This is a genomic window from Candidatus Poriferisodalis sp. (assembly GCF_965208555.1).
Taxonomy (GTDB): Bacteria; Actinomycetota; Acidimicrobiia; order Acidimicrobiales; family Poriferisodalaceae; genus Poriferisodalis.
The window spans coordinates 3,202,542-3,259,676 of record NZ_OZ242342.1 but is presented as its reverse complement, the minus strand read 5'-3'; the positions used below and the strand labels follow the sequence as shown (position 1 = coordinate 3,259,676).

Sequence of the window (57,135 nt, the reverse complement as noted above, 5' to 3'; positions counted from 1 at the left end):
CCGGCGTCGACCTGGTCGACCGGGAGCGGCGCTGGCGGGTGCCCGTCCTGGCCTCCGGCTCGGGAACGGTTGTGGCGACCGGGGACTTCGCGGCATACGGACGCACGGTCGTCATCGACCATGGCGCAAGGGTGGCGACGGTGTACACGCACCTGAGCAGCGTCAGCGTGCGCGCAGGGCACGATGTGGACGCAGGCCAGCGCATCGGCCGGCTCGGCGCCACGGGCGCAGTCACCGGGCCCCACCTGCAGTTCGAACTGCGGCTCGGAGGCGCCGCCGTCGATCCGCTCGACTACATCGCACCGTGGTCTCAGCCCCCCAGCGGCCATTGGTGACCGGCACCGGAAAGGTGAATGCACCTCAACCCGCCGGCGGCGTGTCGGATTCAGGCTTCGCGCCGGCGTCGAGAGTTTGAGCACCAGAGGAGTCACCAGGCGCGGGCTCATCGGCAGCGTCGGGCTCGGCCGCCTCGTCCGGATCTGTTTCGTGCGACTCGAAGAGGTCGGATTCGATGAGCTCGTGCCGCTTGATGTAGGTCGAGACGAACGCTTGAATCGTGGCCGCTGCCGGCACAGCCAGCAGCGCACCGGCTGATCCCAGCAACGCGGCGCCCACGAGAACCGAGCCGAATGCCACGGCGGGATGGATGTTCATCGTGTGAGCGGTCACGCGTGGCGCGAGCAGGTAGTTCTCGACTTGCTGGTACGCGAGCACCACAATCGCCACCCAGAGTGCGGTGATCGGCTCGTCCAGCAGGGCGATCAGCAGCGGCAGCAAGCCCGCCAGGTAAGTGCCGACTACCGGCACGAACTGCGAGAGCACGCCCACCCACATCGCCAGCGGGACGGGGAACGGCACGCCGATGATGGCAAAGGCCGCCCAGTGGACCAGGAAGGCAGCCAGTGCAAGCAGCGTGCGCGAGTAGATGTAGCCGCCGGTCTTGTCGATGGCCAATTCCCAGCCCCGCAGCACTGCAGCCTGTCGGCGCGGGTTCAGCACGGAGCACAGCAGGCGACGCAGGCGGGGTCCGTCGGCCACCAGGTAGAAGGTGAACAGCACCACGGTCAGCATCTGCACTGCCACATTCACCGCAGTCGAGCCGACCGAAACCAGGTTGCCCGCCACATCGCCGAGCAGCGATGCTGCGCTGCCGCCCGCGGTGAACTGTGCTCTCAGGTCGTCGGTGTTGATCTGGATGCCGAACTGCTCGTCAACCCAGCGTTCGATGTCGACCAGATAACCGGGAGCTGCGTCGATGAGCTTGAGGATCTGATCGGCCAGCACTGACGCCATGGCCGCCGCAAACCCGGCGGCGAGCAGGGCAAACAACCCGAAGACGGCTGCAGTACCGAGCCCGCGCTTCCAGCCCTTGCCGGCCAGCCAGTTGACCGCCGGCTCCATGGCAAACGACAGGAACAGCGACACCAGCAGCACCACCAAGAGGCTGCGGAGCTTGTCGAGCAGCCACGCCGCAGTCGCGAGGCCGACCACTGCTGCCATGAGCAGGCCGATGGCGCGCGGCACCCAGCGCGGCATCCTGTCGCGTTCGGGCAACCGGAGTTCCGCCCTGCGCCGGGCCTCACTCGCCATGATCACCCCCCTGCCGGGCAGCCATTGCGTCCAGAACTGCGGTGTGCAGCAGCCCATTGGTGGCGACCCCGTTGCGGTTGCGATACTCGGGCCGACCCGCGACATCGGTGAAGCGCCCGCCGGATTCCGCCATGATCACGGGCATCGGCGCCAGATCCCAGGTCTCGCACACCGGGTCGATCATGGCCTCAGCCTGCCCGGTCGCCACCAGGAAGTAGCCATAGGCATCGCCCCATGTGCGCATCATCGCGCCGCCCGAGCGCAGTGCCTCGAACTGGGACTGCTCGAACGTGTTGTAATCCGAGGTGTTGACGAGCGCTCCGCTGAGGTCGGGGTGATCGCTCACCGAGCAGCGGTGGTCGCCGAGCCAGCAGCCGGTGCCCCTCCCGGCGGCGAGCGTGTGCCCGAGCACCGGCAGGTCGATGACACCCACTAGGGGACCGTAGGGATCCACCAGCGCCACGAGGGTCGCATACAGGGGGACGCCCCGCACGAAGCCTCGGGTGCCATCGATGGGATCGACGATCCACGTCCGGCCGTCGGGCCGGATCGAACCGCCTTCTTCCTCACCGAAGATCGCATCGTCGGGAAACTGCCGGCCGATCCGGTCTCGGACCAGGCGTTCTGCTGCGCGGTCGGCTTCCGTGACCTCGGTGCCGTCGCGCTTCCAGGTGACACCGAGGTCTCGCCGGCCGAACCACCGCAGCGTGAGCGACCCAGCGGCAGCGGCGATGTCGCGGGCGGCAGCGATGAGGTCCTCGCCAGCTCCCGGCGAATCGTCCCGCGGCGAGTGCCCAGACCCTTCGCTCACTCGCTGCGTCCAGGGTTCTGCCACGGCAGGCGGCGGGGCCGTGGCACGCGCCCGGATCCAGGATCAGCAGATTCGGACTCGGCATCAGACTGGTTCAGCGGGAAGGTCAGCACCGGCACCGGCAGTTGACGCGCAATCCGCTCGGCCGGCAACAGCACGAGGCGCGATGCGCCCGCCGGCGGTCGCGGCGCAAACAGCACAACCAGGTCTGCCTGGTGCTGGCTGCGCGAACGCACCACTGCTCCCGTGAAGCTCTCGCTGCGCAGCGAGCGAAACTCGAAGTCGACATCACGGCTCCCGCATCGCTCGCCGATTTTGGCGGTATGGGGATCATCACGCTCTCCCGGCATCAGCACGACCAGCGACGAGCGCCAGCGTGCGGCCTGGTCGATCAGCCATTCGGGCAGGTCCACCGGAACCGGGGCGGCGACCAGCACCCGAGCCGGAAGCTCGAACTCTTCCGGCACCGCACCGTTGGGGTCCTCTTCCGACGACCAGCCGCGCAGGTCACGGGCGACCAGCAGCGGACCGATGAGCTCGAACAGCACCACGGCGCCCAGTACCACGGTGGCCGCCTCGACACCTGCGTCCGAGCCCACGTCGCTGAGGCTCTCTGACGCGATGACGGCGAGGCCGACGGCCACGCCGGCCTGCGGCGTCAGGTTGACTCCCAGCCCGAACGATCGCCGCCAGCCGAGGCCTCCGGTGAGGCCGCCGACGAGGCCGCCGACGATCTTGGCTGCCACCCGCACCACGATGTAGGCAACGCCGACCAACCCGACCTTGGGGACATCGGAGAGGTGGATTGAGGCTCCGGCCAACGCGAAGAACATCAGGTAGAGCGGCTGTTCGATCGTCTTGATGGTCCGGAACAGACTCACCGAGAACGCCTGCGGCGAAACGGTCGCTGCCGTGGCACCGGCGACGAGAGCCGCCAGCGGCAACGAGATCTCGACAAATCCGGCAATGGTCCAAGCGATGACGATGTGCACGAGCACGAAGAGCAGCAGCTCGCCGGACGTCTCGATCTGGAAGCCGAGCCGCGAGATGAACCAGCCGAGAATCAGCCCCAGCACCGCGCCGCCGATGCCGAGCTGGACAAAGTTCAAGATCGCGCCGCCGACATCGGCTGCTTCGTCAGAGAGCAACAGCGCAATCGGCAGCACTGCCGCGAAGGTGGTAGTCGCGAGCGCGTCTGACACTGCGTGGGTGCCGACGATTCCCGTGGGATAGCTGCCGCGGGCACGTACCGACGAGACGATGTGCGCGATGGTCATCGGGGCTCCCGCACCTGCGAGCGCTCCGAGGATCAGCGCCACCGGGCGGTCCGCTCCGAGCCGGCTGGTGACCCAGAACACCGCGATCGCACTCAGCGCGAACTGGATGACGCCGGTCGTCAGCGTCCAACGGGCGGCACGCAGCGCCCGTACTGAGACGCGCTCGCCGATGACGAACATGAGCACCGCCAGCGCCACCTCGGTAACGGGTCGCAGCGCGTTGAGCGACGGCTCGTCGATCAGCTGTATGAACGGTACGGGCCCGGACGGACCGAGCAGAGCACCGACGATGAGGAAGGCGACCAGCTCTGGCAGGTGGTGGCGTGCCAGCAGGCGGCTGGCGAGGTACGCCAGCCAAGCCAGGACGGCGAACGCGACGAGCGTGTCGTTCATCGCCGGCCCTGGCCGGGCGATCGATCAGGAGTCGGCGACGACTGGCTCGAAGTTCGGATCGCGCTGTTCGACGAAGCTCTGCACGCCTTCCTTGAAGTCGGGTCGCTGCAGCGATTCGCGCATGATCGCGTTCGACTCCTCGAGCGCATCGCTGCGTGCCTCGTCGAGCTGGCCCCACACCTGCCGCTTGATCTGCGCCATCGACCACGGCGCGCTGTAGCGGCCGAGATCGCGTGCGTAGCTGACCGCTTCGGACACCAAGTCCTCACGCGGGAAGACCCTGCTGACGACGCCCATGTCCTTGGCCTCCTCCGCCAGGAAGACGCGGCCGGACATGAGGATGTCCAATGCATGCGAGGGTCCGACGACCCGGGGCAGCATCCACGACACACCGTGCTCGGCAATGAGGCCTCGGCGAGCGAATGCACTGGTGAACTTGGCTCCCTCAGCGGCGAAGCGGACATCGCACATCATGGCGTGGACGAAGCCCAGTCCAGCGCATGCTCCGTTGATCGCCGCTACGACCGGCTTGGGAATGGTCAATGCGTAGTCGTGCCGCTCGGCACGCAGTCGCGGGGCATCCTCGTCGGTGCCCTCGCCCTGGCCGCTGGAGATCCCCTGCAGGTTGTCCATGTCGGCGCCGGCACAGAATCCCCGGCCTGCCCCCGTCACCACGATGGCCCGAACATCCGGGTCGGCCGCCGCACGGTCGAGAGCGTCGAAGTAGCCAGTGCCCAGTTCGCCAGTCCACGCGTTCAGGCGCTCAGGACGGTTCAGCGTGACGACCGCCACGCCGTCGTCAACCTCGTACAGAACCGTGTCATTGGTCTGGCCGCTCATCCGGGTCCTCCTCGCTCGTGCCGATGCGTCCAGTGGCATCGGCGCAGACACCGCCGCGGCCACGCTACTCGCGCTAGTTGCGAGGCATCTCTTCCACGGTGACGGTGTCCATGGTGTCGCCGACCGCAATCGCGAGCGCCACGTCCATTCCCTCGGTGACGTAGCCGAAAAGGTTGTAAGCAGGCTGCAGCTTGGCGCGGCAGTCATCGATGCAGATGAAGAACTGGCTGCCGTTGGTGTCCGGCCCCGCATTCGCCATGGCCACTGCTCCCAGCGTGTACTCGCCCTTCACAGGCTCGTCGGCGAATCGGTACCCCGGGCCGCCACGGCCTGAGCCCTCCGGACAGCCGCCCTGGATGACGAACTCGGGCACAACCCGGTGGAAGGTGAGCCCTGTGTAGTAGCCGTCCTGGGCCAGATTGACGAAGTTGTTCACCGTCCCTGGGGCGAGCTGAGGGTCCAGGTCCATGACGATGCGGCCCTTCGACGTGTCGAGCGTGACACGCCAGATCGCATCGGTGTTGATGTTCATTGCAGGTGCAGCAGCCATAAGGCGCCGACCCTACTGACTATTGCGACCGTCTTATCGGGTGAGCGCCAGCGAAGCCTTGGCGCTCGCAAAGAACAGCGCTCGCACTAGTCAGTGGAGCGCAGGGTGCGGCCGGCGAGCGCGCCGGTGTGCTCGCCGTCGCGCATGAACACCTGCCCGTTCACCAGCGTGGCGTCGTAGCCGGCCCCTCGCTGGATGTAGCGGCCCGCGCCGCCGGGGAAGTCGTACACGTACTCAGGGCCCGACAGCGACAGGCGGTCGACGTCGATGATGTTGATGTCGGCGAATCGGCCGGCCTCAAGGCGCCCCCGGTCGACCAGCCCGAACAGATCCGCTGTGTCTGAAGTGATCCGGCGGACGCCTTCGGGCAGCGAGAAGAACCCGTTGTCCCGCACCCAGTGGCTCAGGAAGAACGTGGGCTGGCTGGAGTCCATGATCTGCCCGACGTGGGCCCCCGCGTCAGCGAGTCCCATCACGATGGCGTCGTGGCTCAGCATCCGCTCGATCGCATCGAAGTCCTGGTTCAGCACTGGCAGGCTCAGCATCACCGTTCCGTCGGAGCGATCGGTCGCATCCAGGAACAGCTCCACCGGGGACACGCCCGCAGCCGCAGCCTGTGCCTCCAGCGTGCCGTCGGGCCCGATCCGGTAATTCGGGTTGACGGCGTCGAGCAGGTACAGCCTGCTGAGGTCGACGAGCGAGTTCGCCATGCCCGTGGAGTTGGCGTCGGACGAGTTGGCCTCAGCCACGAGGGCTGCACGGGTGGCAGGGTCTCGGATGGCCTCGAGGCGTCCGGCGACGTCGAGGTTGCGAAGCGACCGCCACGTCTCGCCCGCGCGGTCCCACGGCGTGCGGTGCTGGATTCCGAGCACGACACCGATGGCGCGGCAGGTGGTCTGCGGGCGCAGCTTGGCGCCGGCGGCATTCTGCTCGCTGACATAGCCGAGCACCAGATCGCTCATCTCCGGTTTGCGAGCGGAGTACACGAGGCCGAAGGTGCTGGGCTGTCCGCTGCGCCGCGTGATCTCGCCGAGCACCTCGATCTCGTGGCGGCCTCCGGCAAAGTCGGGCCCGGCGGCCTCGAAGCGCGGCGCGGACTCGAACACGCCCCGGCCGTGGCGGCCCAGCACGTCGCCGAAGGCGTACAACTCGTTGTCGTCTGCGAACGTGCCCGGGATGGGGCGCCCGTCGGGGGTGCGGTGCAGCAGCGTGCGCGAGGTCGAGAAACCCAACGCGCCCGACCCCATCGCCTCGTCCACCAACTCGCACATGGCCGCGACCTGCGATTCCGACGCAGGGCGCTCATCGAGGCTGTCGGGTCCCATCGTGTGCCAGCGGACTGCGACATGCCCGACCATGCCGCCGACGTTGAGTCCCTTGGGCATGCGGTCCAGAAACGCCAGGTACTCGCCGTAGGACCGCCAGTCCCACGGCAGGCCCTGCATCATCGACTGCTTCGGGATGTCCTCCACGGACTCCATGACTTCGGCGATGTACTCGATGTCATCGGTCTTCACCGGAGCGAACGTGACCCCGCAGTTGCCCATCACGACCGAAGTGACACCGTGCCAGCACGAACTCGAGCCGATGGGGTCCCAGGCGAGCTGCGCATCGAGGTGGGTGTGGATGTCGACGAAGCCAGGCGTCACGACCTTGCCGGCAGCGTCGATCTCCGAGCGTCCCGGCGCCTCCACCGTGCCGATTGCGGTGATCCTCTCGCCGTCGATGGCCACGTCAGCGACCGTGGCATCGCTGCCGGTCCCGTCGACCACCAAACCGCCTCGAATGACTGTGTCGTGGGACATCAGGCGCTCCCCTCCGTCTGCGAGTCTCCGACGTCGAGCCTAGGCCAGCAGCACTGCCGACCGCCGTTGTCTCCGCGCTGCGGTGCTGGCTTCGGTACTCTCGAATGGATGCCGACTCCCCAGAGGGCTGTGACTGGAAGGGCGACTGCCGTGCACCAACTCGACTCCCGCCAAGAGGCTGCGCCGCAGGGCAACGCCAAACGCTGGCGTGCGCTTGCGGCAGCGCTGGCCGCTGCGACGCTGATCAGCGCGTGCGGTCTGCTGAGCGACGACGAAACGGATGCGACCACTACGACGGCCGCTGACGAGGCCATGATGTCGGACACGGGTTCCGACAGCGGCACGGTCGTGACGGCCGCGCCGACAACGACAGCCGCCGGCGACGACATGTCCGAAGATGAGCCAGCGGGTCCCGACGTGACGGTGGAATCCAAGCTGTCGACGGCGGGTTTGGGCCCGGTGCAGATCGGTCACACGCTCGAAGATGCCCGGACGGCCGCTGGCGCATTGCTGATCGCCGTGCCGGGCGGCTCTGACGCATGCCGCTACTACACGGTCCAGAACGGTCCCGAGGGCGTCCGGTTCCTGGCCGTCAACGCTGAGATCGTCCGTGTCGACATCGAATCCGGGCCGATCACGACGATCTCGGGTTACGGCATCGGCTCAACCCGGAGCGAGATCATCGAAGCCTTCGGCGACAGGATCGAAGACGGGCCCGGACTCTCAGCGATCCAGTACGTGCCGGTCGACGCGCCCGACATCGACAAGCGGGTGGTGTGGGAAGTGGACGAAGCCGGTGCGGTGATCTCGCTGCGGGCCGGGCGTCTCCCGCACATCGAGCCACGGGTGGCCTGCACGGGCTAGGCGCAACGCCGGAAGGTGCACCCGCTGCGGAGGCGGCAGAGAATTCTGCGACCAGCGATCCAGCAGGTCGCAACGTCGCAGAATTCTCCGCCGCCTCCGCAGCTATGACATCAGCGACTAGCGGTTTGCCGCGTCGCCGAGATTCTGGATTACGTCGATCCATAGCTGGGTGCTGAGCGCCAGCGAATCGACATCGACGCGCTCGTCGTTGCCGTGGAAGCGCAGCATGAAGTCGTTGGAGTTGACGCGGTTGCTGAACAGGCCCGCCCCGTAGGCCACGGCGCCCTTCAGGCGGAAGAAACGGGCATCGGTCGCGCCCACGATCAGTTGCGGGATCACGGGAGCGCCCGGGTGCGCCTTGGCCACGAGCTCGCTCAGCAGCTGCCACATCGGCGTGTTGGTCGGCGAGGAGCTGGCCGGATCGTCGTGGAGATGCTCAATCTCGACCTCGTCGAACAGCTCCCCGAGTGCCGCCCGCAGATGCTCGTTCACCTCGACGGGATCGCCGGGTGCGGTGCGGATGTCGACCTCGATCTCCACCTTGTCCGGGATGATGTTGGTCTTGTTGCCGCCGCCCACGACATTCGGGCTGAAGGTGGTGTGGCTGCATGCGTGCAGATGGCGAGCGAGGCCCGGCGAGTCGATGCCGGCCACGGCGTCGTAGACGCGGGCCGGGTCGAGCAACGCTTCGCGGGTCTCGTCGTCGACCCTCAATGTCGAGACATGGTGCTGCCACATCTCGGTGAGCTGGGGCGCTGGGCGGTACTCAGCGATGCGACGCACGATCTCGGCCGCCTTGATCAGCGCATTGTCGGTGCCGAAGGGCATCGAACCGTGACCGGGCGTGCCGCGCACGGTGAGGCGCCGCCAGCCGATGCCCTTCTCGCCCGCCGCGAGGGTGATCTTGGTGCCCTGTGGCGTGTGGTTCGGCATGCCGCCGAACTCGGTGAGCACGTAGTCGCATTCGATGGCGTCCCAGTGGTGCTCCGCCATCCACTTGGCGCCGTAGGTGCCGCCCGCCTCCTCGTCGGCAACGCCGAAGTAGATGACGTCGCCCTTGGGGCGGTAGCCGCTGCGGACGATGTGACGGAATGCCACTGCCATCGACGACGTGAGGTTGAGCATGTCGACGGCGCCGCGTCCCCACACCTCGCCGTCCACCAGCTCGCCGCCGAACGGATCCCGGCTCCAGCCCTCTGGATTGACCGGCACGACGTCGGTGTGGCCCATCAGGCACAACTTCGGCGCGGCAGGATCGGTGCCCGAGATGCGCGCCACGAGCGACCGGCGCCCTGGCTCGGACTCGAAGCTCTCGACATCGACGCCAGCTCCTTCCAGGAAGGTCTCCAACAGGTCGCTGTTGCGAACCTCCTCGCCTGACTCGACGGTCCCGTCATTGACGCAGGCGTTGCGGATCAGCTGCTGCAACAACTCGATGGTCTCGTTGGTCAGCGCTGGATCGGTGTGGTCGAGTTCGCCCATGGCAGCGATGTTACGACTGCGGCCGCGCCCGGCATGGCGAGCGGCGGCCTTCGGCCGCGCGTGCGCGGTCACGGCTACGGTGAGCGCCATGAGCGCCGCTGCCACCTCTGCAGGCACGCCGGCCCCCGAGAGTCTCGAGACGTTCAGAGATTCGACGGCGGCGTTCCTGCAGGATGCTGTCGCGGCCGGCGAGGCTTGCCCTGCGTACGGCGCGATCTTGGTGCCCGCACTGCACGATCATGCGCGCCGATGGCAGGCATTCTGCTTCGACCACGGCTGGGCCGGGCTGCATTGGCCGACGGAATACGGCGGCCGCGGGTTGAGCAGGGCGCACACCGGGGTATGGATGGAGGAGTGCGAGCGGGCCGGCGTTGCTCCCTACCTGAACCTGCAGGGGATCGTGCTGGCCGGTGAGGCAATCATGCGCACGGGCACTGATGCCCAGCGCGAGCGGTTCCTGCGGCCGACCCTGACGGGCGAGATGCTGTGGTGCCAACTGTTCAGCGAGCCCGGGAACGGCTCGGACTTGGGTGGACTCACCACTGCAGCAGTGCCCGATGGCAGCCGTTTCGTGCTGAACGGCCAGAAGGTGTGGTCCTCGAACGCACAGTTCGCCGAGTACGGCATCTTGATGGCCCGCACCGAGCCGGAGGCTCCCAAGCACCGCGGCATCAGCTTCTTCCTCTTGGACATGACCCTGCCCGGTATCGAGGTGCGACCTATCCGCCAGATGACCGGCGACAGCGAGTTCTGCGAGGTCTTCTTCGATGAGGTAGCGATGCCCGCAGACGCACTGCTGGGCGAGCGCGGCGGTGGCTGGGGCGTAGCCATGGCGGTGCTGGAGGACGAGCGCGGGGGTGCCGGCTCCTCTGGCGTCATCAGCCTCCGCAAACGCCTCGCCAAGATGATCGATGCGGCAGGCGATGCCGGACCGCTGGGTCGGCAATCGCTCGCCGATCTGCTCGCTCGGGGCGGCGCGCTGGCGGCGCTCATGGAACTGCACGGTGCCGATCCGCGCATGGCGCCTGTCTCCAAACTGGCAAACAGCGAACTCGGGTACGACGAGGTCGCCGCAGGAGCGGGACTCCGCGGTGCCGACGCGATGCTGGCGTCGGACGAGACTGAGGCATTCCTGTATGCGCCGGGAATGCGCATCGCGGGCGGCACCAGCGAGATCCAGCGCAACATCATCGGCGAGCGAGTGCTCGGGCTGCCCCGCGAGCCGTCCCCCTAAAGTTGACGGACCGGTCGTCGATGCCTCCGGGTTCGACGCGGCTGAATCCTCATGCGGGGGTGAACGACATGGCAACGGCAACAGAGGCAGAGCGGGAGGCATGGCGGGCCGGCGGCGCGGTGAATCCCGATCGGGAACAGGCGCAGTTCGGTGCGGGTGTCCCGCCTGCAGCCGAGCTCGGCATCGATGAGATCAACCCGCTGAATCCTCACCTGTTCCGCGAGGATCGCTGGCACGATCACTTCGCACGGCTGCGAGCGGAAGATCCCGTCCACTTCAACGAGCTGGGATCGGCGGGACGCTACTGGTCGGTCACGAGGTGGGCCGACGTCCGCGAGGTGGAGAGCGACGACGAGACGTTCTGCTCGGCCCACGGCATCACCGTCGGACCGCCCGCAGACACTGACTTGCCTCCGACGACGCCCCTGAACTCGTTCATCACCATGGACGCGCCCGAGCACCGGCGCCAGCGCCGCACCGTCCAGCCGATGATGGCCCCCACCAACCTGCGGAACCTCGAGGGGCTCATCCGGGAACGCGCGACGAAGGTGCTCGACTCCCTGCCTGAGGGCGAGACGTTCGACTGGGTCGACACGGTGTCGGTCGAGCTGACCACGCTGATGCTGGCGACCCTGTTCGACTTCCCGCTGGAGGACCGGCGAAAGCTCACCCGTTGGTCCGACTTGGTGACCACCATCCCCGGTCCGGAGGGCATCGTCGAGACCAGCGCCCAGCGGCGCGAGGAGTTCTCCGATTGCCTGCCGTACTTCGAGCGGCTCTGGGAGGAGCGGCGGACGAACCCCGGCAACGACATGATCTCGATGCTGGTGCACGGCGAAGCCACGAGTCACCTGCCCGCCGCGGCCCACCTCGGCAATCTGATCCTGCTGATCGTCGGCGGCAACGACACGACGCGCAACACCATGTCAGGCAGCGTGTACGCCCTCAACAAGTACCCCGATCAGTACGACAAGCTCAACGCGAACCCCGATCTCATCGCCGGCTTCGTGCCGGAGATCATCCGCTGGCAGACGCCGCTGGCCTACATGCGGCGCACCGCCACCGCCGACTGCGTGATCGGCGGCAAGCAGATCCGCAAGGACGATCAGGTCCTGATGTGGTACGTCTCGGCCAATCGAGACGAGGAGGTCTTCGGCGACAACGCCGACGACCTCGACATCGAGCGTCACAATGCCGCCAGTCACCTCTCGTTCGGCTACGGCTTTCACTACTGCCTCGGCAGTCGGCTGGCCGAGCTGCAGTTGAGGGTTTTGTGGGAGGAGATCCTGCCGCGCTTCGAGCGAATCGAAGTCCAGGCTGAGCCCCAGCGCTCGCTCTCCTCGTTCATCCACGGCTACACCTACCTGCCGGTCCGCGTCACGCGCCGATAGCCCAGACTGTTGGCTCGCCTGCAACCCTTTCGTCTGAGACTGTCTCGTCCGAACTCGATCCTCGAAGGAGCCCCTGCATGACCGTCAAGTTCTGCTGGTTCAACCTCATGCCATGGCCCGACCTGCCCGACGACTTCAAGACCGAGCACCGGTCTGTATGGGTCGATATCGACGGCTCACTGTTCGACCCCGAGCGCGCCAACGGCGTTTACCACGAGTACATGGACCAGCTCGAATTCGCCGACGAGCTGGGCTTCGACGGCATAGGTGTCAACGAGCATCACCAGAACGGCTACGGCATCATGCCGAGCCCCAACATCATCGCTGCCGGCCTGGCCCGGCGGACCTCGCAGGCCGCCATCTGCGTCATCGGCAACTCGATCGCCCTGTACAACCCACCGCACCGGGTAGCCGAGGAGTTCGCCATGCTCGACTGCCTCAGCGGCGGGCGGCTGGTGGCCGGGTTCCCGGTGGGCACACCGATGGACACCAACTTCACCTACGGGCAGATCCCGGCGCTGACCCGCGAGAAGTACTACGAGGCCCATGACCTGATCATGGAGGCGTGGACCAATCCAGACGTGTTCGCCTTCGACGGCAAGTACACCCAGCTGCGCTACGTGAACTGCTGGCCAAAGCCGATCCAGCAGCCCCACCCGCCGATCTACATCCCCGGCGGCGGTTCCATCGAGACGTGGGACTTCTGCCTCGAGAACGACTACAACTACTCGTACCTGAGCTTCAACGGCTACCTGGCCGGCCAGACGCTGATGGACGGGTACTGGAACCGTGTCGAGGAGACGAACAAATCCATGTCGCCGGGCCGTGCCGGGTTCGCGCAGATCATCTGCACGGCAGCCACCGACGCCGAGGCGGAGGAGCTCTACAGCGAGCACATGCTGTATTTCTTCAACCGCTGCCTGCACGTGTTCCCGGGCTTCGCCGACCCGCCCGGCTACCGGACGGTCAAGACCATCCAGGCCGGCAAGCTGGACCAGTTCCGCAAGGAGAACCAAGAGCTGTTCAAGCGGCTGACCTGGAAGGACCTGGTTGAGGGCGGCTACGTCATCGCCGGTTCACCCGACACCGTGCGCGAACGCATGGAGGACATGATCAAGCGGCTGCGCGTCGGCACGGTGTTCTGCCTGCTGCACATGGGCAACATGCCCGACTGGAAGACCCGCTACTCCAGCCAGCTGTTCGCCGAGAAAGTGATGCCGGGCCTGCGCGGCATCTGGGGCGACGAGTTCGCCGACGCCCCCGACTGGTGGTGCAAGCCGATGGACGACCGGGTGCGTCCCGAGGACACGATGGCTGACGCTCGCCGCTATCCCGAGGCGCCCAAGGGCCCGGTGGCATGAGCGCCACCGACACTGCACCCGCGCCGACCTTTGAAGAGGTTCTCATCACGACCCGGCGATCAGTGACTGCGCCGGTGCGCGTTTACGAGCCCGCAGGCGGAGCGTCTGCTGGCACGGCGACCGTGCTGGCGCTGCACGGCGCCGGCGGATGGCTGCCCGGCGAGCCCGTGCTCGACAGCCTGGCCGCGGCCGGCCTGCGCGTGGTGGCACCGGTGTGGCCCGCATGGAGCGAGCACGGCGACGAGGACCGCCTGTCCGACATGCAGGACTTCGCACTGCACGGCTGGGACGTAGCCACCGAGATGGGCCTGCTCCCACATTCGGGCGCAGGCTCGGGGATCGGCGAGCTGCACCTGATGGGCCACTCGATGGGCGGCATGATCGCCGCCGAGATGGCGGCCCTGGCACCCCAGTCAGTAGGCCGGATGGCCCTGCTGTGCCCCGCGGGGATGTGGCTGGGTGATCACCCGATTCCCGACATCTTTGCGATGCTCCCCTACCAGCTCGCCGAGGTGCTCTTCGCAGATCCGAATGTGGGTGAGGAAGTGCTGACCGGCGGCGCCGATTTCTCCGACAACGCCACGCTGACGCGCTTCATGGTGGCCCGGGCCCGCCAGCAGGGCATGGCCGGCAAGATCCTGTTCCCGATCCCCAACCGGCGATTCTCGGAACGGGCATACCGAGTGACGGTGCCCACGTTGCTGGTGTGGGGCCGACAGGACCGGCTGATCCCGCCTGCTTACGCCGACGCATGGCAGGCGGCGCTGCCCGACGCCACCGTCGAACTCGTCGACGGTGCCGGACACATGCTCCCCTACGAGCAACCCGCGGCCGTAGTGGCGGCGGTCACGGCCCACTTGGCTGGCTGAGGAGTGCTGCCAGGAAGGCAGCCGCCTCGATGAGGGCCTGGTCGGCCTCTGGCAGGTGGTGGTAGTGCCATGTGTGCCACAGGTGCTCCCACAATTCGAGCGTGATGTTGGTGCCCACGGCGACCGCGCGAGCCTGCAACTCGACGGCCTGAGACGCGAGGGGCTCATCGGCCCCTGCTTGCACGAGCACCCCAGGCAACTCGCTGAGATCGGCGCGTAGCGGCGACAGGCGAGGGTCAGCTGGATCGGCACCGCCGACGTAATGATCGATGAGGCGTCGTCCCTCGCCGTCGACGAGCGGGCTGCCGGGTACGGCAGCGTGGTCGAGCAAGGGACTGAACAGCGCGACCGCTGCCGGCCGAGCGCCTCGAGCTGTGGCCATCACCGCAGCGCTGAGCGCGAGCGCTCCCCCGGACGAGTCGCCTGCGAGCGCTACGGGAGTGTCGCCCGCGGCGAGCGCTAGGTACACGGCCAAGACATCGTCGAGGGCTGCCGGGAACGGGTGCTCCGGCGGTTGGCGGTAGTCCACTGAGACCACCCGCAGGGTCCGGCCCAGACGAGCGGTGATCGGGATCGCGACAGCGGCGCTGCCCAGCACGTAGCCGCCGCCGTGCGCATAGAGTACGACCGGGGCGCCGGAACCTGGCGGTGGGCCAGCGACGAGGCACGGCACACCTCCGATTTCCTGCCGTCGGTGCGGAACCTGCGGATCGTCAGCTTCGCCCCAGAGCGCGTTGGTTTCGGCCCGCCAGCGCGCCACCGCCGCATGATCGGAGAGGTCGGGCATCTTGATCGGTACCGACGGCTTGCGCTGCGTCCGGTAGGCGGCCGCTTGTGGCGAAAGATGGTGCCGGCGAAGGAAAGATGCTTGATCAGATCTCGTGCTCATGGATGGTGACGGAGGTCACTGCCTCGGAGCTGTAGGCCATCGGGATCAGCTCGCAGGCCAGCCAAGCCTGCCGCTGGTCGAGGTCGTGGCCGCCGCCGCGTACGCCCGACACACCATGGGGGACCACCCAACCGGAGCTGTCCCAGTCGCCGAGATCGAATGCGTACCGGGCAACGGAGCCGTGAATGGCTCGCTCGCCAGTCTCGGGCGCGGTGCCGCCTTGGCGAACGGTGTCACCGTCGCCGGCGCAGCCGTCGATCGGCGGATGCAAGTCCCGTGCCGCGGCGAGTGCCGAGGCAAGCGGGTGCGGCGATGCCATCCGATGCACCCGGCCCCACGTCCATTCGCTGGGGTCGTCGCCAAGGCGCTGCGACAGCTCGGCTGCGGTCTCGTCCACGCACGCGCTGACCGCCATGCGACGCCCGATGGGATTGTCCAGCCCCGGCACGACGTCGAGATTCCGCTCGCAGAGCATCCGTGTGGCTGCGCCCGCCGCCATGCGGCTGGCCTCGCCGGCAGGGGGCCATCCGGCAGCGCCGAGCTCGGCACCGGCGATGCCGAGCCGCTCGACGATCGACTCGATGAGCCGACGCTTGACGACCGCGTAGACGGTTGCCGCTGCCGAGTCGGCGGTCATGCGCTGATCCCAGTCGGCCAGCATGTCCAGCAATCCATGGGATAGCTCGTGACCGCACTCCACGGCGTACTCGGCGATCAGGCCGAGCACCTGCGGGGCCACTAGCGAGGTGACGTCACCGTGGACTGCGCTCATGTCGGCGACGGCGGCACCCGTCATCGGCGTCAGCAGCTCGCAGATGCGGTCGTGACGGCTCGGGCCTGCAAAGTCCAGCGAGATGTAGGGGCCGCCGTCGGCGGTTCGATTGTTGGCCGTCACCAGGAAGCCACGCTCGGGATCGGCCCACTGCGGCAGGTCTTCGAACGGCACGGGATGCAATCCATCCCAGGCGAATTCGTCGGTTCCGGGCACCGGTGTCCAGCGGCTGGCCGGAGAGCGCTCGATGACGCGCCCGCGGATCTTGAAGGCAATCGAACCGGCCCGGTCAGCGGCCAGCAGGTTGTTCACCGGCAGCACCCACGGTCGGACTGCTTCGATCAGCTCAGCCGTCGAGCCCGCGACCAGCATCGGCCATTGGGCATCCAGCGTTGTGTCGGCGCCGAACATACCGGTCCACTGCATCGAGAGTGCAACGCCATCGGCCGGGTCGCCGAGCACTACTGGTCCCCTAGGCGTGGCGCCGCAGAGCACCTCGACCGTGCCCTCGCCACGGATCTCCAGCGGCTCGTGGCGCCAGTCAACGGTCGTGCCGTCCGCCAGCCGCCACGAGCCAGCGTCCGCTGCGAAGCGCTCGACGAACACATCGGTGTCGTCACACATGCCATGGGTGATGCCCCAGGCCACTTCGGCGTTGTGGCCGAAGTGCGGGAAACCCGGCACGCCGGGGAAGCCCATCCCGATCGCATCGAACTCGTCGCAGCGGAGGTGGCACTGGTGGTACACGTTCGGGAACTCGATGCCGCGGTGCGGGTCGCCCGCCAGCAGGGGCTTGCCGCTGGCGGTGCGCTCGCCGCTGAGCGCCCACGAGTTTGATGCGCCGTCGGAGTCCATGGCTGCCGCCAGCGCTGCCATGTCGGATGCGCTGGCATCGAGCACGCGAACCGCATCGGCAAGCAGATCGGGACGGGGCAAATCGCCGGGCGCCATTGCAGCGTCGGCCTCGATGTCCCCGACCGTGGCCATGACGGCCTCCGGGCCGGCTTGAGCCAAGATGCGCCCGCGCCACAGCTTGCGGGTGAGCGTGCCCATGAAGATGTGCCGCAGCTTGTAGACGGCGACGCAGTGCCATGGCTCCCACGGCTCGGGCGGAGCCGGGTGATGCTCAAATTCCGCCGGCAGTGCGTCTTGATGGGTCAGGAGCCAGCGGTTCACACCCTGCGTGTAGGCCTCACACATCGCCTGGGTATGCCCGTTGAGCGCTGCGTAGTCGGCTCGGGAGATTGCGGCGAGCCCCAACCGGCGGAAGAAAGCGTCCTCACGGGCGCCAGCCATGCCGACGACTTCGGCCCAACGTCCGAGAGCCCGGCGACGATCCCACTCCATCTGCCAGATCCGGTCGTCGGCCGCCACCCAGCCCTGAGCCGCGAACACCGCCTCTGCCGAGAGCGCCTCGACATGGGCGATGCCCCACCTGTCACGCCGGACCGTCGCACCGAGTTCGCTCGTTGCAACACTGCCGCTCGATCCGCTGCTCGGGGTCATGGCGGCCACGCTAGGACGCCAGCGTTCGTTCGACAGCGTGTTTATCGCTGCTAGAGCGCTTCGGCGAGCGCGCCGTCCAGCTGAGGGTGAATGAACTCGAAGCCGTCCTCTGCGAGGGCATCGGGAAGCACACGGGTCGAATCGAGCAGCAGTGATTGGCCCACCTCACCCAGGGCGGCGCGGATCGCGAATTGCGGCGCCGGCATGAACGACGGACGTCGCAACGCAGCGCTCAACGCACGCTGGAAGTCGCGTTGGCGGACGGGGTTGGGTGCCGTCAGGTTGAACGCCCCGCTCGCGTCGCTGTCGATGAGATGGCGTATGGCCCGCACTTCGTCGTCGAGGCTGATCCAGCTCCACCACTGACGGCCACCTCCCAGCGGACCGCCGGCGCCGAGCCGCGTGATCGTCGCCATCCGATCAATGGCCTCGGCTCCGGAACCCACCACGAGACCGGTGCGTATGCGCACAAGCCGCACTCCGGAATCTGGGATCGGCACCGCTGCGCGCTCCCAGCGCATGCACACGTCTGCCAGGAAGCCGTCGCCCGGCAGCGACCGCTCGGTCAGCTCCTCGTCGCCCCGGTCGCCGTAGAAGCCGATAGCCGAGCCGCACACGAACACTGACGGCTTGGCGTCGAGCTCGCGAACAACTCCCGCGAGCAGCCTGGTGGACTCGACGCGGCTGGACATGATCGCCGCCTTGCGCCTGTCGGTCCACCGCCCTCCGATGCTCTCGCCCGCCAGATGCACGATGGCGTCGAGCCCCTCGAGCGCAGATGCATCGATGGTCCCAGCTGCCACATCCCATGCCACTGTCCGCTCGGCCGTCTCATCGGCGGCTGCCGACGCACCGACCGGATCGGTCCGCCGCGAGACGCCGACGATCTCGTGGCCGTCGGCACGCAAGCTCGCGGCCAGCGCTCCTCCGATCAGTCCCCGAATGCCCGTGATAGCGACTCGCATTGGGTTCATCACGTCCATCATGTCGCGCCAGCCCGCCCCCGCAGCGACGCGCAGAGCTGCCGCTCGGAGTAGCGGCCGACGAGTCTGATGCTCGGGCTAACGCCCGACGAAGTTCCCCGGGCGGCGTTCCGATACCGCCTTCATGCCCTCGCGGGCGTCCTCGGTGCCCGACAGGCGCAGCTGCTCTGCTGCCTCGCGCTGGGTGATCTCGCGCACCTTGTCGCCGAGGCCCAGCCGCAGCGTGGCCTTGATGGCCCGCACGGCCAGCGGCGCATTGGCTGCGATCTCACTTGCCACCTCGATGGCACGGTCACGCACCTGATCGGCCGGCACGCATTCGTCTGCCAGACCCAGCTCGACAGCCTCGTCGCCCTTGTAGCGCTTGGCGCCCAGCAGCACCTTTGCGGCGCGCTCGGGCCCCAGCAGCAGCGGCATCGTGGCGCTCATGCCGAAACCCTGATGGATGCCCAGGGAAGCGAAGTTGGCACAGAACCGGGCTTCGGGGCAGGTAATGCGGATGTCCGGCACCATGGCGAGCCCCAGACCTCCACCGATGGCCGGGCCGTGAATCGCCCCGACGATCGGCAGGGTCACATCGAACAGCCGACCCGAGCCCTGGTAGAGCTGCAGCGTGGCACTGCCGCCGACCTTCTCCTCGGCGCCGCCGCCGACGCCCTCGCCGCCCAAGTCGGCCCCGGCGCAAAACGAGCGTCCCTCGGCCGCCAGCACGGCGCAGCCGATGCTCATGTCCTGTTCCAGCTCCACCATTGCGTCGGCGATGTCGTGCACTTGGCGGTAGCTCAGGAAGTTGTGGGGCGGCCGATCCATGATCACCAGCCCGACCCGCCCGTCTCGCTCGACCCTCAGTCCGTCTGCCATCGACCCGTCTCCTGTCGCCTTGTCTTCGGTGGCTCAGCCTGCGCTTGCTCGGCGGCTCACGCTAGTGGTCGCCGAACTAGCGTGACCGTTCGAAGACGCCCGCTGCCCGTTCGGCAGCAACGAGGCCATATTGGCGGCCGACGAGGGGACAGCCGTGACGCAGACCGAGACAGCCGAGGCAACCACCGAGACTGCAGCGCACGTGCGCACAGCGTCCATCGACTGGGACGAACTGCTGGCGCGCCTGAACGCGGTGCTGCGGATCCGCACCACCCCGATCGGGATGAAGCTCTTCGAATCCGAAGCGGCAATGAACGAGGTGCCCCGGGTCCGCCGCCCGAGAGACATTCACACCACCGATCAGCTCGTGGGCATGGCATGCCGGCTGAACTGGACGGTGGGCTTCACCATGGACGACCTCGTGGGAGCGCAGTGCGGCGCTGTCATCGGCCTGCATCCCCAGGACGACGAGTGGCTCTCCGGCGACCGGATGGCAGGTGTGTGGTACGAGACGCTCGAGGATGCCTCGGCGCACCAGCACGCCATGGACTTCGTGCCGTATGGGTCCTATGAGGCCATGGTGGTGTCGCCGCTGTCGGCCAAGCGCCTGAACCCGCCCGATGTGTGCCTGATCTACGCCACCCCGGCACAGATGATCATCCTGATCAACGGCCTGCAGTGGCGCGGCTACGAGAAGATGGAGTGGGGCTGCGTGGGCGAGTCGGCATGCGCTGACTCCTGGGGCCGGGCGCTGCGCACCGGCGAGCCGAGCGTGTCCATCCCGTGCTTTGCCGAACGGCGCTACGGCGGCGTGATGGAAGACGAGCTGCTGATCGCGCTGACACCCGATGATCTTGTCGTCGCAGTCGAGGGCATGGAGGCGCTGGCCCGCAACGGCCTGCGCTACCCGATCCCGCCGTACGGCATCCAGACCGATGCGCGGGCCGGCTTGGGCGTCAGCTACGACTGATCGCGCCCTGCCAAACACGGCAAGCTTCAACCCGAACTCACCGACCGAGACAAGGAAAGAGATCAACGTGGCACTGCAACCCACCAAGGAAGGCTTCGACCTGGGCATCGTCACCGACAACGGCGACGAGATGCTGGCGTTCTACCGGGACGTGCTCGGGCTGGAGTTCGAAGCGACGCTGAACATGGAGCAGGTCGGCATCGCCCAGATGCACCGGCTGTGGGCGAACAAGAGCCTGCTCAAGCTGGTGGTGCCCGTCGCCGACGTGCCCGCCGGAGCCACGGGCGGCATCACCGGTGCCACCGGGCTGCGCTACTTCACGTTCAACGTCGGCAACTTCGAAGAGGTCATGACCGCGTGCGAGGACGCTGGGGCCAACATCATCTGGCGACGGTTGGAAGCCCGACCTGGCGTGGTGGTCGGCATGGTCGAAGACCCCGACGGCAACTGGGTGGAGTTCATCGACAATCCCGCCTGATCGCCAGAGTGTCGGCTGCAACTGCGGACCGGCGTGCCGCGGGTGCAACAGAGCCTGCGAAGATCTCCTGCAGCGCAGCAATGGGAGGCCCGCGCAATGCCTGAACCTCGGCGCACGACAGTCCACCAACTGCTGGCGCAGGCGCGCTCGGGCCTGGAGCGGGTCGGCCCTGCCGAGCTCGCAGAACTGATGGCGGTCGCTGGTTCCGCCGAGGGCGGGCGACTGCGCGTCATCGACATCCGGCCGCGAGACGACCGGGAGCGAACCGGCGTCATCGAGGGCTCTGAGCACATCGGGCAGCTGGTGCTGGAATGGCGTCTCGACCCCGACTCGGGCGCCTCGGAGGGAACCGCTGCAGACTTGGATGACCACCTCGTCATCCTCTGCAACCAGGGCTACAGCTCCAGTCTCGCCGCGGCTCAATTGCAGCGGTTGGGCTTCGCACGGGCCACTGACCTAGACGGCGGCATCGAGGGCTGGATCGAGCACGGTTTGCCCGTGGTGCCGCCGCATGACAACAGCGGCGGATCGAACGGCTAGTCGATCAGAGCCTCGCCGGGCGCCGAGAGCCGTGAGGCATCCCTAGCCCGCCGGCGGTGCCGGTCGCTCGCGCAGTCTCGTGATGACGTCGGCCATGAAGTCGTCGTCCTGCGCGCCCGGGATCACGAGTCGCCCGTCGAACAGCCAGCTCGGCGTGGCGCTGATCCCCCACTCGTTCGCCCGGGCCATCGACGCCCGCAGTGCAGGCAGCAGCTCGTCGTCGGCCACCACCCGGCGCAGCACGTCTGGGTCGATGGCCACGTCGGACGCCAGGCTGACGAGCACCTCAGGGTCAGCGACGTCGAGCTCTTCTTCCCAGTAGGCGGCGTACAGCCGGTCGTGGTAGCGCTCGCCGGCGTCGGGGTCGGCGTGCTCGACGGCCAGCGCGGCCTGGTGCGCCTTGGCGCTGTTGCGGAGGCGTTTCGGCACCACGAACGTGATGCCTTCGGCTTCGGCCATCGCAGCGATTCGCTCGAAGCTCATGCGCACCTCGACGCCCTCGGGCGGCACTTCGGGGTGGATCTCGTACGCCAGCCAGGTGATGTCGAGGTGGTGACGCTCAGCCAGTCGGACCGCCCGGGCCCGTGCCAGGTGGCACCACGGTCACAGGTAGTCCGACCACACCAGCACAGACATCGAAGTCGGCGTCGACATCTCGCTCACCTCCGTCGTCCATCCTCGCACACGGCCGCTGGGATGCAGGCGGGAGCAGCACAGGCCCATCCGGCGGGGCTACAGGCAGCCGGGTAGGTTGCCGCGCATGGACTTCACCATCCCCGCCGACATCGCGCAGTTGCTCGACGATCTGGACACGTTCATCGACGACGTCATCAAGCCCATCGAGAACGAAGACGACAACATCCGCTTCTTCGACCACCGCCGGGAGGACTCGCGCACCGACTGGGAACGCGACGGCCTGCCCAATGCCGAGTGGGAATCGCTGCTCGTGCGGATGCGCAAGGAGGCCGACAAGGCCGGATTCCTGCGCTGGCACCTGCCGAAGCGCTTCGGCGGCAGCGACGGCACCAACCTGGGGATGGCCATCATCCGGGAGCATCTCGCTCGCCGCGGCCTGGGATTGCACAACGACTTGCAGAACGAGAACTCGATCATCGGCAACTTCCCGACCGTGCTGATGATGGAGCGCTACGGCTCAGATGCCCAGCAGGAGTACTGGATCCCCAGGATGCTGGAAGGCCAGGCCCGCATCGGCTTCGGCCTGACCGAGCCGTTGCACGGCTCAGACGCCACCTGGATGGAGACCACGGCCGTGCGTGACGGCGACGAGTGGGTGATCAACGGCGAGAAGTACTGGAACACCGGCCTCCACCACGCCACCCACGACTACATCTTCGCCCGCACCTCGGGGAACCCTGGCGAGGGGCACGGCATCACCTGCTTCATCGTCCCGGTGGACACACCCGGCTTTGCGGTCGAGAAATTCATGTGGACGTTCAACATGCCCACCGACCACGCCCATGTCCGGCTGACCGATGTGCGGGTGAGCAACGACGACATTCTGGGCACCGAGGGCCGGGGCCTGCAGACGGCGCAGCTGTTCGTGCACGAGAACCGGATCCGCCAGGCCGCGTCATCGGTGGGCGCCGGGCTGCACTGCATCGACGTGGCCGTCGACTATGTGAAGAACCGCACCACGTTCGGCAAGCCCCTGGCGCAGAACCAGGCCATCCAGTTCCCGCTGGCCGAGCTCTACACCGAGGCCGAGATGACCCGGGCGCTTATCTGGAAGACCGCCTGGCAGATGGACGAGGGCGTCGACCACATGGAGATCACCGACAAGGTGGCCATGTGCAACTACCGCGGCAACCGGTTCTGCTGCGATGCGGCAGATCGGGCCATGCAGAGCTGCGGTGGCAACGGCTACGGGCGCCACATGCCGTTCGAGCACATCTACCGGCACCACCGCCGGTACCGGATCACCGAGGGCTCAGAGGAGATCCAGATCCGCAAGGTCGCCGGCAAGCTGTTCGGCTTCGCCCAACGGGCGAAGAGCTAACACAGCGCGGGACGCGCCAAGGGCTAGCGCCGGGCCCAGCGGGCCACGAGCTAGTACGGCGCTGGACGCGCCGAGGGCTAGTGCCGCTCAGTCGTCGAGGCGGGCGGTGGCCTGGCCGGTGAGGACGGCTCGGTCGTCCTGGTTGGTGGTAGTGATGGTGAGGTCGACCAGCTTCTGGCCGTCCTCGTCACGAATGTCGGCGACCTCGGCCTTTGCGGTGAGGGTGTCGCCTGGCCACACCTGGCTGGTGAACCGCACGCCGTAGTAGGTGAGGCGGCCGTCGCCCACGAAGTTGGTGACCATGCGGCCGGTCATGCCCATGGTGAGCATGCCGTGGGCGAACACCGTGGGGTAGCCGGCCACCTCGGTGACGAACTTCTCGTCGGTGTGGACGGGGTTGTAGTCGCCGGATGCCCCTGCGTACTGGACGATCTGGGTGCGGGTGAGGTCGTCGACGATCTGCTCGGAGTAGCTGTCGCCGACGCTGAGCTGCGATGCGCTGAGTGCCATGTCTGTCTGCCTTCCTAGTCCTCGATGACCTTCTCGGTGACGACGCCGACGCCCTTGGCCGTGATGACCAGCTCGTCGTCCTCGTCGCGGTACTCGGTGACGGCCTCGGAGAACTTGAGAATGCCTGCCCGCTTGGACTGCTTCTCCCACCGCTCGCCGTCGTAGGTGACCGTGTGCAGCACGTCACCGGGCCTCAGGTGCCGGTGATAGGTGAAGTGCTGCTCGGCGTGCAGCCCGCCCGCAGCCGCGCCGGATTGCTTGTCATCCTCGCGCTCGTCTTTGACGTCGTCGCCGTCGGCCTCAGACAGGTCGCGCACCAGCGTTCCCGACGCCGTACGGCCGCTGCCGAACCACTTCTTGTCGGGCTTGGGGCGCAGGAAGTAGTCGGGGTCGAACTGCGCGCTCGACTGCGCGAAGGTCGGCGGCGCGATGATCGAGCCGACCTCGGTGCCGGCCGCGTACTCGGGGTCGCTGTAGATCGGATTCGTGTCGCCGATGGACCTCGCGAACATCAGGATGTGCGAGGCCTCCACGGGAAATCGCTCGACTGCCATGTCCGGCTCCTTTTGCGGCAGATTGCGTCAGTTTGCCGCCGGCACATGATGGCAGCCGCGCACACACGGCGCAGCCGAACCGCTCAGGCCAGAGCCCTCGCCAGCGCGTTGCGGACAGCTGCCGGGTCCTCGTTCATCATCATGTGGCCGGCACCCGCGAGGTGAACGACATCGCAGTCGGCAAAGTCGGCGATCAGCGCCCCTGCTGCACGGGGCGGCGTCATCTTGTCCTCGCTGCCGACGATGACCGTGACCGGGCATTGGACTCGGGCAGCGACGTCGCCGGCATCGTAGGCAGCGCAGGCAGACAGGTCGGCGTGGATCACACCGTCATCGGCGCGTTCCAGCAAGGCCACGCTGCCGCCGAGCATCCAGAGTCCGGGCGTGGGGTTGGTCGCGACGTGCGCACGGTTGCCATGCCCCCATGCTGTCATGAGCTCCGGTGCCAGCAGTTCGTTCTGCTCGGCGGCACCCAGCAGCGCCGGATGGACGGGCATTCCCGCCGCGGTGCCCATCAGCACCAGCCGGGCAACGCGATCGTGATCGGCCGCGGCCGCTTCGGTGCAGACGAGCGACCCCATCGAATGGCCGACGAGACGGACCTGGGTGCAATCGAGCCGCTCCCCCACGGCGGTGATGGTGTCGCTGAGCCAGTCGGCCATCTCGGCGATCGATCCGAGCGGCTCGCCCTCGCTGTTGCCGTGGCCCGGCAGGTCGACGGCCAGCGGGGTGTAGCCGTGATGTGCCAGCCAGCGCGTCTGCAGCTGCCACACGGTGCGGTTCATGCCTGCGCCGTGCACAAGCAGCACCACGGGCGATTCGGCAGCCGACGCTGCATCTGGGATCACTCCCCCTGCGGCAACACCGACAGCGTGGCCGCGCACTTCGAGCGAGAAGGCTTCAGTCGCTGTCATCGCTCAGCCCTTCTGTGAGGCGCGAAGCGCTCGTGAGAGGTCAGCGATGATGTCGCCGGGGTGCTCGAGACCCACCGACAGCCGCACCAGGTCCTCGCCCACGCCGGCAGCGGCCAGGTCGTCGGCGCTCATCTGCTGGTGGGTGGTGCTGGCGGGATGGATCACGAGCGTCTTGGCGTCGCCCACGTTGGCCAGATGGGAGGCCAGCCGCACCGCCTCGATGAACCGCCGTCCGGCCTCGCGGCCGCCTTCGACACCGAAGCTCAGGATCGCACCGGCGCCCCGCGGCAGCAGCCGCTTCGCCAGCTCGTAGTCGGGGTGCGACGGCACCGACGGGTGGCTCACCCATCTCACGGCGTCGTGCGACGTGAGGAACTCGATCACCGCCTCGGTGTTGGCCACGTGGCGGTCCATGCGCAGCGGCAGCGTCTCGACGCCCTGCAGCAGGTGGAACGCCACCGACGGGCTCATGGCGGCGCCGAAGTCACGCAAACCCTCGGCTCGGGCCCGCATCGACAGCGCCTGGGGCCCGTACTCATCGGTGAAGGCGATGCCGTGGTAGCCCGCATACGGCTCGCTGAGCGTCGGGAACTTGCCCGAGGCGGCCCAGTCGAAGCGGCCGCCGTCCACCACGACACCGCCGATCGCCACGCCGTGCCCGCCGAGGAACTTGGTCGCGCTGTGCATCACGATGTCAGCGCCCAGCTCGATGGGGCGCATCAGGTGCGGCGTGGTGAAGGTGGCATCGAGCATCAGCGGCAGCTCGGCCTCGTGCGCCACTGCGGCCACCGCCGGGACGTCGAGCACCTCGATGTTGGGATTGCCGAGCGTCTCGGCGAACAGCACCTTGGTGTTGGGCTGGATGGCGGCGCGCCACGCGTCGAGGTCACGGGGATCGACGAAGGTCGTGGTGATGCCGAAGCGGGGCAGCGTGAGGCTCAGGATGTTGTGGGTGCCGCCGTAGATGTTTCGGCTGGCCACGATGTGGTCGCCCGCGGAGGCGATCGTGGCGCAGGCCAGGTGGAATGCCGCCATGCCGCTGGCCGTGCAGACGGCTCCGACACCGCCCTCGAGCGCGGCGATCCGCTCTTCCAGCACTGCCACGGTCGGGTTGGAGATGCGGCTGTAGATGTGGCCGGGAATCTCGAGGTTGAACAGGCTGGCCGCCTGCTCAGTGTCGGTGAAGCTGAACGACGTGGTCTGGTAGATGGGCACGGCGCGAGCCCCCGTGGTCGGGTCGGGCCGTTGCCCGGCGTGCAGTGCCAGCGTGTCGAAGTGCAGGAAATCCGGCTCGACCATGGGTGCCTCCGGGGTCGTTTGCCTGCATTCAAGCATTGCTTTGTCGATGAACGGCCTCCCAGACTCGCTGGGGCGTGACCGGGATGTCGATGTGAGTGACGCCGAGGTGCGCGAGCGCGTCGATGACGGCATTCTGCACGGCCGGCGGCGCGGCAATCGCCCCGTTCTCGCCGATGCCTCGTGTGCCCAGCTCGTTGCGGTCGGTCGGGGTGCCGAGCCGAGCTGTGCTGATGGGAGGCAGATCGGCGGCGGCAGGGATCAGGTAGTCCACGAGCGTGGTGGTGCGAGGGGTGCCGTCGGCGTCCCACTGGCCTGCTTCCATCAGCGCCTGGGAGATGCCGGCCACCGCGCCGCCGTGCTGCTGGCCTTCGACCGATGTCTCTGACAGCATGCGTCCGCAGTCGTCCACGGCGGCAAACGCCACGAGATCGACGCGTCCGGTCTCCGCGTCGACTTCGACGACTGCGGCGTGAGTTCCGTAGGGATGGGTCACCTCGGCGCGGCGCTCGGTGACCGTTGCGCTGATTCCCGCTGGTGCGGCGGCGGCGATGTCGGTCCAGCTGGTCAGCCGGGACGGCACACCGGCAACGTGCGCGCCATCGGGAGTGACTTCCACGTCGTCAGGACTGGCCTCAAGCAGTTCTCCTGCCACTTCGCAGATGCGGGCACGCAGCTCGGCCGCTGCCTCGGCGATCTGGCTGCCCAGCACCGTCGCTGTGCGGGAGCCGCCGGTAACGCCTCCGTAGGACGACGTCACCGAGTCGGCGTCGTTCACCCGGACGGCGCCTTCGGCGACCCCGACCCGGGCGCTCGTGATCTGGGCCCACAGGCTGTGATGACCTTGGCCGTGACCGTGGCTGCCGCAGGTCACCAGCACGCTCCCGTCTGAGCCCAGCTCCAGCGAGGCGTAGTCGGGATCGTCGCCGCTGCCCGCGCTCTGGCTGTAGCAGCCATAGCCGATCCCGATCAGTGCCGATCGGCTGCCTGCTGTACGACGCTCAGCTGCCAGCGTCTGCCAGCGCTCGACGTCGATGAGCTGTTGGGCAGTGTCGAGCGCGCGGTGCGGATCGCCGCTGTCGAGGGTGATGCCGGTGCCGGTGTCGAACGGCATCTCGTCGGCGCGCAGCAGGTTCCGGCGGCGCAACTCGGCCGGGTCGAGACCGAGCTCGCGGGCACCGGCATCTATGGCTCGTTCGAGTGCAGCATTCACTTCGGGCTGGCCCGCGCCGCGGTACGCGCCGGTCGGCGGCGCGTTCGTGACCGCGGAGCCGATGCGGTAACGCAGCCGCGGCACCCGGTACAGGCCGGTGCTCTGGCGGTAACTCGCGGCGGTGAGCATCGGCGCCATGTGCGGGTAAGCACCGGCGTCGCACCACATGACCACGTCGATGCCGATGATGTGTCCGTCAGGGTCGAATCCCATGCGGATGCGGTGCCGCTGACCGCGCCCGTAAGGCATCGAGACGAACTGCTCCTGGCGGCTCTGCACCCAGCGCACCGGGCGTTCCAACAGCTGGGCGGCCCGCGCCACCACGAAGAACTCCGGCATCGGGTCGCCGCGACCGCCGAAGCCGCCGCCGACGTGCGGCTCGCGTACCCGCACCGCTGTGACCGGGATGCCCAGCAGGCGCCGGTACAGGTACGGGGCGCTGTGCACACCCTGGCCGGTGCTCCAGATGTCCAGCTCGCAGTCGGGTGATGCACCTTCAGCCAGCGGCGTGCCGCGGATCAGCTCGAACGGCGTCGCGACGATGGCGCACGGCTCGATCGGCAGTGAGGTGATCCGGTCGTTCTCGCAGGTCAGCTGCACCACGCAGTGAGCACCCGCACACGGGTCCTCGCCGGGCTGGGCAGGGGGCGCTGCAGGGTTGTCGACGCTGGACGGTTCGGACAGGAAACCGCCCTCGGTGGGACTGTCCAGCGGGCGCACCACGTTGGTGTCGGCATCACCGAACAGCAGCACGTCGTCTGTGGCGGCGCGCTCGACGTCGATGACCGCGGGCAGCTCATCGATCTCGACAGCAACCAGTTCCGCCGCGTCGAGTGCGCGGGCGGGCGAGTCGGCCAGCACGACGGCGATCGGCTCGCCGACGAAGCGGACCCGTTCAGTCGCCAGCAGCGGCCGGGCCATGCGACCGCCGAGCGTGGTGGCCCGGTAGTACTCCAGCGGCTCCAGGTCGAGCAGCGCTGCATCGAGCACGGCAACGACTCCGGGCGCCCGCTCAGCCTCGCGGAGATCGACGTTGCGCAGCTCGCCATGGGCCACCGTCGAACGCACGAAGGCGGCGTGCAGGCAGCCGTCGGGCTGTGGCAGGTCGGCAGTGAAGGCCGCCTCGCCGCGCAGCATCGGCAGGTCCTCGGAAGCGAGTCGCGCCGTCGCCATGCCGTCACCGTACCGAGGTTGATTCGCGTCTTCGAGCCGCACCCGGCGAGCCTCAGTCGGCGGCGGCAGACGGCGCGCCCGCGCCCGGGAGCGCTGCGAGCTCCGCCTCGACCTCCGCCCGATGCTCATCGAGGAAGGGCGCCCGGCGCATCGCCACCTCGATGCCGCCGACGAGCGAGCCGACCTGGGTCATGGGTCCCCATTCGGTCTCGGGCAACTCCACCACGTGGCTGTTCTGGAGTGCGACCGCTGCGCCCACGAAGCCGCGCCGCTCGGCTGGCAGTTCGCTGGTGCCTTCCGGCGTCGACTGGCGCCAGAACCACTCGGGGCCGCCGGCACCCGGCACCTCCAGGTAGGTGCGGTCGGGGCCGGCTCCCCGGTAGTCCATGCCGCCTGCGAGGGCGGGCGGCCGCCCCTCGAAGGAAACGAACTCGGCAGCCTGAGCCGCCATGACGGTCTGGGTGAGCGATGTGCGCACGGTTCGGCCCACGCCGTCGGCCACGCGCCGGTACAGCGAGCACAGCACGCCGAACGCCGCGATCATCGGCGTGGCGGCGTCGTGGACCGGCACAGTCAGGAACACCGGCTCGTCATCGCCGCCCTGCGCGACCATGATCCCGCCGAGAGCCTGCAGCAGCGGATCGAAAGCCGGCACGTCCGCCATGGACTCGTCGCGGCCATAGCCCGGGCTTTTGACCAGCACGGCATCTGGCCGGATGCGCCGCAGGTCCTCATCGGCGACGCCGAGGCGGGCCGCGACGCCGGGGCGGAAGTTCTCCACGATGACATCGGCCTCGGCGACGAGCTGCGCCATGACCTCGTGGTCGGCTGCGTCCTTCAGGTCGAGGCAGATGGAGCGCTTCGACTGGTTCCAGCCGTTGAAGTAGGGCCCGAGCACGCGGAACGGGTCGCCGCCGGGCTGCTCGATCTTGGTGACCTCTGCGCCGAGCATCGCCAGATGGCGGGTGATGACCGGCCCGGCGATGAACGAACTCAGATCGACTGCCTTCACACCGCGCAGCGGCGCCGTGGCCGGCATCGGTGGATCCGGTGCCGGCTGGGGCGGCCACGCCCCGCCGTCCAGCTCGGCTTCGACCTCGGCGGTGTGCTCGCCCAGTCGCGGGGCCGGCTGCAAGGCGACCTCGTCGCAATCGTCGATCCACATCGGCTGGGGCGGGGTGCGCACCGTCCCGAGTTCCGGATGCTCGACTGTTGTCACGAGCCCGTTGGCCTGCGCAAGCGCCGAGCTCACGAACTCCTCGCGGGTCTGCGTCGGCTGGCACGGCACGTCATGCGCAGCGAAGACCTCCAGCCACTCGGCGAGCGGCCGGGCTGCGAAAGCCTGCTCCAGGATCGGCGTGATCTCTGCGAGCGGTTCGAGGTCCAGCAGTCCCCACGGCGGGTCACCGAAGCGCTCGTCGCCCAGCAAGTCCTCGCGGCCGATTGCTCGCAGCATCGCGACGTAGAACGGCAGCGTCCCGCAGGCCACGAACATCCACCGATCGTCGGCGGCCCGGAACAAGCGGTACACCGGCAGCCGGCCGGCTGAGCCCAGCGGGCACGAGCCGTCCCGGTCGAGGTCGGCCATCTCGGGCACCTCGAAGTCGCCGATCTGCATCGCACCCGAGCCGGACACCTCCGAGACCGTGTACGTGGGCGCTGCGCCGTGGGCGCGCCGTGCGTACAGGCCCGCTGCGGCCGCCATCGCCCCCAGCATTCCGGCTCCGTACGAGGCCAACGGCACCACCAGCTCGACTGGCCCCTCCGAATAGCTGATCTGGTTCCAGCCGATGCCGGTGACCGCGGCGACCTGTGACGGGGTGCCCGTGCGGGTCGCGTAGGGCCCGCTGTCGCCCCACGTCGGGCACGAGATGATCACTGCACCCGGCGCAATCCGGCGCGCGGCTGACGCAGTCGGGCCGTCGGGCACGAAGACGAGATCTGCGCCGCCCAGCAACGCGGCGAGCGCTGGCGCAGCGATCGACTCGGCAGTCGGCCGCAGAATGCCGGGCAGTTGCGCTGGCGCCCCGTCGACCCCGGCTGGGAGCGGGGCCCGTTCCCATTCGATGCCGTCGGGCACCACCGAGCGCTTGTTCCGGCTCACTGCCTGGAATCCCGGATCGCTGCGGTACGGATCGCCGCCGGGCGGTTCCACCTTCACCACATCAGCGCCCTGGTCGGCCAGGAAGCGTGCTGCGTACGGTCCCGCGATACCAGTCGCCATCTCCACCACCCGCACGCCTTCGAGGCAGCGCACAGGTGCCCCGCCGTCTCGGGCCGCCACAGCTGTGCTCACCGGCGCGACTGTAGGGGGACCGCTCGCAAGCCCGCCCGACGCACCGCGAACGACGCAGTGGAGCTCATGCGGGCGGGGCGACGTGCAGAGCACCGCTCTCCGGCCGAGGCAGCCTGAGCGTCGTACGATGATCGCCGTGACGACGACAGCCGACTCCACCGCAGATCCATTCACCGAGATCCCGATGCCGCAGGCGCCGAGCTTCGACACGATCGAGGCCGAGCGCCAGCATCGCAAGGAGCGCCTCGCGTCGGTGTACCGGGCGTTCTCGCTGTTCGGCTTCGAGGAGGGCGTAGCCGGCCATGTGACCGCCCGCGATCCCGAATTGACCGATCATTTCTGGGTCAACCCCTTCGGCGTGGGTTTCGGTCAGATCAAGGTGTCCGACCTGCTGCTGGTGGATCACGACGGCAACATCGTCGAGGGCCGCTACCCGCTGAACCAAGCCGCCTTCGCCATTCACAGCGAAGTGCACAAAGCACGGCCTGACGTCGTGGCCGCAGCGCACACCCATTCGCTCTACGGCAAGACGTGGTCGAGCCTGGGCCGCCTGCTCGACCCGCTGACCCAGGACGCGTGCGCCTTCTACGAGGACCACGCCCTGTTCGACGACTTCACCGGCGTGGTGCTCGACACCTCCGAGGGCAAGCGCATCGGGCAAGCGCTAGGCAGCTGCAAGGCCGTGATCCTGCAGAACCACGGCCTCCTCACCGTCGGTCGCACCGTCGACGAGGCGGCGTGGTGGTTCATCACCATGGAGCGGACCTGCCAGAGCCAGCTGCTGGCTGAGGCTGCCGGCACGCCGATCCCGATCCGCCACGAATCGGCCAAGCTCACGGCGTCGCAGACGGGCAGCCCGCTGGCCGGCTGGTTCAGCTACCAGCCGATCTACGACAAAGTGCTCGAGCGAGATCCCAGCTTCCTCGACTGAGCGTCGGCGCCGATCCCTCGGCGCGGCTTGCGCCGCCTACCACTCCGCGGCGATGTACTGCGTCTCGCAGAACTCGTAGATGCCCTCGCTGGCACCCTCGCGGCCCAGGCCCGACTGCTTCATGCCGCCGAAGGGCGCAGCCGGGTCCGACACGGCACCGCGGTTCAGCCCGATCATGCCGGCCTCGATGCGCTCGCTGACCGCGAGACCCTTCGCCAAGTCCTGCGTGTACACGTAGCCGATGAGACCCATCTCGGTGTCGTTGGCCGCTGCGATCATGGCGTCGGTATCGGTGAAGCTGGAGATCGGCGCGACCGGCCCGAAGATCTCCTCGCGGGTGATGGGTGCGCCAGCTTCCACGCCACCGAGCACGGTCGGCTCATAGAAGAACCCCGGTCCGTCAATGGATGAGCCGCCGGTGACGGCCGTCGCTCCCCCGTCGACCGCTGAGCGAACCAGGCGGTCGATGTTCTCCACCGAGGCGGCGTTGATCATCGGTCCGCAAGTGACGTCGGGGTCGCTGCCTTTGCCGACCTTCATGGCACCCATGGCCGCCGCCAGCCGTTCGACGAACTCGTCGTGAGCGGGCGCTTCCACGAAGAATCGATTGGCGGCCGTGCAGGTCTCGGCGGAGTGACGCATCTTGGCGACCATGGCACCGGCAGTAGCTGCCTCCAGGTCGGCGTCGGCGAACACGACGAACGGGGCATTGCCGCCCAGCTCCATCACCACCTTGAGCACTCGGTCGGCGCAGCGCTTCAGCAAGACTCTGCCGACTTCGGTGGAGCCGGTGAATGACAGCATCCGCACTGCCCGATGGTCGACGACGGCATCGAGCCAGGCCCCGGAGTTGGCGGTGGGCACCAGATTGACGACGCCAGGCGGCACACCTGCCTCGCCCAGCAGCTCGGCGACCCGCAGCGAGGTGAGCGGCGCTTCGCGGGGCGGCTTGATGACCACCGCGTTGCCCGCTGCGAGGGCCGGGGCGAGCTTGCGAGTGATCATGGCCGCCGGGAAGTTCCAGGGCGTGATCATCGCCACGACGCCGACGGGAGGGTGACGGGTGATGATGCGGTTGGCACCAGACGGGGCGACGCTGATCGAGCCGTGGATGCGCACCGCCTCCTCGGCGTTCCAGCGGAAGAACTCCGCGGCGTAGGCGACCTCGCCGATGGCGTCGGCACGGGGCTTGCCGTTCTCCAGTGTGATGAGGTCGGCCAGCTCGTCGGTGTGCTCGACAAGGATGCGGTGAGCGTCCCGCAGGACTTCGGACCTGACTCGCGGCGCAGTGGCCGCCCATCCGGGCTGCGCTGCCGCGGCCGCATCGCATGCGGCCACCGCGTCCGCGGGTGTTCCGGCTGCGACGCCTGCAGCTGTGTCGCCAGTGGCCGGGTCGATGACGTCGATCAGCTCGCCGCCGGCGGCCCCCCGCCAATCGCCTCCGATGAGCATCTGCGTTTGCATCACGCCAGCATCGCAAATCAACCGCTCATTGCGCGCCGCCGTGTGCTTCTGGGTTCTGCGATTCGAACAGCGAGGCTGCTGGTCAGCCGCCGTAGTGCAGCAGGCCCTTCTCGCCGGCGCGCATCTCGTCGATGGCTCGCTGCGCGTCGCCGATGGCGTCTTCGAGCTGGGCGATGACCGCATCGCGGTCCGGGGTGAACTCCAGTTCGTCGATGAGATGGGCGAGGCGATCCTTGCTGCGCCAGGCCGCGAACTTGGCCCACTCGGTCCACAGCGTCTCGTGGTCGTCAACGCCGACGAGGTTCTTGGTGCGGCTCTGCTCGTCGGCGGTGGTGTCCAGGGACACGTAGCCGTTGACCATCGAGATGCGCTCGCACAGCTCGTCAAGCGGGCCGGCGCGGTGCACCACCATGTCGCCGTGCAGTGCGACGGCGTAGCCGGGCCCTGGGAATTCAGGAGCCACCGTGCGTTCTGCCGGCACCGGCTCGTCCGCGTCGGCCAGCGCGGCGGCTTCGTGCTTGGTCCCCTCGAACCACTCGAACCGCCCGCCGGCGACCTCGGCCGGATCGGTCACCGCCAGCACGTAGTCGAGCGGCAGCGTGTCGTGATGCCATTTGTCGATGCCGACGTCGATCTGCGACGGCTCGTAGTTGAGGTGGCCGAGATGCACCGGCATCGGGTGCGGGGCGATCTCGATGCCGTAGATCGCCTCAAGATGCGCCGTCACCTCGGGGCTCAGGCACAGGTCGCGCAGCCAGCGTGAGCGGTAGCAGCCGCCGCGCACGGTCCGCTCGATCCGCTCCCCCGCCGGGCGGGTGAAACAGCGCAGGCGGCGGGCCGTCTCCAGCATGATCGCCGCGCCTTCGTCGCTGAGCATGCGGAACGGCAACGACAGCGCCACCGGCGTGGCCTTCGTGGCGATCTCGGCGTCGTCGTAGCCCAGATCGGCCAGCATCAGCACCTCTGCGGGCTCTTCCAACTGCAGATGCTGGGCCGGGTCGAACGCCGGCTCGCCGTCCAGCCATGCATATCCCCGCGGCTGGCTCTGCGGAAACGGAACTGCCTCACCCATCAGCGCATGCCCTTCGCATTGACCTTGGCGGCGATCGCAGCCAAGTGCTCGTCGTCTGCCCGGCTGGCTGCGATCTCGGTGGTCACGTAGCCGGGGTATGCCTCAAAGTACTGCTGGCTGCGGGCAGTCGTCTCCGGCTCGGGGCCGGGCGGCACGCCGGCGGTGCGGTGCAACGGGATGACCTTGGCGTGCAGGTGATCGATCATCATCCCTTCGAACACGATGGCGCAGCGGTCAACGTCGTCGTAGGCGTCCGCGATCTTGGCCGCAACACGGCGGGCTGCCTCGAACAGTCCCGCGGCCATCTGGCTGTCGGCGCGTGCAATATCGCTGGCGAGGTGCTGCTTGGTGATCACCACGCTGAACGCTTCGGTGTTGGGGAATACGTCCAAGAATCCAAAATGGCGTTCGTCCTCGTAGACGACGTGGCACGGCTCAGCACCAGCCACGATCCGGCAGAACACGCACTCCCCCACGACCGGCATTCTGTCCAACGTTCACCCTGACGCCAATCGTCCGTCTGGCTCCTCCGCGAGCGTCTCTACGCAGTTGAAGGCTCTGCGCAGCTATGCGGACAGGGCTGCGAGGAGTTCGTCGGAACGGTCAGTGGTCACGGACAGCTTGCGGGGTGTGCCGTTTCGGTGGAATTCGACCGTGACTGCCGTGGTGCCGCCGACCGAATAGAGGACATCGCGGCGCCTGGTCCTGACGCCCCAGCCTCCGTACTGCCTGAGCGGCCGCACCTCCCGCACGTAGGCCAGCGTGATCGATTCTCTCGGGACCCTCGACCGGAAAGGGAATGGCCAGAGCTGAAGGCTGTAGAGCCCGTCGTCGACTTGTATGCGCACCCGCATCGAGAGCGCCAGCACCAGCGAAGCCAGAATCGCCAGCGCCGCGAGCACTATGCCGACCAGTCCCGACCCCGTGAGCGACACGACAAAGAGAATCACCGCGGCCTCGATTGCCGCGATCAGGATGATTCCCGGCACTACGAAGTGACGCATCCGCTCGGACAATCTCTGATCGTGTTCGAAGGTAGCGTGCGCCTCCATGGCAAGCAGTATGGGCGATGATCGGGGAACGCTGGCGGTCACGGGCGACCCGGTGGCCGATCAGCTGGTGCTGGATGACCCGTTCGCACTGCTGCTCGGGATGATGCTGGACCAGCAGATCCCCATGGAAAAAGCCTTCATGGGACCGGCCCTGCTTGCCGAGCGGCTCGGTGACCGCTTCTCCGCCACTGCCATCGCCGAGATGGATCCCGACGAGCTTGAAGCGGCGTTCAAGGAAAAGCCGGCGCTGCACCGATTCCCTGGGTCGATGGCGAAGCGCTGCGGCGACTTGGCCCGCCACCTCGTCGAGCACTACGACAGTGACGCGGGCGCCATCTGGGCCGATGTGCGCAGCGGCAAGGCGCTGTACGACCGGCTGCGGGCCCTCCCCGGCTACGGCGACGAGAAGGCCAAGATCTTCGTGGCGATCCTTGCCAAGCGCTTCGGCGTTGCACCCCGCGGCTGGAAAGCCGTGGCTGGTCCGTTCGCCGACCGCCACCCGCGTTCAGTGGCCGACATCGATGGCCCCGATGCCCTCGCCGAGGTCCGCATCTGGAAGAAGAACCAGAAGGCCGCCGGCAAGTCCAAGCAGGACTGAGCTTCAGGCCAGCCGGTCGGCGGCCCAGTCGCGCAGCTCAGTCTTGAGCACCTTGTTGGAGGGGTTCAGCGGCAGCGCTTCCACGTTCCAGAAGTACCGGGGCACCTTGTAGTTGGCCATCTGCTCGCGGCACCACGCACGCAGCTCGTCAGCATCGGGCGCCCCCGCAGGCGACGGCACCACGAACGCAGCGCCGGCTTCGCCGAGCCGCTCATCAGGCACCCCCACCACGGCGACCTGGCCGATCAGCGGGTGCTCGGACATGACGTTCTCCACCTCGGCGGGGTACACGTTGAAGCCGCCGTTGATGTACATGTCCTTCTTGCGGTCAGTGATGTCGATGTAGCCGTGCTCGTTCATCACGCAGATGTCGCCGCTGTGAAGCCACCCGTCTGCGTCGATCGCCTTCTTGGTCTGTTCGGGATCGTCCAAGTAGCCCGTCGTCACGCAATAGCCGCGTATCAGCAGTTCGCCGGGTTCGCCGGTCGGCACGTCTTCGCCGTCGTCGTTCACGACCCGCAGCTCGATGCCCCGCAGCGCCTTGCCGCTCGTGGAAGCCACCAGCTCGGGAGGATCGCCTGCTGAACAGATGGTGGCGATGCCGTGCGTCTCGGTCATGCCGAATGCGGTGATCGCCGTCTCGAATCCGAGCCGCTCGCGCATCGCTACGACGGTCTCGACGGGGACGGTGGCGGCGCCAGTGACGGCTGAGCGCAGACTGGACGTGTCGTAGTCGTCGAGACCGGCGAAGTTGACCATCGACTGGAAGATCGCCGGCGGGCCCGGCAGCACCGTGATGCGCTCGGACTCGATTCGAGCCAGCACTGCTTCTACGTCGAAGACCGGATGCGGCAGGATCGTCGCACCCCGCACGATGCAGGGCGTGATGGATCCGCAGAATCCGAACGCATGGAAGAACGGGTTGATGACCAGCATGCGGTCGCCCTGACGCATGCCCAGTTCGTCGGCGTACTGGCTGAAGCCGCGAATGATCGCCCCCGGCCGGATCATGACGCCCTTGGGCAGCCCGGTCGTGCCGGAGGTGAACATCACCAGCCCGAGGTCGTCGCCGGCGGCGACCGCGGCACGGCGGGCGGCCTCTTCGTGTCCCGCTGCCGTCGCCGCAGTGACGAAGTCCTCGAACGAGGTCGTGCCCGGCGGGGTGTCACCGCGCAGGATTACCGTGCGTTCCAGCGAATCGACGGTGTGACCCTCGGCCGCGGCGGCCTCAAGGTCGCGCACGTAGTCGTACCCGAGGAACCCCACCACGGTGAACAGCAGCTTCGCCCGCGCCCGATCGAGCACGTACGCCGCCTCACGACCCCGGAAACGCGTGTTGACCGGCACGATGACGCCGCCCGCCCGCAGCGTTCCCATGGCCGCGATCACCCATTCCCACGCGTTCGGTGCCCACAGGCCGACGGCGTCACCCGGCTCGAGGCCATTGGCCACGAGGGCCGCCGCACATTCGGCGGTGCGGTGGGCCAACTCGGTGTATGTCATCGACATGTCGCCGTCGCGAATCGCCTCTGTGTCGCCGAACGCTGCTGCGGCCCGTTCCACCAGCGCGGGGTAGTTGTCGGGAATCGTGCTGTCCACGGCGGACAGTCTCGCGGTTGACACCTGCCGTTTCATGGCCGCTGCCAGCGAGACTGCCCCGATGGAGTCCCGACGGTGATCGTCTGCTGCGGCGAAGCACTGGTGGACGTGCTCGACGGAGACGAATCGCGTGCCGTACCCGGGGGCGGTCCGATGAATGCCGCCATCGCCGCGGCGCGCCTGGGGGCACCGAGCGCATTCGTGGGACGGGTGTCCACCGACGGTGCAGGCCAGCTCATCTGGCGCCACTTGCAAGGCAGCGGCGTCGACCTGCGGGCGTGCGAGCGGGGCGCAGAACCCACGGCAAGAGCGATCATCAGCTTGACGCCGCATCCTTCGTTCCGCTTCGAAGGAGACAGCACCGCCGACACGGCTCTCGAAGCGGCGGACCTCACCGTTCTTGACGAAGGGTCTCACATCCTGCATGGCGGCACGCTCGGGATGTTCCGCGGGCGCACCGCCGGAGTGCTGGCCTCGCTGGCCGAGCGTCATGACGGCCTCGTCTCGCTCGACCCCAATGTCCGGCCCGCCATCATCGAGGATCGAGATCGGTGGGATCGTTTCCACCAGCGCTGGCTGCATTCGGCCGACCTCTACCGGGCCTCCGATGAGGACCTGGAGTGGATCTGGCCCAGGCGTGCCGCCGAGGACTGCGCCGCTGAGCTGCTTGCCGGCCACGTCGCGACGGTGATCGTCACCCGCGGCAAGGGCGGCGTCACCGTGTTCACAGCCGAGGGCCAGCTCGATGTGACGGCCCCGCAGGTCGATGTCGTCGACACTGTCGGCGCCGGCGACTCGTTCGTGGGCACTGTGCTTGCCTCGCTGTGGGAGCTGCTTGGTGCCGACCGGACTGCATTCGCCGCGCTCGAACTGGGGCAATGGCGAGACATCGCAGAACGTGCAGCCGCGGCAGCCGCACTCACCTGCACGCGCGCAGGCGCAGACCCGCCCACTGCCCGCGCTCTGGAGACGGCAGTCACGGCACACCGGAGCGGCGGGTAGCACGCAGGCCGCTGCGGGCTCAGGCGACCTGCGCCAGTGCCTCGCTGTGAATGAAGTGGAAGTAGCCGTCTGGATGGTCGGCCCACGCTCGCCAGCCGGCGGCAATCTGTTCCATCTCGGCTGACGTCGCGTAGCCGTAGTCGACGGCTTGGCGAGCGAAGCTCGTGTTCAGGCACCGATCGGCCCACGAGTAACCCCAATTGCGCCGCGTCTCGGGCGTCCAGAACTGCCACACCGACGCCGACATCTGCACCTCGGGCAGGCCCGCGGCGCGGAACCACGCAAACAGATGCCGGCCGGCATCGGGTTCGGCGTCGTTGTGGCGGCAGACCTGCCGGTACACCTCTCGCCATCGTGTGATCTCGGTGCTTGAGGGATAACCCCGCATCGTCGAGTAGTCCGAGTCGCGCACTGCCACCCAGCCGCCTGGGCGGACCACCCGGGCCATCTCGGAGATCGCCGCCACCGGGTCGGACAGGTGCTGGCAGACCTGGTGTGCATAGGCCACATCGAAGCTGCTGTCGTCGAACGGCAGCTCGTACACCGACTCGTTCGCCAGCGTCACATTCGCGACGCCGGCTTCAGCGACCGTGGCCGCGGCAGTCGCCAGGATCTCGTCAGTCACTTCGATGCCGATGACGTGGCCGCGCTCAGCCCATCGAGCCAAGCCGACGGTGATCGAGGCCGGACCGCAGCCGACATCGAGGATCCGGGAGTCCGGCTCGATCACGTGACGCACGAATGCCGCACAGTCCTCAGCGGTACGCCTCGCATGCTGGGCCACCACCGCGGGCTGATGGCCGTGGGTGTACACGTCTCCGCCGGTCACGGCGGCAGCGTACGGCACAGTGCCGCCGGTCACGGCGGCAGCGCAACGACCGCACCCGTCCGGACCGGCGTGACGGCCCGTCGATAGCCTCGCCGCCCATGGCCGGATCGATCCTGGGCAACGAGGTACGACGCAGCGAGGACCCTGAGCTGCTCACCGCGGGCGGGCGCTACGTCTATGACCACGACGCCGACGGCATATGCCATGCGGTATTCGTGCGCTCCCCTGTCGCCCACGCGCATATCGGCGGCATCGACACCAGCGAGGCGAGTCGGGCGCCTGGCGTGATCGAGATCGTCACCGCAGCAGAGCTCGGCGTGGCCCCGCACCACGGGTTCGTCAAGGTGGCCGACGAGTTCGCCCGCGCCCCGCTTGCGGACGGCAAGGTGCGCTTCGTGGGCGAAGCAGTGGCCGTTGTCGTGGCCGAGACCCTGGTCCAGGCCGTCGACGCCGCCGAGCTCGTTGCCGTCGACTACGAGCCGCTGCCCGCTGCCACCGACGCCGAGGCCGCGCTCGCCCCCGGAGCGCCAGCGCTCTTCGACGAACGGCCCAACAACGTCGCCACCGAGATCACCGATCCGCCCGGCGTCGATCCGCTCGACGGCGCAGCACACGTCGTGAGGGGCCGCTACGTCAACCAGAAGATCGCCGCGGTGCCGCTCGAGCCGAACTCATGTGCAGCCGTGCCCGGCGACGACGGCCGCATGACCGTGTACTGCGCGACGCAGATGCCGCACCTCACGAAGATGCAGCTGGCAGGCGCGCTCGACTGGGATGCCCAGCGCCTCCGTGTCATCGCTCCCCACGTCGGCGGCGGTTTCGGCGCCAAGGCCGGCCTGTACCACGAGCACACCGTCGTGGCGGCGCTCGCGGACCGGCTGAACCGTCCCGTCACCTGGACGCCGGGGCGCAGCGAGGACATGACCACCCTGGCGCACAGCCGCGCGCAGGTGCAGTACGCCGAGCTCGGCGTGCGCGACGACGGCACGTTCACCGGGCTGCGGGTGCGCCTGGTGGGCGACACGGGCGCCTACCCCAACATCGGCACGATGCTGCCGGCGGGCACCAAGCGGATGTCCAACGGCACCTACGCCTTCCCCGCGATCCGGTTCGACGTGGCCACGGCGGTCACCAATACGACGCCCACCGGCGCCTACCGGGGCGCCGGGCGGCCCGAGGCGGCCGCCCTGCTCGAGCGGCTCGTCGATCAGGCCGCCATCGAGACCGGCATCGATCCCATCGAGATCCGGCTGCGCAACTTCATCTCGCCCGATGCCTTCCCCTTCGACACGCTCACCGGCGTCACCTACGACAGCGGCGACTACGCGCTGCCGTTGCGCCGAGCTGTCGAGCTCGCCGGCTACGACGATCTGCGAGCAGAGCAGCGCGTGAGGCGCGAACGCGGCGACGTGCGCCAGCTCGGCATCGGCATCGCCAGCTTCGTGGAGATCACCGCCGGCGGCCTCACCAGCGAGTTCGCTGCGGTGCGCATCGAACCCGACGGCGGCGCCACCATTCGGGTCGGTACCAGTGCCCACGGCCAAGGGCATCACACGACGTTCGCCCAGATCGTCTCGGCCCGCACCGGCATCGATGTGGAGCGCATCGGGTTCATCCAGTCCGACACCGATCTGGTGCCCCGTGGCGGCGGCACCGGCGGCTCCCGCTCGGTGCAGGTGGGCGGCTCGGCGGTGGCCAACGCCACGGACGTACTGATCGACCGGGCCCAGCGGCTCGCGGCGCACCTGCTCGAGGCCAGCGTGGACGACATCGTGCTCGATGCCGCAACGGGCACGTTCAGCGTGGCCGGCGTGCCGGCCCGATCGGTCGACTGGGCGCAGCTGGCCGGGACGGTCGACGACGCGCCTGACGGGCTGCTCGGCGACCCGACCGAGGCTGAGATCAACGCTGCCGCGCGAGGCGAGCCCGTCGACCCGGGACTCGCGGCGCAGCTCGACTTCGACCAGGGCGAGGCCAGCTTCCCGTTCGGGGCGCACGTTGCGGTCGTGGAAGTCGACACCGACACCGGCGAGATCGGCTACCTGCGCCACATCGCCGTCGACGACGCGGGCACGGTGATCAACCCGCTGCTGCTGCGGGGCCAGCAGCACGGCGGCATCGCCCAGGGCGCAGCGCAGACGCTGTACGAGGAAGTGGTCTTCGACGACGACGGCAACCCGCAGACCGGCACGCTCATGACGTACCTGTTCCCGTCTGCCGCCGAGTTCCCGAGTTTCGAGGTGCACAGCACCGAAACGCCCTCGCCGCTCAATCCCCTGGGTGCGAAGGGAATCGGCGAGGCCAGCACCATCGGATCCACGCCGGCGCTGCAGAACGCCGTCATCAACGCCGTAGCGCACCTCGGCATCCGGCACATCGACATGCCCATGAGCCCCCAGCGGGTGTGGGAAGCAATCGAGGCGGCCAGAACAGGCAATCCAGCGGAATCGTGGCGCGAGCCGCCCGAGATCTTTGCCGCCATGGCGGCCGGTCAGGACGTCGATCCCGAAGGGCTTGCAGCGGCCGAAGGGATCTGAAGCTGTGAGACAATCTGGTCAGTGACCGAGCGGGGCCACGCCCATCCGCCCACACCGGATTGCGCGACGCCGGACTACTACACGTATCCGTGGGCGGCGCTGGCTTCAGCCAGTCTCGCCGCAAGCGGTGCTGCGGTGCTGGAATGGCCCGACGGGACGACGCTCGAGTGCCATCCCATGTGGCTGCGAGAGAACGCACCCGGTGCCGGCGGCATCGACCCGGTGACCCGCGAGTGCGAACTGGACCCCGCTCATATCGATGCCCATCTGTCGCTCGGCCGGATCGAACTGGACGGCGGGGCGCTCGAGGTGACCTTCGAGCCCGAGCACCGCGACGCCAAGTTCCATCCCGGGTGGCTGCGCCATGTCGCCGACCAGATGCACCGGCCCTTTGCGGTCATTCCTGCTCCCGTGGCGTGGACCGCGGCCGAGCACAGCGAGCCGGTCACCCACGACGGCCCAGCCCTTCTTGATGACGACAGCGCGCTCGCCGCGGCACTGTGCGATCTAGCGCGCTACGGGCTCATCCGCCTCGCCGACAGCGGGAACGGTCCCGACACTGTCGCACAGATCGCGGGACTCATCGGCGCCATGCGCGACTCCAATTTCGGACTGACCTGGCACGTCGATGTGGACATCACGCCGACCTCGCTGGCCAACACCGGGCAGCGGCTCGCGCCCCACACCGACTTGCCGACCCGGGAAGTCCCGCCCGGACTGCAACTGCTGCACTGCGTGGAGAACAGCGTGGAGGGCGGATGGTCGACCATGGCCGATGGGTTGGCCATCGCCGAGCACCTGCGTGTGGCTGAGTCCGACGCGTTCGAGGCGCTCACCATGCTGGAGTGGGTGTTCTTCAACCGTTCGCCCGACCACGATCATCGCTGGCAGGGGCCGGTCATCGATACGGGCGACGGGCGGATTCCGTACACCTACCGGGCGTTTCATCCCGTGAGAGCCTTCCCCGCCATGCCCGCCGCCGAGGTGAACCGTGCGTATGCAGCGATGCGCCTGCTGAGCGAGACGGCCGTCTCGGACCGGTTCCAGATGCGATACCCGTTCCGGCCGGGCGACATCGTGGTGTTCGACAACCGCCGCGTGCTGCACGGACGGGATGCCTTCGAGCCGCGTCCGGGAACCCGCCGGCGGCTCATCGGCACGTACATGGACACCGACGAGTTCTATTCACGGCTGCGCGTGCTGCTGCGCCGCAGTGCTCATCAGGAGGATCCAGCTGATGCCTGACGTCTTCATCACCTGCGCGGTGACCGGAGCCGGCGACACGGTCGGCAAGTCCGACAAGGTGCCCTATACGCCCGCCGACATCGCCCAGAACGTGATCGATGCTGCCGACGCAGGGGCTGCCATCTGCCATGTGCACGTGCGCGACCCGATCACCGGCGACGCAGGCCGCGATGTCGACTGCTACCGCGAGGTGGTCGAACGCGTGCGGGCGTCGAGCACCGATGTCGTGCTGAATCTCACTGCCGGCATGGGCGGCGATTTCGTGATCGGCTCGGTCGAGCAGCCGCTGCCTCCCGACCCGCTGCGGTCCGACATGGCCGGCGCCACCGAGCGCCTCGCTCACGTCCGCGAGCTGCTGCCGGAGATCTGCACGCTCGACTGCGGCACCATGAACTTCGGCGAGGGCAATTACGTGGCCACCAACACCCACGACACGCTGATGGAGATGGCCCGCCAGATCCAGGCGCTCGGCGTGCGTCCCGAGATCGAAGCCTTCGACACCGGGCAGCTGTGGGAAGCCAGGGCGTTGGTGGACGCCGGGGTCATCGAAGCACCGGTCATGGTGCAGCTGTGCATGGGCATCCGCTGGGGCGCCCCGCCGGACCTGAACACGTTCATGGCGATGGTCAACAACGTGCCCGACGACTGGACCTTCTCTGCCTTCGCACTGGGACGCGATCAGCTGCCGTACGTGGCACTGGCGGCCGTCGCGGGCGGCAACGCCCGGGTCGGGCTCGAGGACAACCTGTATCTCGAACGCGGCCGACTCGCGACCAACGCCGATCTCACGGCCCGCGCGAAGCAGATCCTCGAAGCCATGAACTACCGGGTCATCGGCCCCGAAGAAGTTCGCGACAAGCTCGAACTGAAGCGGCATTGACTGGCCCGTCGCCTGCCGGCGGCCTCGCCGCAACCGACGGCAGGCTTCCCGAACGCGTCGCCGTCGTGGGCGCCGGTGTGATCGGCGCGGCGTGGGCCGCACGCTGGGCGCTGTGCGGTATCGACGTGGCCGTGGCGGATCCGTCGCCTGACGCTGCCCGCATGATCGAATCAACCCTGGTTGCAGCGCGAACGGCATGGCGACGCCTGAGTTTGCTCACTGACGACACGAGCGCAGCCGAAGGCGTCGTCCGCATTGCCGATCCGGATGCCGGCTGTGCGGCCGCCGTGGCGGGTGCCGAGCTGATCCACGAGTGCGTGCCCGAGCGCCTCACGGTCAAGCAGGCCGCCTACGCAGAGATCGAGGCCGCTGCGGCGCCGGATGCCGTGATCGCCTCGTCCACGTCGGGCATCCGCCCCAGCGATCTGCAGGCCGAGATGCGTCACCCTCAGCGTCTGGTGGTCGGCCACCCCTTCAACCCCGTGTACTTGCTGCCGCTAGTGGAAGTGGTAGGCGGCGCTCGCACCTCCGAGGCCGCGATCGGACGGGCAATTGGCTGGTTCAGCGCAGCGGGAATGTCGCCGCTGCGGGTGCGCTCCGACATCGACGGATTCGTGGCCGACCGTCTGATGGAGGCCCTCTGGCGGGAAGCACTGTGGCTGGTCCACGACGGCGTCGCCACGGTTTCGGAGATCGACGATGCCATGCGGCTCGGGTTCGGACTTCGCTGGGCGCAGATGGGCGTCTTCCAGACCTACGCCACTGCCGGCGGGGAAGGCGGTTTCCGGCACTTCGTGGAGCACTTCGCCCCGACACTCGACCTGCCCTGGACCAAGCTCACCGACGTGCCGGAACTGACTCCAGAATTCGTCGCCACGCTGATCGCCCAGTCCGACGAGCAGTCGGGCGGCCAACCAGTCGCCGAACTCTGTGCAGCGCGAGACCGCAATCTCGTCGACTTGCTCCTGGCCTTGGAAGCGAACGATTGGGGTGCCGGCCGCAGCTTGGCTGCGCTGCGTGAGCGGCTCGCCGACAGACGCTGACGACGCGCCGCCGCCGGTAGCTGGAGGCGACGCTGTCGTGCCCGAGGCGCTGTGGGCTATTCGGTGATGATGACCGCGTACTCGGGACAGTTCGCGGCGGCCAAGCGGGCCTTGTCCTCCAGGCCCGCAGGAACTTCGCCGTCGCCGGCCGCAGTGGCGTAGCCGTAGTCGTCCACGTCGAACAGCTCCGGCGCCAGCGAGTAGCAGCGGTTGTGACCTTGGCACTTGTCGGCGTCAACGCTGATCCGCACGAGCAGTCCTTCCTGCCAGCCACCGCGGCTGGCGTTCATCGAGGCCGGGCACGGCATCCCGGTCGGCCCGAAGCTAGCGCGGCGCCATGCAATGTTCGCAACCGGTCGACGCGAGGGGGCTTCCCGGCAACGACCACTACGGCCCCCTACGCTTTCATGTTCGAACTGCCGCCACGGCAGAGCCGCATCGCCGCACCACAAGGGGACGCCATGTCCGACGCTCAGGACCGACTCGCAGCACTTCGAGCCAAGCGCGCCGGCGCGACAGCCACCAAGGCGCCGTCGAATGGCGCGGACACCGACCCCACCAAGGTCTGGCACAAGACCGCCTGCGTGCTCTGCTCCAACAACTGCGGCATCGAGGTGCGCCTGGACGGGCGCAAGATCACCCGTGTGCGCGGTGACAAGGAGCACCCCGCCTCGAAGGGCTACACCTGCGAGAAGGCCCTGCGGATCGACTACTACCAGAACGGGCGCGATCGCCTCACGACGCCGCTTCGCCGAAAGGACGACGGCACCTTCGAGGAGGTGTCGTGGGACGTCGCGATCGCCGAAGTCGCCGAGCGCCTCACCGGCATCCGCGACTCGGTCGGCGGCGACAAGATCCTGTACTACGGCGGCGGCGGGCAGGGCAATCACTTCCCGGGTGCCTATGCCCGCGGCGTGCTGCAGACGCTGGGCGTGAAGTACCGCTCGAACGCGCTGGCGCAGGAGAAGACCGGCATGTTCTGGGCGCAGGGCAAGATGTTCGGCAAGCAGAACCTCGGCGCCCTGGGCGACTTCGAGCACACCGACTGCGCGGTGTTCATCGGCAAGAACCCGTGGCAGAGCCATGGCTTCCCCGAGTCGCGCAACGAGCTCAACAAGATCCGCAACGACGACGAGCGCAAGCTCGTGGTGATGGACCCGCGAGTGTCCGAGACGGCAGCGATGGCCGATCACCACCTGCGCGTCCGTCCCGGTACCGATGCATGGGCGCTGGCGGCGCTGCTGGCGATCATGGTCGAAGAGGGACTCACCGACGAGCGATTCCTCGCCGAGCACTGCACCGGCTGGGATGAACTGCGAGGCCTGATCTCGGGCGCCGACATCGCCGAGTGCGCTCGCAAGTGCGGCATCGACGAAGCTGAGCTGCGCGCCGCCGCCCGCACCATGGGCAATGCACGCTCGCTGTCCACCGAGGAGGACCTCGGCATCGAGATGGCGCCCCATTCCACGCTGAATTCCTGGCTGCAGCGCCTGCTGTATCTGATCACGGGCAACTTCGCGAAGGCGGGCGGGATGAACCTGCCGCTGCGCCTCGCCCCCATCTGCGGGCATTCGGGCGAGGGCGAGACCGACCCCGTCACCGGCAGCGCCATGCTGTCGGGTCTCCTCGCATGTGCCGCGATTCCCGACTGCATCGACACCGACCACCCGAACCGGTTCCGGGGCATGATCGTGGAATCGGCGAACCCGCTGCACACGTTGCCCGACTCGAAGCGGTTCCGCGAGGCCTTCGCCAAGCTGGAATGCCTGGTGGTGATCGACGTCGCCATGACCGAGACCGCCCGTGCGGCCGACTACGTGCTGCCGGCGTGCTCGCAGTACGAGAAGCCCGAGGCCACATTCTTCGCCGGCGAGATGCCCGCCAACTGCTTCCAGGTTCGCCACCCGATCCTGGAGCCGCTGGGCGATTCGCTGCCCGAGGCCGAGATTCACAGCCGGCTCGTGGCAGCCATGGGCGGGCGTGCAGCATCCACCGAAACGCTGGCCGGCGCAGCCCAGCAGAGCCGTGAGTCGTTCATCGAAGCACTCGGCGAGGCCTCGAGCACTGATCCCGACGTCGGCGCCAAGCTGCCGGTGGTGCTGTATGACGCCCTCGGGCCCACGATGGGCAACATGGCACCAGCGGCGATCATGTTCGGCGCCTCGATGCAGGCCTCGATGCGCTATCCCGACGAGGTACGCGCCGCCGGCGTCGAGGGCGACGGCTTGGAGCTGGCCAACAATCTGTTCGACAAGCTGATGAACTCGCCGTCGGGAATGATCTACAGCGTCAGCGAGTACTCCCAGACCTGGGACCGCATTGCGCACCCCGACGGGAAGATCCACCTCTTCATCGAGGAGCTGGTGGACGAGTTCAGGTCGTTGAACGACGAGGAGCCCACTGGCGCTGCCAGTGACCGTTTCCCGTTCGTGCTCTCTGCTGGTGAGCGTCGTTCCTCCAACGCCAATGACGTCGTGCGCGACCCCGACTGGCGCAAGAAGGACAAGGACGGCTCGTTGCGCATCAGCCCCGACGACGCCACAGCGCTCGGCGTGGTCGACGGCGATCGGATTCGCATCATCTCCAAGCGGGGCGAGGCCGAGGCTCCCGCCGAGGTCACTGACACGGTCATGGCCGGTCACGTGACGCTCCCGCACGGTTTCGGCACCGAGTACCCCGACCCCGACGGCGAGCACAAGATCCACGGTGTGGCCGTCAACGAGCTCACCGACATCGAAGACCGCGACTGGCTGTCGCTCACTCCGCACCACAAGCACGTACGAGTCGCCCTCGAACCTGCCGCCGGCTGACGTCGCCGGCCGTCGGGTGATGCCAGTCGCTCTGGTCTTTCAGTCTTCGACTAGAAGCGTGACATCACTGCCCCATTGCAGGCCCGCCAGCTCCGTCATCTCGCGCATGAGCCGCTGATGGTCCTCAGCTGACTGGTGTACGTGCAAGTACCACCCAGGCTGCCTTGGAACCTCCTGGTAGTACTTTGCGCGCTCACTCTGCAGTATCGGATCAGACGCTTTCACTGCTCGAGGGTTCTTCATCCCCGGCCTAGCGAGCGCAGCTAACTCACCGAGTAGGCCGCCATTCAGGTTCTGCAACTCCGACGCAAGCAAGAGGTGTACACGTTTGTACACGGTCGCCTCGTGCTCCGTGCCCTGAATCCGAATGCCGCGCAAATTGCCTGATCTATGGATCGGCTTGGGAGCTGGGCCATCCCGGGGCGGCTTCTTGGACACGGGGCCATCCAACTGCTTTCGCCACTTCGTCACCGCTGATTTCATTCCCGAGGTCACATCCGCCGGTGCGGCACGCAGCCAAGCAAGAACATCGCCGTACAGGATTGAGGTCCCTGGATCCGCGGAAGATTGCCGCAGAAACGTCTCAGCATCTTCGCGCCAAGGCCTTGACCCGGTCGCCTGTTCAGCGCTCTCAATGAGCAAGTCCCTCAGCAGTTCATCTGGTTCGGACAGCAACGCATTCCAAGCCACTGGGAGCGCCTTGCGGCCTCGTTCACGATTGAGGATGTCCGCAAGGCGCTTTTCGGCATTGGATTTCGCCTTGCCCCTGACAACTTCCTCGCGAGACAAGTACCGCTCCATGTCGGCCGCCATCGCTGCGAGATCACGGCTCTCTTTGATCTCGTGGTGACAGAAACGACGCTCGGTCGGTTCCCCAGCGGCCATGCTCAGGTACAGGTCCCATACGTTGCCGTCGGTCAGCACCAGCAGAGGAACGCCCTTGTTGTTCGCATATCGGAAGAGCTGGTCTTCGGCCTTGACACTGAGATTGCCTTGCTTCTTGGCCTCTACAAATACGAGCGCGGAGCCATTTGGCCCGAAGAGTGCATCATCGACATTTCCCGTGCCCACTGCGTACTCCACCAGCCACTGACTCGGGTCCGCAGGGTCCCAACCGAGCGCGTTCAGCAGCGGAGCGATGACAGCAGAGCGCACTTGCGCCTCGTTGGTGAGCGCACCGGAGGCAAGCGTCTCGCGAGCCTTGGTGAGTGCGTGTTCAAGCCCCACTGGAACCTCCCGGCACACCATCGACCGCCCGGCTTCGGCAGGAATCGTAGATCACGGGTTGACACGCCGGATTTGGGCAGGGCCGCTGGCTGCTGACGCTGTCCGCCGTTGGGGTACCTCTCAATTGCCGCTGGGTCGCTGGCGGACGGGCATTGCTTCCAGCGGAGATCCAGCGGGACGAGCGCCGTAGCGCATTAGAACCATTGGAGGCGCTCGAGCAGCGCTTCCACGATGTCCTGCTTGGTACGACTGCGAAGTTGGAAAGGCAGGCGCTTCGCCAATTCCCGAAGCTCATCCATCCGCATGTCCTCGAGGCACGCTCGCTCGTCGTCGTACTCCACCGCGGCCTCGTGAATCTCGTCGACGGTTGCCACCCAGCCGTCGTACCGGTTCTGCGCGTTCAGGACGAATGCGATCTCGCTGTCTGCGTCTCCCTGATGTGAGTCGTGCTCCGTGGGCCCGTCCACCCCCCACTCCTCGGTCCACCATTCGATGACATCGGACATCTCGTCCGGAAGCAGATGCTCGAGTTCATCCCGGGTGTAGTCGGTCCTGGGTAGGTCGTCGGGGAAGAGCTCGTCGTAGATATATGGCCGCAGCGGCCCTTGTGTCGGATCGTCCCCCACCAACGCAGACTTGGACTGCGTGCGCAGAAACTCGTTGACCTCGCGGGCGGCTGGCCGTCGACCTGCGTCTCGTTCGGTCTTGTCGGCTAGCCGTGACCGCACCGCCTTGTCGCCTGAATCCAGCAACTTCTTCCACGCAATCAGCATTTGGTGCATTCGCTCAGCGCGCGCCTTCTCTCGCTTCAACCGCGCTTGGGCCGCCCGAAGGGCGCTGCCGTCTAGCACCGCCGTTCGGTCGAGGAATCTGCGAAGGTCCGATGCCGCTTCCTTGAGACGATCCGGTTCCGTCAGTGTCAACCGCAAGAATCGACGCTCGGATGGCGGCCCGGGAGCGCGGAGCACAAAGAAGTCCCATGTCTCACCGTCGGTGAGCAGCAGGAACGGCACATGCTGGTATCGGGCGTAGTGGAACAACTGCCGTACCGCGTTGTTGTACCGAACCCGGTCCTTGAGGTGACCCTGCTTCTTGGCCTCGACGAAGACCACGGGGCTGCCGAGCTTGTCCAGAAGTGCCTCGTCAACTCTTCCCTTGTCGGTCCTGAATTCAGCCCGCAGGTGCCTCGAATCGGAATCGTCCCACCCCAAGCTGCGCAGGATGGGGCGCACCACCTTGACCTGCACGTTTGTCTCAAGTACCAAATTCCCCGGTGACAGCTCCTCACTCACCTTGATGAGCCGTTCTTCCAACTCCATGTCGACCTCCCAGCACCGTGCTGGATCCCCCGATGCCGGCTGGGATCGTAGGTCAGGTTCGTTTCCATTCGGCCGTGTCGGATGAGGGTCCTCGGCATCTATCGGCATCTATTCGTGTCACAGCCCCCTCGTACTTTTGTTCCATGGCAAGCGGCGACAAGGGCCCCGAGGCGGCGAAGCCCATGGCGGTGTCTGGTGACGGCTGTCCTTGCGCTTCTGCGTCGGGTGGGGTGCGGGTGGATGCGGTGGATGTCGGCGAGTTGTGCGGTGAGGGCCTGCGGGCTCGGTTGGGTGAGATTGCTCGGGCCGAGTCGCGGTTGGCGGCGATGAAGGCCGACACGTTGGGCGAGATCGCTCATCGCAGCGGCGATGGTGCTGCTGCTTGGGCCGCGACCGACGCGCTGGCGGTGTCGGGCCGGCGGGCACGCGGCGAGGTGCGTGACGCGGTGAGGCTCGGCGAGTTGGATGCGACGCGGGAGGGGCTCGCTGCGGGCTCGGTTCCGGTGGGCCACGCGCAGTTGATCGCCCGCGCTGCGGGCGACGCGCCGATCGATGAGGCGTTCCTGGCAGAGCGGGCCTCCCGTGAGGGTCATGACGAGTTCCGTCGCACCGTTGCCCGCCACGTAGCCGAGGCCAACCAGGATGACGGCGCATCGGTGCTCGAGCGGCAGCGCCAAGCGCGCAGCGGCAAGATTGTCACCCGCCAAAGCGACGGCATGACCGTGCTACACCTCGAGGTCGATCCGGTAACTGGAGCCCGGCTGAGCACGGCGATCGCGGCTGCCGAGCGACGGCTGTTCAAAGACGAAGATCCCACTGCGCCGCGCACTCCCCCACAGCGCACCGCGGACGCGATCGCCCAGCTCATCTGCGAATCAGGCGCCAAGCGCCCCGCCGGCGCATCGCTGATCGTCGTCGCCGACTACGACACCCTCAACCACCAGCTCACCAACGCACGCCTCGCAGATGGCACACCCATCCCCATCGGAGAGATCGCCAAGCTCGCCGTCGACGCCGAAGTGCTTCCCGCGATATTCGAAACCACCAACGGCGACCTGCGCATGGGACGCAGCCGCCGCACCGCCACCGACCTCCAACGCGCCGCCCTTGCACTGCGCGACAAGGGCTGCGTGGGATGCGGCATCGCGCCCGAACGCTGCCAGCACCACCACATCGACCACTGGCAGCACGGCGGACACACCGACTACACGAACCTCCTCACCGTCTGCCACAACTGCCACAACGCCAAAATCCACCAACAAGGCCACACCCCCCACTGGCACCCCGGCAGCCCCACCGTTTCCGGCCAAGCACCAGACCCCGGCCACTACACACTCCAACCACCCACAACACCCACCAACAACATCGACAGCGAAACCGGGCCACGAGCACCCCCACGCTGACCGCAGGGGGCGCCGCCCCGGCCTCAAGAAGTGTCTGGCAGTTATGACGGGCGACCGCCGCCACCCCCACAATGGACCCGGCCGGGCAACCCATGGTCGGCGAGGCGGTCGGCAGCAAGCAAACGCCCTGACTCGAACGAGGGCGGGATGCCGGAGTAGACGGGGCCTAACTGGGAAGACCGTGACTGGCTGTCGCTCACTCCGCACCACAAGCACGTACGAGTCGCCCTCGAACCTGCCGCCGGCTGACGTCGCCGGCCGTCGGCTTCACTTACGGAGTCGGCGGATCAACGGCAAAACCGTCGAGAAGATGCGATGACGACTCGCTGTCGAATGTCGCTTCGCGGTTCAGGCGCAGGCAGTCGTCTGTCACGATGCTCACCGCCTCGGATGCGCCGGTGAGCGGGAAGATGACCCTTTCCGGCACCAGCTCCTCGGGTTCCGCGTCCTCGCCGTCAGGCAAGACAGTCATCTTGGCTTCGAACCAGAGCTCGTAGGGGCGACCGAAACGGACCCCGTTCGCGTCGCCGAAGAGCACCAGCCGTGCGTCTTGCCCCCCGATGAGTTCATCCACCAAGTCGTCTGGCGCGAATGCAACCCGTACCGGATGGGGACCGCCGCTGGGCTGTTCCACAATCGCTTCGGCATCGTCGTCTGAGTCGAGACCGCCGAGCGGCTCCTCGGCCGCCTCGGCAACGCCATCCGCATCGAGATCACCGAGCAGCTCCGCGATCGCATCGCCAGCTCGGTCCGCGTCGAGAGGGCCTGTCAGCAACCCGTCTTCTGGTTCTGTCCAAGGAGACGGGCTTGGAGCCGGGACCTCCCAGTCCACCCACGGATCAGATGCATATTGAGTGATGGGAAGCACCCAGTACCGCATGCGGACATCAGTGATCTCACCTGCTCCAGCGAAGGGCGGCAGTACTGCGAACACATGCATCGCATGCCGGCGCGGTCCGACCCACCTGCACACCAGACCGAAGGCGGTCGTCGGTCCTTCCGTGACGTAGGCCGCGCAAGAACCGTCTCGGATTCTGGTCACGGTCCAATGGCCGTATTCGGCTTCGGCGCATGCGGTCAGATCGCGGTGCTGCGCGGCGACTCCCCGGGAAGCGTTGGTGGTTCGACGAGGCGCTCCAGGCTCGTGATCAAACCCGCCGGCCTCATCGACAGCCTCACCGACTGCGCGCAATGCAGCGACGGCGTCAGTGACCTGGTTGTCGCCGGACAAGGCGGCCAGCGCAGTGTCAAGTTGCGGGATGATGACCAGAGGCGACGCCTCGGAGGTGGCAGGGACCTCAGCGGAAGCACTTGCTTCGTCAATCGGGAGCGAGTCCGCGCTGTTACCCCCCCCCCCCCCCCCAATAGGCCGCAACCAGCGAGGAGAGCGGTGACGGTAAGCGTGGGAACGGCAGCTCGCCTCATGGCGTTCCCGGAGGCGTTCATCAAATGCCGGGTGAGTTGGCCGAGGGCGTCCGCATGCCTCAAACAATAACCACGATTCTTCCACACAATCTCCACTGCATTGGCAGCACGGCAGCCCCGCGAATCTGCTCTAGCTGGCTGCGGTGAGGGCGGCGTAGTGCTCGCGGACTTGGGCGGGGCGGTGGGCTCGGACGTAGTCGGGCTGTTGTGAGAGGGCCAGGTCGAGCAGCTCGAGGCGGTCTGGGGTCTGCAGCCACGGCACCGGCACGTACAGGGGCAGGTCGAAGCGGCGCAGTTCTCCGAGACCGCGGTAGATGGCTCGCTGGTAGGCCGCTCGTTCGGGCCAGTCCATGTCGTGGGGGCCGAAGCCGACGCCGCAGTCGAGCAGCAGCCGCTGGGTGACGCCTGCTTGGCGCAGCCGTTCGATGCGCGACGCGAACCACTCGACCATCACTGTGACGGGATCGCCTCGCACGTCGCGCACGCTGCGGAAGTCCCGCCCCAGCATGAACGGCAGCACCACCGTCACGCCGCGCTCAGCCGCTATCTCGACCATCTCCGGCGACTGCAGAGCGTCGCCGGCATTCAGCACCGTGGCCCCTGCGTCCAAGGCACGACGCGCTACATCTGCTTTGCGGGTGTCGATCGCCACGTCGACGCCCAGCGACAGCAGCCCGCGCAGCGGTCCCTCCACACGCTGCCACTCGTCGCCAGCACTCACCTCGTTGCTGCCGGGCGTGGATCCCTCGCCTCCGAGGTCGAAGTGGTCGGCACCCTCGGCCAGCAGCTCGGCCGCTCGCGCAACGGCTTCGGCACAGCCCTGCACGACAGAGAAGTCGGCCTTCGAGTCCGGAGAGGCGTTGACCACGCCGAAGATCTCCACGGCCGCAACCTAGTCAGAGCACCGCGGCACTGACCCGAGTCGTCGGCTCAGGCGAGGTCTGGGTGCAGCGAAGCCTCCGCCGAGGGCCGGACGTTGATGACGTGGCCGACTTGGGGCGGCAGCGGAAGATGCTGATGCGCCTCCCAGATCTCGCCCAGCCGCCGGTATGGCTCATCGACCATCGGCCCGACGCGTCGAGTCGGCCCGTCGATGTGCAGTGACATGACTTCGCAGGTGGCGACGAGGTAGTCGTCCCGGGTCTGGGTCATGGCCTGAAATGCATGAATTCGCTTACGGTCGAAGCCCAGCAGCTGAACCGAGATCACGTACGGCTCGTCCGGCCCTATCTCGCGCACGTAGGTGATGTGGTTCTCTGCGGAGAACGTGGTGATGTCTCGAACCTCTCGGTGCGCTGTGCCCAGACCGATGAAATCCATCCACGGAGCGATGGCGTCGTCGAACGCCACCAGGTAGTAGCCGGCGTTGAGGTGGCCGTTGTAGTCGATCCAGCCCTCCTGAACGATCCCGTCGAGCACTTCGACCGGCGCCCGGGAGACCGCGTCAGTCGGCTGCGGGCTCAGAGTCTCAACGCTCATGACTGTCCGTTCGGAGAGATGGTCTCATCGGCAACCGGCCAGAAGACCTCGGGCGGGGCATCCCGCAAGGCGGCAGAACGCGGCCGTGACATCGCAACCATGAGAGCGTCGTGCAACGGGCGCGCTCTCGGGATCGCCGCGGACGCCGACGACGACGCTGTCGCATTCGCGGTCAGCGGCGGTCGCTGCACGGATCTCGCCGCCGCCGGGACGGGTGCCGTCCCCGGTGATCGCACCGGAGCAAGCGGCCGCGGTGGCGCAGCAGTTCGCGGAGGCGTAGGTGACGGCATCCCGCCGGGCCCGATGTAGGTCGGCAGTGCCAGTGGATGCCGGGTCAGCGGCAGGAGCACCAGGACACCGGCAAAGGCAATCACACCCACCATCAAGATGGGCACCCCTGCGCCGCCGCTCGCGTCGTGCGTGAAGCCGAGCAATGGCGGGCCGATCAACGCGCCTGTACCGGAAAAGAAGAAAAAGATGCCGACGACCGCACCGATGTTCGCCAAACCGAACAGGTAGGCGGTGACATCGCCCAGCAGCGCCACGAATCCGCCGTAGGAGACGCCGAGCACGGAGGCGAATACCACCAGCAGCACGTACTTAGTTCCGGGCGCGTCGACCCGCGTGGTGATGAACCAGATGGCGTAGGCCACCGGCAGTCCGCCGAAAGCGATCTTCAGCAGGCGGATCGACCCCAGCGGCCGCGCCAAGCTGGTCAGCGCGAGCCGACCCACAATGCTCGACAGGCCGACCACGAACACCAGCCACCCCGCCGCCAGCTCTGCCACCCCGTCGTCGATGGAGAACGGGATGATGAGCCCGATGGTGCCGATCACGGCGATCGTGAAGAAGATGCCGGAGGTCCCCATCTGCCAGAACGTCGCAGTCCTCACCACCAGCGACAGGTGACGGCGGGGGCTGCCGACATGCACCCGAGGCGGCTGGCGAATGACCAGCAGCCCGAACACGAGAATCGCGGCGGCGATCACGGCCAGCCAGCGCATGCCGACACGCCAGCCGTACTCGGCGAGAAGCCGCTGCGCGAACGGGACATAGATCATCGTCCCGAGGCCCGAACCGGTCGCCACCAAGCCTTGGGCCATGGCCCGGTGCTTGTCGAACCATGTGGCCGTCAGGGCGAACAGCGGTGCATTGAACAGCCCGCCGCCGAATCCCAGCCCGATTCCGTACAGGACATACCCGTGCCACAGCACCGTCACCTGCGAGGTCGCCACCAGCCCCCCGACGAACAGCGCGCCGCCGACGATCAGCAACGGCACGATGCCGAACCGGTCGTAGAGGCGGCCCGACACCAGAGCGCTGCCGAAGTACAGGAATACCGTGATGCCGAACACGATCGAGATCGGACCCAGGCCGGTGTCGAACTCCTCAGCCATGTCGTTGGCGAAAGCCGTGAAGCTGTAGATGCTGCCGAAGCCGGCCATCACGACAATCGCAGCGCCGCAGGCCGTCACCCAGCCGCGCGCTGAGTCCAAGTGGACCGCGGGCCCCTCCGCGGTGTCGACAGCACTCACCGCTGCGAGGCTACGGCGCGGGCATGGCCGGTGCGGAGGGAGGCTTCAGTTCGGCTGCCCGTAGCTGGAAGATGTACGGGGGGACTCAGCCGAGCAGCGACAGGTCGCGCACCGCGCCCCGGTCGGCGCTGGTCGCCATGGCGGCGTAGGCCCGCAGGGCCGTGCTGACCTGGCGTGGCCGGGCCTCCGCCGGCTGCCAGCCTGCGGCGTCCTGCGCGACACGGCGCCTTTCCAGCTCGGCATCGT

General features: G+C 67.7%; 51 protein-coding genes (2 of these 51 running past the window's edge). 19 read left to right on the top strand and 32 right to left on the bottom strand.

What is annotated here, in order from left to right:
* On the top strand, positions 1–335 hold the final stretch of the coding sequence (locus ACOGXE_RS14940; RefSeq protein ID WP_419931688.1) for a M23 family metallopeptidase. 388 nt of this gene lie to the left of the window's left edge; only the last 335 of its 723 coding nucleotides appear in the window; its start codon lies off the left edge, out of view; it ends in the stop codon at positions 333–335.
* A 25-nt stretch (positions 336–360) separates the two neighbouring features.
* On the opposite strand, the gene ACOGXE_RS14935 is transcribed toward ACOGXE_RS14940, so the two are convergent.
* The 6 genes from ACOGXE_RS14935 to ACOGXE_RS14910 form a co-directional block, all read right to left on the bottom strand.
* A complete protein-coding gene (locus ACOGXE_RS14935) occupies positions 361–1,590 on the bottom strand; it encodes an AI-2E family transporter (protein WP_419931687.1) in 1,230 nt (409 codons plus the stop codon).
* The gene (locus ACOGXE_RS14930) at positions 1,580–2,401 is read right to left on the bottom strand and encodes an inositol monophosphatase family protein (protein WP_419931686.1); all 822 of its coding nucleotides are present in this window, start codon (positions 2,399–2,401) and stop codon (positions 1,580–1,582) included. The genes ACOGXE_RS14935 and ACOGXE_RS14930 overlap by 11 nt, the downstream gene beginning before the upstream one ends.
* On the bottom strand, positions 2,398–4,071 hold the full coding sequence (locus ACOGXE_RS14925) for a cation:proton antiporter (protein WP_419931685.1): 1,674 nt from the start codon (positions 4,069–4,071) through the stop codon (positions 2,398–2,400). Before ACOGXE_RS14925 ends, ACOGXE_RS14930 begins: the two co-directional genes overlap by 4 nt.
* A gap of 24 nt (positions 4,072–4,095) precedes the next feature.
* Positions 4,096–4,911 (bottom strand): enoyl-CoA hydratase, encoded by an 816-nt coding sequence (locus ACOGXE_RS14920; protein ID WP_419931684.1) that lies wholly within the window; start codon positions 4,909–4,911, stop codon positions 4,096–4,098.
* A gap of 73 nt (positions 4,912–4,984) precedes the next feature.
* The gene (locus tag ACOGXE_RS14915) at positions 4,985–5,461 is read right to left on the bottom strand and encodes a peptidylprolyl isomerase (protein WP_419931683.1); all 477 of its coding nucleotides are present in this window, start codon (positions 5,459–5,461) and stop codon (positions 4,985–4,987) included.
* A gap of 86 nt (positions 5,462–5,547) precedes the next feature.
* Positions 5,548–7,266 (bottom strand): N-acyl-D-amino-acid deacylase family protein, encoded by a 1,719-nt coding sequence (locus tag ACOGXE_RS14910; protein ID WP_419931682.1) that lies wholly within the window; start codon positions 7,264–7,266, stop codon positions 5,548–5,550.
* A 150-nt stretch (positions 7,267–7,416) separates the two neighbouring features.
* Here ACOGXE_RS14910 and ACOGXE_RS14905 point away from each other — a divergent pair, with 150 nt between their 5' ends.
* Complete coding sequence (locus ACOGXE_RS14905) at positions 7,417–8,130, top strand: hypothetical protein (protein ID WP_419931681.1); 714 nt, start codon at positions 7,417–7,419, stop codon at positions 8,128–8,130.
* A 117-nt stretch (positions 8,131–8,247) separates the two neighbouring features.
* Here the strand turns inward: ACOGXE_RS14905 and ACOGXE_RS14900 are convergent, their stop codons facing one another.
* On the bottom strand, positions 8,248–9,612 hold the full coding sequence (locus tag ACOGXE_RS14900; RefSeq protein WP_419931680.1) for a M20/M25/M40 family metallo-hydrolase: 1,365 nt from the start codon (positions 9,610–9,612) through the stop codon (positions 8,248–8,250).
* 88 nt (positions 9,613–9,700) lie between these two features.
* Here ACOGXE_RS14900 and ACOGXE_RS14895 point away from each other — a divergent pair, with 88 nt between their 5' ends.
* The 4 genes from ACOGXE_RS14895 to ACOGXE_RS14880 all read left to right on the top strand — a co-directional run bounded on the left by ACOGXE_RS14895 (position 9,701) and on the right by ACOGXE_RS14880 (position 14,467).
* Positions 9,701–10,846, top strand: coding sequence for an acyl-CoA dehydrogenase family protein (locus tag ACOGXE_RS14895; RefSeq protein WP_419931679.1), 1,146 nt, complete (start codon positions 9,701–9,703; stop codon positions 10,844–10,846).
* Between the two features lie 68 nt (positions 10,847–10,914).
* Positions 10,915–12,237: a cytochrome P450 gene (locus tag ACOGXE_RS14890; protein WP_419931678.1), complete on the top strand. Its 1,323-nt coding sequence runs from the start codon at positions 10,915–10,917 to the stop codon at positions 12,235–12,237.
* A gap of 77 nt (positions 12,238–12,314) precedes the next feature.
* Entirely contained in the window at positions 12,315–13,598 is a 1,284-nt protein-coding gene (locus ACOGXE_RS14885) for an LLM class flavin-dependent oxidoreductase (RefSeq protein WP_419931677.1), read from the top strand.
* Positions 13,595–14,467, top strand: a complete 873-nt coding sequence (locus tag ACOGXE_RS14880) for an alpha/beta fold hydrolase (protein WP_419931676.1) — start codon at positions 13,595–13,597, stop codon at positions 14,465–14,467. The genes ACOGXE_RS14885 and ACOGXE_RS14880 overlap by 4 nt, the downstream gene beginning before the upstream one ends.
* Here the strand turns inward: ACOGXE_RS14880 and ACOGXE_RS14875 are convergent.
* The 4 genes from ACOGXE_RS14875 to ACOGXE_RS14860 all read right to left on the bottom strand — a co-directional run bounded on the left by ACOGXE_RS14875 (position 14,445) and on the right by ACOGXE_RS14860 (position 19,478).
* The gene (locus ACOGXE_RS14875) at positions 14,445–15,254 is read right to left on the bottom strand and encodes an alpha/beta hydrolase fold domain-containing protein (RefSeq protein ID WP_419931675.1); all 810 of its coding nucleotides are present in this window, start codon (positions 15,252–15,254) and stop codon (positions 14,445–14,447) included. The two genes, ACOGXE_RS14880 and ACOGXE_RS14875, sit on opposite strands and share 23 nt — an antisense overlap.
* A gap of 85 nt (positions 15,255–15,339) precedes the next feature.
* Complete coding sequence (locus ACOGXE_RS14870; protein WP_419931674.1) at positions 15,340–17,634, bottom strand: penicillin acylase family protein; 2,295 nt, start codon at positions 17,632–17,634, stop codon at positions 15,340–15,342.
* A gap of 50 nt (positions 17,635–17,684) precedes the next feature.
* Positions 17,685–18,608 carry a TIGR01777 family oxidoreductase gene (locus tag ACOGXE_RS14865; RefSeq protein ID WP_419931673.1) on the bottom strand — a complete coding sequence of 308 codons (924 nt, stop codon included), beginning with the start codon at positions 18,606–18,608 and terminating at the stop codon, positions 17,685–17,687.
* An 87-nt stretch (positions 18,609–18,695) separates the two neighbouring features.
* Complete coding sequence (locus tag ACOGXE_RS14860; protein ID WP_419931672.1) at positions 18,696–19,478, bottom strand: enoyl-CoA hydratase/isomerase family protein; 783 nt, start codon at positions 19,476–19,478, stop codon at positions 18,696–18,698.
* Positions 19,479–19,680: 202 nt separating this feature from the next.
* Between ACOGXE_RS14860 and ACOGXE_RS14855 the strand changes: the two genes are divergently transcribed.
* The 3 genes from ACOGXE_RS14855 (at position 19,681) to ACOGXE_RS14845 (ending at position 21,466) form a co-directional block, all read left to right on the top strand.
* The gene (locus ACOGXE_RS14855) at positions 19,681–20,448 is read left to right on the top strand and encodes a DUF169 domain-containing protein (RefSeq protein WP_419933536.1); all 768 of its coding nucleotides are present in this window, start codon (positions 19,681–19,683) and stop codon (positions 20,446–20,448) included.
* A gap of 67 nt (positions 20,449–20,515) precedes the next feature.
* A complete protein-coding gene (locus ACOGXE_RS14850) occupies positions 20,516–20,926 on the top strand; it encodes a VOC family protein (RefSeq protein ID WP_419931671.1) in 411 nt (136 codons plus the stop codon).
* Between the two features lie 96 nt (positions 20,927–21,022).
* Positions 21,023–21,466, top strand: coding sequence for a rhodanese-like domain-containing protein (locus ACOGXE_RS14845; RefSeq protein WP_419931670.1), 444 nt, complete (start codon positions 21,023–21,025; stop codon positions 21,464–21,466).
* 42 nt (positions 21,467–21,508) lie between these two features.
* Here ACOGXE_RS14845 and ACOGXE_RS14840 read toward each other — a convergent pair whose 3' ends face one another.
* Positions 21,509–22,057, bottom strand: coding sequence for a DsbA family oxidoreductase (locus ACOGXE_RS14840; RefSeq protein ID WP_419933535.1), 549 nt, complete (start codon positions 22,055–22,057; stop codon positions 21,509–21,511).
* Positions 22,058–22,226: 169 nt separating this feature from the next.
* On the opposite strand from ACOGXE_RS14840, the gene ACOGXE_RS14835 reads away from it, so the two are divergent.
* Positions 22,227–23,483: an acyl-CoA dehydrogenase family protein gene (locus ACOGXE_RS14835; protein ID WP_419931669.1), complete on the top strand. Its 1,257-nt coding sequence runs from the start codon at positions 22,227–22,229 to the stop codon at positions 23,481–23,483.
* Between the two features lie 87 nt (positions 23,484–23,570).
* Here ACOGXE_RS14835 and ACOGXE_RS14830 read toward each other — a convergent pair whose 3' ends face one another.
* From ACOGXE_RS14830 to ACOGXE_RS14805, 6 genes are all read right to left on the bottom strand, one after another.
* The gene (locus ACOGXE_RS14830; RefSeq protein ID WP_419931668.1) at positions 23,571–23,993 is read right to left on the bottom strand and encodes a MaoC/PaaZ C-terminal domain-containing protein; all 423 of its coding nucleotides are present in this window, start codon (positions 23,991–23,993) and stop codon (positions 23,571–23,573) included.
* Between the two features lie 14 nt (positions 23,994–24,007).
* The gene (locus tag ACOGXE_RS14825; protein WP_419931667.1) at positions 24,008–24,547 is read right to left on the bottom strand and encodes an FAS1-like dehydratase domain-containing protein; all 540 of its coding nucleotides are present in this window, start codon (positions 24,545–24,547) and stop codon (positions 24,008–24,010) included.
* An 83-nt stretch (positions 24,548–24,630) separates the two neighbouring features.
* Positions 24,631–25,461: an alpha/beta fold hydrolase gene (locus tag ACOGXE_RS14820; protein ID WP_419931666.1), complete on the bottom strand. Its 831-nt coding sequence runs from the start codon at positions 25,459–25,461 to the stop codon at positions 24,631–24,633.
* Positions 25,462–25,464: 3 nt separating this feature from the next.
* Positions 25,465–26,760, bottom strand: a complete 1,296-nt coding sequence (locus tag ACOGXE_RS14815) for an O-acetylhomoserine aminocarboxypropyltransferase (protein WP_419931665.1) — start codon at positions 26,758–26,760, stop codon at positions 25,465–25,467.
* 28 nt (positions 26,761–26,788) lie between these two features.
* On the bottom strand, positions 26,789–29,143 hold the full coding sequence (locus ACOGXE_RS14810; RefSeq protein WP_419931664.1) for a xanthine dehydrogenase family protein molybdopterin-binding subunit: 2,355 nt from the start codon (positions 29,141–29,143) through the stop codon (positions 26,789–26,791).
* A gap of 52 nt (positions 29,144–29,195) precedes the next feature.
* On the bottom strand, positions 29,196–31,439 hold the full coding sequence (locus ACOGXE_RS14805; RefSeq protein WP_419931663.1) for a CoA transferase: 2,244 nt from the start codon (positions 31,437–31,439) through the stop codon (positions 29,196–29,198).
* Between the two features lie 136 nt (positions 31,440–31,575).
* Between ACOGXE_RS14805 and ACOGXE_RS14800 the strand changes: the two genes are divergently transcribed.
* Complete coding sequence (locus ACOGXE_RS14800; RefSeq protein WP_419931662.1) at positions 31,576–32,370, top strand: class II aldolase/adducin family protein; 795 nt, start codon at positions 31,576–31,578, stop codon at positions 32,368–32,370.
* Between the two features lie 36 nt (positions 32,371–32,406).
* Here ACOGXE_RS14800 and ACOGXE_RS14795 read toward each other — a convergent pair whose 3' ends face one another.
* The 4 genes from ACOGXE_RS14795 to ACOGXE_RS14780 form a co-directional block, all read right to left on the bottom strand.
* A complete protein-coding gene (locus tag ACOGXE_RS14795; protein WP_419931661.1) occupies positions 32,407–33,834 on the bottom strand; it encodes an NAD-dependent succinate-semialdehyde dehydrogenase in 1,428 nt (475 codons plus the stop codon).
* 82 nt (positions 33,835–33,916) lie between these two features.
* Complete coding sequence (locus ACOGXE_RS14790) at positions 33,917–34,906, bottom strand: hypothetical protein (protein ID WP_419931660.1); 990 nt, start codon at positions 34,904–34,906, stop codon at positions 33,917–33,919.
* The gene (locus tag ACOGXE_RS14785; RefSeq protein WP_419931659.1) at positions 34,906–35,391 is read right to left on the bottom strand and encodes an HIT family protein; all 486 of its coding nucleotides are present in this window, start codon (positions 35,389–35,391) and stop codon (positions 34,906–34,908) included. Before ACOGXE_RS14785 ends, ACOGXE_RS14790 begins: the two co-directional genes overlap by 1 nt.
* Before the next feature lie 81 nt (positions 35,392–35,472).
* Complete coding sequence (locus tag ACOGXE_RS14780) at positions 35,473–35,958, bottom strand: hypothetical protein (protein WP_419931658.1); 486 nt, start codon at positions 35,956–35,958, stop codon at positions 35,473–35,475.
* On the opposite strand from ACOGXE_RS14780, the gene ACOGXE_RS14775 reads away from it, so the two are divergent.
* Positions 35,957–36,556 (top strand): HhH-GPD-type base excision DNA repair protein, encoded by a 600-nt coding sequence (locus ACOGXE_RS14775; protein WP_419931657.1) that lies wholly within the window; start codon positions 35,957–35,959, stop codon positions 36,554–36,556. The two genes, ACOGXE_RS14780 and ACOGXE_RS14775, sit on opposite strands and share 2 nt — an antisense overlap.
* A 3-nt stretch (positions 36,557–36,559) precedes the next feature.
* Here ACOGXE_RS14775 and ACOGXE_RS14770 read toward each other — a convergent pair whose 3' ends face one another.
* Positions 36,560–38,155, bottom strand: coding sequence for an AMP-binding protein (locus ACOGXE_RS14770; protein WP_419931656.1), 1,596 nt, complete (start codon positions 38,153–38,155; stop codon positions 36,560–36,562).
* Between the two features lie 75 nt (positions 38,156–38,230).
* Here ACOGXE_RS14770 and ACOGXE_RS14765 point away from each other — a divergent pair, with 75 nt between their 5' ends.
* Positions 38,231–39,157: a carbohydrate kinase family protein gene (locus ACOGXE_RS14765; RefSeq protein ID WP_419931655.1), complete on the top strand. Its 927-nt coding sequence runs from the start codon at positions 38,231–38,233 to the stop codon at positions 39,155–39,157.
* A gap of 19 nt (positions 39,158–39,176) precedes the next feature.
* Here the strand turns inward: ACOGXE_RS14765 and ACOGXE_RS14760 are convergent, their stop codons facing one another.
* Positions 39,177–39,986, bottom strand: coding sequence for a methyltransferase domain-containing protein (locus tag ACOGXE_RS14760; protein WP_419864485.1), 810 nt, complete (start codon positions 39,984–39,986; stop codon positions 39,177–39,179).
* A 98-nt stretch (positions 39,987–40,084) separates the two neighbouring features.
* Here ACOGXE_RS14760 and ACOGXE_RS14755 point away from each other — a divergent pair, with 98 nt between their 5' ends.
* The 4 genes from ACOGXE_RS14755 to ACOGXE_RS14740 are packed head-to-tail and all read left to right on the top strand — an operon-like array spanning position 40,085 to position 45,691.
* Positions 40,085–42,523, top strand: a complete 2,439-nt coding sequence (locus ACOGXE_RS14755; RefSeq protein ID WP_419931654.1) for a xanthine dehydrogenase family protein molybdopterin-binding subunit — start codon at positions 40,085–40,087, stop codon at positions 42,521–42,523.
* 21 nt (positions 42,524–42,544) lie between these two features.
* On the top strand, positions 42,545–43,768 hold the full coding sequence (locus ACOGXE_RS14750) for a TauD/TfdA family dioxygenase (protein ID WP_419931653.1): 1,224 nt from the start codon (positions 42,545–42,547) through the stop codon (positions 43,766–43,768).
* Positions 43,761–44,648, top strand: a complete 888-nt coding sequence (locus ACOGXE_RS14745) for a 3-keto-5-aminohexanoate cleavage protein (protein WP_419931652.1) — start codon at positions 43,761–43,763, stop codon at positions 44,646–44,648. Before ACOGXE_RS14750 ends, ACOGXE_RS14745 begins: the two co-directional genes overlap by 8 nt.
* The gene (locus tag ACOGXE_RS14740; RefSeq protein ID WP_419931651.1) at positions 44,645–45,691 is read left to right on the top strand and encodes a 3-hydroxyacyl-CoA dehydrogenase NAD-binding domain-containing protein; all 1,047 of its coding nucleotides are present in this window, start codon (positions 44,645–44,647) and stop codon (positions 45,689–45,691) included. The genes ACOGXE_RS14745 and ACOGXE_RS14740 overlap by 4 nt, the downstream gene beginning before the upstream one ends.
* A 56-nt stretch (positions 45,692–45,747) precedes the next feature.
* On the opposite strand, the gene ACOGXE_RS14735 is transcribed toward ACOGXE_RS14740, so the two are convergent.
* Positions 45,748–45,981, bottom strand: a complete 234-nt coding sequence (locus ACOGXE_RS14735; RefSeq protein ID WP_419931650.1) for a ferredoxin — start codon at positions 45,979–45,981, stop codon at positions 45,748–45,750.
* Between the two features lie 171 nt (positions 45,982–46,152).
* Between ACOGXE_RS14735 and ACOGXE_RS14730 the strand changes: the two genes are divergently transcribed.
* Complete coding sequence (locus ACOGXE_RS14730; protein ID WP_419931649.1) at positions 46,153–48,501, top strand: molybdopterin-dependent oxidoreductase; 2,349 nt, start codon at positions 46,153–46,155, stop codon at positions 48,499–48,501.
* Between the two features lie 39 nt (positions 48,502–48,540).
* Here the strand turns inward: ACOGXE_RS14730 and ACOGXE_RS14725 are convergent, their stop codons facing one another.
* Complete coding sequence (locus ACOGXE_RS14725; RefSeq protein WP_419931648.1) at positions 48,541–49,728, bottom strand: hypothetical protein; 1,188 nt, start codon at positions 49,726–49,728, stop codon at positions 48,541–48,543.
* Positions 49,729–49,922: 194 nt separating this feature from the next.
* Positions 49,923–51,047: a type I restriction endonuclease gene (locus ACOGXE_RS14720; protein WP_419931647.1), complete on the bottom strand. Its 1,125-nt coding sequence runs from the start codon at positions 51,045–51,047 to the stop codon at positions 49,923–49,925.
* A 143-nt stretch (positions 51,048–51,190) separates the two neighbouring features.
* Between ACOGXE_RS14720 and ACOGXE_RS14715 the strand changes: the two genes are divergently transcribed.
* A complete protein-coding gene (locus ACOGXE_RS14715) occupies positions 51,191–52,450 on the top strand; it encodes a DUF222 domain-containing protein (RefSeq protein ID WP_419931646.1) in 1,260 nt (419 codons plus the stop codon).
* Between the two features lie 271 nt (positions 52,451–52,721).
* Here the strand turns inward: ACOGXE_RS14715 and ACOGXE_RS14710 are convergent, their stop codons facing one another.
* The 5 genes from ACOGXE_RS14710 to ilvD form a co-directional block, all read right to left on the bottom strand.
* The gene (locus tag ACOGXE_RS14710) at positions 52,722–53,225 is read right to left on the bottom strand and encodes a hypothetical protein (RefSeq protein ID WP_419931645.1); all 504 of its coding nucleotides are present in this window, start codon (positions 53,223–53,225) and stop codon (positions 52,722–52,724) included.
* A gap of 780 nt (positions 53,226–54,005) precedes the next feature.
* Positions 54,006–54,758 carry a dihydropteroate synthase gene (locus ACOGXE_RS14705; protein WP_419931643.1) on the bottom strand — a complete coding sequence of 251 codons (753 nt, stop codon included), beginning with the start codon at positions 54,756–54,758 and terminating at the stop codon, positions 54,006–54,008.
* 47 nt (positions 54,759–54,805) lie between these two features.
* A complete protein-coding gene (locus tag ACOGXE_RS14700; RefSeq protein WP_419931642.1) occupies positions 54,806–55,354 on the bottom strand; it encodes a thioesterase family protein in 549 nt (182 codons plus the stop codon).
* A complete protein-coding gene (locus tag ACOGXE_RS14695; protein ID WP_419931641.1) occupies positions 55,351–56,889 on the bottom strand; it encodes an MFS transporter in 1,539 nt (512 codons plus the stop codon). The genes ACOGXE_RS14700 and ACOGXE_RS14695 overlap by 4 nt, the downstream gene beginning before the upstream one ends.
* A gap of 85 nt (positions 56,890–56,974) precedes the next feature.
* On the bottom strand, positions 56,975–57,135 hold the end of the coding sequence (gene ilvD / locus ACOGXE_RS14690) for a dihydroxy-acid dehydratase (RefSeq protein WP_419931640.1). The gene runs 1,675 nt beyond the window's last position; the window shows 161 of its 1,836 coding nt (coding positions 1,676–1,836); the start codon falls outside the window, past its right edge — the gene reads right to left on this strand; the stop codon is at positions 56,975–56,977.

Excerpts from the sequence above, each read along its gene's own strand:
- ACOGXE_RS14780 (WP_419931658.1), bottom strand. The coding sequence starts at position 35,958 with ATGGAGGCGCACGCTACCTTCGAACACGATCAGAGATTGTCCGAGCGG.
- ACOGXE_RS14775 (WP_419931657.1), top strand. The coding sequence starts at position 35,957 with ATGGCAAGCAGTATGGGCGATGATCGGGGAACGCTGGCGGTCACGGGC.
- ACOGXE_RS14720 (WP_419931647.1), bottom strand. The coding sequence starts at position 51,047 with ATGGAGTTGGAAGAACGGCTCATCAAGGTGAGTGAGGAGCTGTCACCG.
- ACOGXE_RS14755 (WP_419931654.1), top strand. The coding sequence starts at position 40,085 with ATGGCCGGATCGATCCTGGGCAACGAGGTACGACGCAGCGAGGACCCT.
- ACOGXE_RS14895 (WP_419931679.1), top strand. The coding sequence starts at position 9,701 with ATGAGCGCCGCTGCCACCTCTGCAGGCACGCCGGCCCCCGAGAGTCTC.
- ACOGXE_RS14890 (WP_419931678.1), top strand. The coding sequence starts at position 10,915 with ATGGCAACGGCAACAGAGGCAGAGCGGGAGGCATGGCGGGCCGGCGGC.
- ACOGXE_RS14815 (WP_419931665.1), bottom strand. The coding sequence starts at position 26,760 with ATGGTCGAGCCGGATTTCCTGCACTTCGACACGCTGGCACTGCACGCC.
- ACOGXE_RS14790 (WP_419931660.1), bottom strand. The coding sequence starts at position 34,906 with ATGGGTGAGGCAGTTCCGTTTCCGCAGAGCCAGCCGCGGGGATATGCA.
- ACOGXE_RS14835 (WP_419931669.1), top strand. The coding sequence starts at position 22,227 with ATGGACTTCACCATCCCCGCCGACATCGCGCAGTTGCTCGACGATCTG.
- ACOGXE_RS14845 (WP_419931670.1), top strand. The coding sequence starts at position 21,023 with ATGCCTGAACCTCGGCGCACGACAGTCCACCAACTGCTGGCGCAGGCG.
- ACOGXE_RS14700 (WP_419931642.1), bottom strand. The coding sequence starts at position 55,354 with ATGAGCGTTGAGACTCTGAGCCCGCAGCCGACTGACGCGGTCTCCCGG.
- ACOGXE_RS14825 (WP_419931667.1), bottom strand. The coding sequence starts at position 24,547 with ATGGCAGTCGAGCGATTTCCCGTGGAGGCCTCGCACATCCTGATGTTC.
- ACOGXE_RS14735 (WP_419931650.1), bottom strand. The coding sequence starts at position 45,981 with ATGAACGCCAGCCGCGGTGGCTGGCAGGAAGGACTGCTCGTGCGGATC.
- ACOGXE_RS14795 (WP_419931661.1), bottom strand. The coding sequence starts at position 33,834 with ATGCAAACGCAGATGCTCATCGGAGGCGATTGGCGGGGGGCCGCCGGC.
- ACOGXE_RS14785 (WP_419931659.1), bottom strand. The coding sequence starts at position 35,391 with ATGCCGGTCGTGGGGGAGTGCGTGTTCTGCCGGATCGTGGCTGGTGCT.
- ACOGXE_RS14870 (WP_419931674.1), bottom strand. The coding sequence starts at position 17,634 with ATGACCCCGAGCAGCGGATCGAGCGGCAGTGTTGCAACGAGCGAACTC.
- ACOGXE_RS14745 (WP_419931652.1), top strand. The coding sequence starts at position 43,761 with ATGCCTGACGTCTTCATCACCTGCGCGGTGACCGGAGCCGGCGACACG.
- ACOGXE_RS14860 (WP_419931672.1), bottom strand. The coding sequence starts at position 19,478 with ATGGCAGACGGACTGAGGGTCGAGCGAGACGGGCGGGTCGGGCTGGTG.
- ACOGXE_RS14900 (WP_419931680.1), bottom strand. The coding sequence starts at position 9,612 with ATGGGCGAACTCGACCACACCGATCCAGCGCTGACCAACGAGACCATC.
- ACOGXE_RS14935 (WP_419931687.1), bottom strand. The coding sequence starts at position 1,590 with ATGGCGAGTGAGGCCCGGCGCAGGGCGGAACTCCGGTTGCCCGAACGC.
- ACOGXE_RS14910 (WP_419931682.1), bottom strand. The coding sequence starts at position 7,266 with ATGTCCCACGACACAGTCATTCGAGGCGGTTTGGTGGTCGACGGGACC.
- ACOGXE_RS14885 (WP_419931677.1), top strand. The coding sequence starts at position 12,315 with ATGACCGTCAAGTTCTGCTGGTTCAACCTCATGCCATGGCCCGACCTG.
- ACOGXE_RS14810 (WP_419931664.1), bottom strand. The coding sequence starts at position 29,143 with ATGGCGACGGCGCGACTCGCTTCCGAGGACCTGCCGATGCTGCGCGGC.
- ACOGXE_RS14925 (WP_419931685.1), bottom strand. The coding sequence starts at position 4,071 with ATGAACGACACGCTCGTCGCGTTCGCCGTCCTGGCTTGGCTGGCGTAC.
- ACOGXE_RS14820 (WP_419931666.1), bottom strand. The coding sequence starts at position 25,461 with ATGACAGCGACTGAAGCCTTCTCGCTCGAAGTGCGCGGCCACGCTGTC.
- ACOGXE_RS14875 (WP_419931675.1), bottom strand. The coding sequence starts at position 15,254 with ATGCCCGACCTCTCCGATCATGCGGCGGTGGCGCGCTGGCGGGCCGAA.
- ACOGXE_RS14880 (WP_419931676.1), top strand. The coding sequence starts at position 13,595 with ATGAGCGCCACCGACACTGCACCCGCGCCGACCTTTGAAGAGGTTCTC.
- ACOGXE_RS14915 (WP_419931683.1), bottom strand. The coding sequence starts at position 5,461 with ATGGCTGCTGCACCTGCAATGAACATCAACACCGATGCGATCTGGCGT.
- ACOGXE_RS14920 (WP_419931684.1), bottom strand. The coding sequence starts at position 4,911 with ATGAGCGGCCAGACCAATGACACGGTTCTGTACGAGGTTGACGACGGC.
- ACOGXE_RS14830 (WP_419931668.1), bottom strand. The coding sequence starts at position 23,993 with ATGGCACTCAGCGCATCGCAGCTCAGCGTCGGCGACAGCTACTCCGAG.
- ACOGXE_RS14730 (WP_419931649.1), top strand. The coding sequence starts at position 46,153 with ATGTCCGACGCTCAGGACCGACTCGCAGCACTTCGAGCCAAGCGCGCC.
- ACOGXE_RS14715 (WP_419931646.1), top strand. The coding sequence starts at position 51,191 with ATGGCAAGCGGCGACAAGGGCCCCGAGGCGGCGAAGCCCATGGCGGTG.
- ACOGXE_RS14865 (WP_419931673.1), bottom strand. The coding sequence starts at position 18,608 with ATGAACCCAATGCGAGTCGCTATCACGGGCATTCGGGGACTGATCGGA.